Raw genomic sequence first — 57,671 nt, 5'->3', positions numbered from 1 at the left:
GGTCATCGCTCCACCATCGTCACCAGCCAGCTCCCCGTGGACCAGTGGCATCTGCTCATTGGAGATCCCACCTATGCCGACGCCGTGCTCGATCGCCTCGTCCACAATGCCCATCGGCTCGACCTCACCGGTGAGAGCCTGCGCCGAACCCGGCAATCCGCCCGAAAGACTTGAGCCCGTGGCGCTGTGGACATGCCGCTGCGCTTGGACAACGCAATCGCGTCGCCCACATGCCCACAGCAACCGCAGAAGAAGAAAAACAGGTTGAAGTCGCGATTCCAGATTGACCACGCGGCTTGACCGATGCCAGAGAACCAGCCGGCCAGAACGCCTCGCCGCTGGGCGAGATCAAATCGGAAAGGTGGGCGACATCGTCTCGGAATCCACGGGCGACTTCATATCGGTACGCCTGGGCGACTTCGTCGGAATCCGCAGCACCGCAATCAGCGTTCTAAAGAAACTATGTGAATTGTGACCAAAGTGATTTTCTTGTGCCCTAAATGCGCAGGTGCCTTCGTAGCTGACCAAATCCGCCGGCAAGTCCGAGAGCCTGGTCACTTCAGGTGCGCATTCTGCAAAACCAACGTGCACCGGTGGCGGGACGAATATGATTTTGCGAACTGGCGCTCCGTACCGAGAAGCGATGGCTAAGAACTTCTTGGGAACTACACATATCGCCGCTTCGCTCCTAAGCGGATCATCTCCTTCCCATCTTGGTGTGCAGATCCTCTACGCGGCTAGGCTGGAGATGAATGTCTAAAGCCTTCTCCCCGGAGTGTGGGAAGAAAACGCGGTTCGGCTTCGCGTGCAGACTGCGGACGTAGTAGCCTTGTGCCCGATCGGCTGATTTGATTTCGTCGCTGACCTTGAGAACTCTTGCTCTTCTCTTGCGCCACTTGTGTGCAGAGTAAAGCAGGGGTACGGCAGAGCCTGTACTCAGAACGAGCAAGTCGCGCTTGCTGCTGCGATAGACATCATACATTTCGCCCCCGCGATCATATTGAAGTACGCATGAAATATATTTTGGTTGGCTCGATGAAGGAGCTTAGTATCTCGAATGGCAGCGCGGGTTGTAAATATGCAACGCGCGCGAGTTTTGGCTCGCTGCCTCCCAAATGATGGCAAACTGAGGTAAGATTGTCGATAAAGACAAGGAGTTCGTCGAAGCCGACCATGCCGTACGCCCGCTTGATCTCGAATTGATTGTCGAGAGAATCAAGACAACCACGTTGGAGCCCGAATTGGAGCAACAGGCCTAGGCTTTGTGGCTCGTCTTGTGATGCAGTCGCAATCAAGCCCCCGAGTTGAGCCGAACAGTCGCCCCACACCTAAAGGGGCTCTCCAGATATGACGTTCGCGCTCTAACGCCGATCGGCCGTGATACTTCTTTTGACCGTTGGTCGGGCCGACACAGGTGATGCAATGCTGTCTGACCTGGCGTCCATGTTGCTTGCAGAGCGTCCGTCGCAGTGCGGCAAATTACGCGAAATGAACTTCGCCATCGATCACGAGTCATCGAAGTGCCGGCCGCACGGAAAGCTGCAGCGCCAGAACCTTGGCTGTCCAACGTCAATTCACGATGCGATCGCCTCGGCTGGCGACACCTCTTCGCCCTGCGGTGGTCAGACACGTCGTCCAACCCGAGTTTGCGTGCTTAGATAGCGCTTCCGCGTGTGGATGCCGGTAGACGTTGCGATAACCGTAGGAAATCACCAGTTGTCCATGCCTGTTATTCGGCATCGGCACCGACGCCGCGTCCGCATTGAAGCGCGCACCATGATGAGTTGCGACGAGGTGATCTACCTTCGTGGCATTGGCATGCATGAGGTACGCATAGTACGCGTCTCCGGTCAGCAAGGCCGACCGTCCGCTAGTGAGGGTGGCAAGGATGGTCAATCCGCTATCATTGAGATCGCGGGCCGGGCCTCGACTCCTTACCAATTCACCAAACGGAAAGCGGATTCTTGCGTTGGCGGGGCGTACGAGCAGATTGCCCTTTTGGGCGAGTATTCGCGCCAGTCGCGCCGCGCCAGGCCCCAGCCGCTGATTGGGAACAATCCAGCGACATTCTAGCAGATGGGGGAGGTGGAAGGCACCGTGAAGATGATCCCAATCCCAATGCGACAGAACGATCGGGGGCGCCTCGCTTCGATTGATGTCGAAATTGGAGGGGAATGTATGGCGATTGAAGGAGATCGGAAATCCGACATCGAAGTGCAGAATGGCGCGGCCGCGATCATCGCATAGGGAGACAAAGTTTGCCTGACCGACATCCCTGACCAGGACAGATGCCGCTTGTGGGACCCTTTTGAGAACAGTCGATATTGCGGCGCGCGTTGCCGGCTTCGGCAATGGCGCACAGGCAGTGACGAGCGAACGCGGCAGCCCTAGCCGTGGGGCGGCAGCGGCACCGAGAGTTTGGGGTCTCGATCGCGGCCCTCGGGTCTCGTCCGGTGTATCAAGCTGCCGCGCGTAGGTGAGGACTCCGCGTGCGTGCGCCGAGTAGCCGTTGCCTTCAAGTTGAGCGTGCCATGCCGGCAGGCCGGAGCCATCCCGCTCGATCTCGAGATAAAACCAATCGGCTGGCGCCGGTGTCGCGCCCGCAAAGTGGCCAAATCGGGCTGGTGTCGTCACTACGCGCATGAGCGCGAATGGTTTGGTCTGTTCAGCACGAAACCCGTCCAAGAGCCGCGGTCCGGCGCCATCAACATAGTCGGCATCGATGCAATCAAATTCGAAGGATGCACGGCGATGAGGGCTCGTGCTCAATGAATCCACTCGCGAGACGCGCGCGTACAGTCCTCTGCGGGGAAACTCTGGCGGGATGCGGATAAAGAAGAAAAAGAAGATAACCTCCCACGGTCAAAACTCACCGATGCGGCGCGTCTTAGCTGCGACCACGCCGATTGAGGGCGCTATTTTTTATCAAGAGGTCGACCAGCATCTGATCCGACAGGCCCAATTCAATGAAGGTGGCACTCCGACACAGTCAACTCGCCGTTCCAGAGTCTTTCGAGAAAGCCGCTTGATAAAGCTCCTCAATCCTCGTGACTTCATCCGGCGTTAGTTCGGAGAATTCGTTGTCGCGGGCACGCTTTGAGAGTTGTCCTCCATTCTGTTGCAGGAATCCGAAGAGGTTATTGAGCGTCCGCTCCGGCATTTCGATCATGTTCTCGATGCCCGCGCGGAAGGTATCGAAGCTCCGTAAAAATTGCGTTTCCTTTGGAAGATCTTGTTCGATGGTCCTCTGCACGCATTCGTACAGAAACTCGGCGTGGGGCGTCGCGTCGAAGAAACGATAAAAATCACCGGTATCGTTCAAGACCTTGACGTTGCCCTGTGGGGTCGATTCCCATTCAACACATGGAAGCAATCTAGTCGAATAGCTTTCCAACACGGTCTTGTATTCGCTGATCTTGTCGAGAATCGCGGCAGAAACCGGAAAGTGGATCCCGGCGGGATTGAATCCGCGCCGTGCCAGAACATGGTGCATCAGGTATCGGTGAATGCGTCCGTTGCCGTCCTCGAACGGGTGGATATAAACGAACCCGAAGGCGAGCACGGCGGCAGCGACGACAGGATCAAGCTCGTTTTCCGCCGCATGATCGAACGCGATCAGTCCGCGCACGAGGGAGGGGATATCTTCGTGACGCGCGCTGATATGATCCGGGACAGGTCGCTGCGTCTCACGGTCATGCTCGCCGACGAAACCACCTTCGTTACGGAAGCCAAGTTTCACGAAGCGCTCATCGCCGATCACGATGCGCTGCAGGCGTAGAAACTCCGCCTCGTCGAGCGGGGCCCGTCCCGCTTCACCGAGGACCCGGCCCCACCGCTGGATACGGTCCTGTGGCGGTCTCTCTCCTTCAATGACGTAGCTTGACCTTGAATCCTTGAGAAGAAGGAAGGCGGCGGTTCGCGCCAGCAGATCCTTTGGAACCTGGCTCACCACGAAACGGGCGCGCTCCTTGAGATCCTGCGCAATAAATTCGCTCAGCGCTGCAGTCTTGAAAACAAGCGGACAAAATTCCGGCGTTCCTGGCAAATTGTTCCGGACGCGGTGTCGTGCCGAATTCTGCCCGGAGGTCGCATGTTGAAGTTCGGTATCGACGGCGTCGACGTAAGAGACTTTATCTGCCGCAGGCAGGTTGAGTTGGCGGCCCAATAGCCATTCATGCAGAAACCAGATACGACGCGTATACAGACCGGTCGGCTTCTGTCTCACAAGATCCGCAATCTCATCCTCGTTCACAGTGAGGAAAAGCCGTTTCAGGATTGCAAGGTCTAGTCCTTCATTCTTGAGAGCGAAGGTGAGATGCCCCTCAAGCGTCGCGTCCGGCGCATGGCGCGGCGTGTAGATGCGCCACCCCTCCTGCTCAATGATCCGGTGCTTTGTTCCGATTGCGGAAAGCACGCGCGGGACCGGGACGGATAGGCTGTAGGCGTCAACCAGCGCAGCATAGCCAACAGGAGTTGCTATCTCCGGCAGCCGCCGGTCATGAATAACAGACACTGGTCCTGAAAACTTTGTCTGCATTGTCCCAGATCCGTGAAAAACGCTCTCGAATCGTGAATTTCACTCTCAACTTGGCCTTTGAGCCGCAAAACCCTTTTACACCGTGAAAAACACTCACACAACCCGGGAAATGTGAAATGTCTTCGCGAAAACCGTTGGGGTTCTCCCTCGCCCCACCCAAGGGAACACTTTTGAGAGGACCAGCAATCCATTTAGCGGCGTGGCGGCTCGTTCACCGTTCAACAGACCGGCGCCCGGCCACACGTTGGGGATGGAATTCTTAACAAGATGCAAGATTCTTAACGGAACACGACGCAAATTTTGGAATAAAACAGCGCCGCGATTGCAATCAGTTCTCTTTTTGTTCTATGGTGATGAATGTCCTTCCTTACTGAGCAGGAACTCGAAAGCCTGCGCATCGATCAGAGCGTTTTTCATATTGTCGGCCCGGGAGAGGAACATTTTCAACTACTGACTGCGTTCGATGCCGGTCGACACGCAGCTTTTTTCCTGGGCCGCGTCCGATCGGTCAACAGCGGAAACCGATACGAATTTCTCGCGGACGCGCCGGTGCGGGCGCAGCTGGCGCGGATCAGCCGGGATAGGGCAACTTTCCAGGAGCAAAGCGAGAAACTCGCGACAGCGTTCAATGAGGCTCACGGAGGCAGCACGGCTGTCGGTGCCTTCTTGATCTTCTCGCTGTCTTGTTCAGGTGGCCGGTTATATGCACTTCTGAAATTCGAGGACGAAAAGGTTCTCAGCTACGACTACGACGTCAGCCGCGGCCGTTCGGGCAAGCCGAAGCCGACCTTCGGCGAGATTGAGCGGACTTTTGTCCAGAACCGCAATGCCCTGCAGAAGGCCGCGCTGATCAAGCTCGGCAAAGAGCGCGACGAAATCTGCGTTGTCGATCGTCAAAATCCGCAGCGGCCTGCGGCCTATTTCGAACAGTTCTTGCTCGTGCGACGCCAGCGAACGGAAGAGGAGCTGACAAGGACAATCGTCGAGGTCACGCGCAACATTGCGCACAAGCACAAAGACATACTTCCGCAGGACACGATGAAAAATCTGGCGCAACGCCTCTACGACGCCAGCCAATCAGGCGGTTCCGTCGACGGCGAAAGTGCTGAAAATTGGCTGAAGAGCATTTTCGGGCCGCTGCCTGATGATAGCCCCGTGCTGACCGACTTCAAGGCAAAGCTGAAGCGCGAAGGAATGGCGGGCGAATCGTTCGTGCTCCAAAAGAACGCAATTCAGGCTCCCAAGAACCGTCGCGTTGAGACGGCAAGCGGGGTCAAATTGACCTTCCCTGTCGGTTTGATGTCTTCAGTCATTTCGGTGAACCGCGACAGGGGCGAGATTATCATCAGGGACAAGATCACACTCGATGACTTCGAGATCAACACATCTGGTCGAACGCGTACGTGAGCTTGTCGCGAACGGCGCCGTGGCGGACGAACGTATTGACGCCCTCGTGTTGCGAGGCCGGCTACCGTCCGTCGATGCGCAGGTCGCCTGGCTCGGCTTCGTCGACGATGTCCCACCGCCGTTCTCGTCCTTGCAAGTCTATAATCCGGGTCTCGGTGGTGATCTCGTTGGGAGTGATATCTTTGATTCGACCCGCGAGATCGTGATCACGCTCGGAAAGCCAACTGCCGACGGCTGCGCCTTCTTTATCTTCCAGTCCGACATCCCACAATACTTGGCGCAGCGAACTGTCCTTCCGCGCCTCGCGATCGCCGACTTCAATTCCACTCAGGCATTTCGCGCACGAGGATTGGAGTTCGCTTCATGGGATTTCGCGCAAACGCCACCGCGAGCCGAGCCTTTGCTTGGGTCTATCGACCCCACTCGCTATGTTCGTGACTTTGTCCCCGACCGTGAAATCGTTACCGATCTCAATCCCTGGCTATTATTGGCCGCGCCAGCGGTTTCATCGCCGGCGTATCAAGCTTGGGAAACGGTTTCTGCCCGCAGACTGTTGGGCGGTCTCGTCTCCCGCGCCTGGCTCGAGGATGGCCAGGTCTGGCTGCAAGCGGCGGCGACGCCTCCGATCTATCGCATTAGAGCCGATGATCCTGCCCTGCCCGGCGCTCGTTCTCGATTGACTGAATCCGCCAACTGGGTTTTTCTTTCGGGGACAGATGTCGAGGCACGCCACCTGCTCTTTTCCGGTGAGTTGGCTCGGGCGAGCCGTCCTCAGCAAGATCTCGCCACGACATTGGAGCAGGCGCTTGAGGCGGCCAAAGCTGCCTATGAAGCTCACGTCCAATCATCGAGCCGCGAGACTCTGAAGGCGCTCGCCGATCTCCGCAAGACCGTGATTGATGAAACTCAGAAGGTAGCGCAACGGGCGCAGGATCTTGCGGCTACGCTCTGGCGCGACCTGGCCGTCTCGGCTGCGCCTTTTATACTGAAGATCCTGGGAGATGCGGCCAAGACACCGGGTCCTCTCATCTCTTCCTTATTCTACTTTGCGGCCGCCGTATTCATCGGTCTGTCGTTCGCGTTGCAGTGGCGGATCAATGGCGCGTTCTTCCAAAGCCAAGCCTCGTCCCGACGGAGCTGGATGCAAAGTCTTTTTAGTTACATCTCCGTTCGCGAGCGGGAAGAAATCGCTGAAACGCCGATCGAACAAGCGATGAAGAACTATCGGGAGACCCGCGGCGTACTGCTTGTGGTCTATGGACTGTTGATCGGAGCTCTCGTTGCCGCCGGTGTCCACACACTACACGATGTAACGCCGTCACCTTCGAGCCCCGTTACAGGCGTCGCGCCCAGCCCAGTACCAGTTCCGCCGCCTCCGGCAAAGCCGCCGTAAATTTGAGTGGTTAAGATTTCTACTAGCCGCGTATCCGCGATCGAGATCCAACAGGGCTTGATAATAGTCGAATGCAACTGCGATAGCGTAATCGCCCCGTCACATTTCGGCACCAAATTCCATCGAAACTCTCGAGCGCGTAGCTGAATCTCATGCCCGCAGTCGATCAGACCGCCATTCCAGCCCAACCGAAGCGGTTTCAGCACCATATGCGGTGGTTGTCGGGACGCTTGGCCGGCGTCGGAGCAATCAAGATCGTGGCGATCGGCTCGTCGACCACGGCGGGTGAAGGCGACATCGTGCCCTATCCGCAGCGTCTCGAGCGGGCGCTGCGCGCAAGCTTTCCGGGCAGGAACTTCGATATTCTCAACCGCGGCGTCGGCGGTGAAGAAGCTCCAGACGAGCTACGAAGGATTCAAGGCGACGTACTCGGCGAGCAACCATCGGTCGTGGTCTGGCAGGTTGGTACCAACGCGGTTTGGAAGAACCAGGATCTGGACGCCACCGCCGGCGCGATCCAACGCGGTCTCGCGATGTTCGCAAATGAATTGATGGACGTCGTGCTCATGGACCTTCAGTACGTGCCGGCCGTGCTCACTCCGATCATGGAGGAGCGAGCACACCGAATGGTGGCATTGATTGAGACGGCAGCCGGCCGGGCCGGCTTCCCGGTCAACGTGTTCCACCGCTTCGCATTGATGAAGCAGTGGCATGAGGCAGAACGGGTCTCCTTTGACCGGATGGTCGATCCCACCGATCCTGACCGCCTCCACCACAGTGACTGGAGCGCCCGCCGGATGGCAGAGGCGCTCGCCAACACGATCGCGATCGGCGCCACTGGAGGCTCATGAATGAAACGAAGTGTTGAAGTTTTTCCCACGCGAGGATCCGTCATGGCTAGAATTGCTGCCAGCGTCATTGTGCTCTTGAGCCTCTTCTTGGCAAAGCCCGCGTCCGCTTGGGGACCCGACGGACACCGCTTGGTCGGGTCGATTGCTGACCAACTACTGACCCCGAATGCCAAGCAGCAGGTGAAGACCTTGCTGGGCGTCGACCTACGGCAAGCCGGGCCATGGCTCGATTGCGTGAAGAGCGTCCACAGGCAAAACGATGGCAGCCTCGCCTACGTCGTGGATCCCCAGTACGAACCTCCCTGCACCCCCTTCGCGAACGACCGTAACGCCATGGTCGATTACGCCGGCCGAAACTGGATCGATTGCGTCTATCCGGAAGGAGCGAGCGCGACCGCCAATCTTGGCTGTCACAATACGTACCATTTCGACGACGTGGCCGTTCAGCGCGACAAGTTCGATCGAAACTATGCGGGTACCAATGATCATGATTTGGTCGCGACTACCAACGCCGCGATCGCCGTGCTGCTTGGCCGGCCGGCTCCGCCGCCCTTCGACATCAAGGACAAGAAGGAGGCTCTGTTCATACTCGCTCATCTCGTGGGCGACATGGCACAGCCCCTTCATGTCGCTGCGCCGTACCTCGATCCCAACGGAAGCCTGGTCGATCCGGACGTCACGCACACGATCGACCCGTCGACCGAAACCGCGGGCGGCAACTGGATCCACGATAAAGCCGTCACCGTCGGAAACGACACTTTCCATCATGCCTGGGACGACACCCCATCCGATCTGGGAGACACCGCCCCGCTGGCTTTGGTGAACGTCGCAAAGGCCGTTCCGGCCGATACGGACCGCATCGAGAACTGGTCAGCAATTTGGGCCACGGACACGATCGTGGTGGCGAAACAGACGATGTCGAATGTGACTTACACGAAGATAGGTCCCAGGAAATGGACGATCTCCTTCTCGGATCGAGCTGCGTACCTTCAGTCGGCGGATACTATCAAGCGACAGCAGCTTGCCAAGGCGGGAGCCCGTCTCGCCGAGATCGTGAACCACGTTTGGCCCTAGTCAGAAAAGCACTCTCGCGGAAACGATCCGTCAATCTTCGTGCTCGGCAGCCGCGGGCGGCTCTTTGGGGGACAGCCCGGGCGTCGTCGTATTCTGTTTCTTGATCCGCATCGCCAGGATAGTCGCATAAAGATCACGCGGAGAGGCCTTGTCGAGGTCCTGCAGATCACGATAGTTGGCCAAGAAATCCAGGATGCTCGGCCTCAGTGGCCGTGTGTCTGTCGGCGCTCGAGTTTTGAGCTTGCGGTCGAGGTCGAGCTTGGTGAGCTCGATTGCATGCTTACGCCATTCGACCTCTCTATCTTGTCTGTCGCGCGCGCCTACGACAAATTTGGTGATCACCCCGGTAATGACGCCAACGATCACGGCGCCGGTCGCACCTACGACGGCCGTTACGGCCGTCAACGTAGCCGGCTGCAGCTTAGACAGCTCTTGAAAAAACTCTTGAAGCGCGCTCATGGAGAGGATCTCAGGCTGACATGGCTCCGCCCGCCTGACCTTCCGTTTTGCCGACAATGAATTTCCGTTCTAGGACCTTTCCGGTCGAATCCTTGGCGATCACGACCAATTCCGTCCCGCCCGCGCCCTGCGGCATCCGCATCTCTTCGTGACACGGCGGGTCGGGACAATCGCTCTCGTGCACCACCTTCCCGCTCAGCCGGACGGTAATGCGGGTCACGCCGATGCCACCCAGGATCGTGAAACGGAAATTCCTGCCTTCGACGGGCGGCTTTGCATCCAATTCCATTCGTGAAACCATTCGCTAGTGAAAGGATATCGCACCACTCACCGTCGCAGTGCCTTATTGAACGCTACTGTGGACACCATACTGCCAAGTGCTTCTTGCGCGAAGCGGATAGATAGCGGCCCTGCCACGCGGGATCGTCCGACAAGTGCGACCACGGTACCTTGCCCTGATCGAACTGCCGCTTGACGTAGGCACGCCAGGAATAGTGCTCATAGGTGGCAAGACAGGCGACACTGTACGCCTCCGCCAGAGATCGATTGCCGTGCACCACGACAAAATTGTCGTCGTTCTGCTCGCTGGCGGACCCGGAAAAGTTGTGAGATCCGGTGACCACCTTGCAGTCGTCTGAAAAGGGGTCGATCACGATCATCTTTGAGTGCGTGATCGCATGGCCGATGCCCGGGTTCTGGTTGGGAAACAGAAACTGGCTGCGCGTCACTTCCCCAATCCAGTCCGAAAAGGACTTCACGACGCCTTCGGGCTGCACCAGAGCCGTCTCAAACTCATGGGACTCGGTATCGAGACCTCTCAGCGAGAATTTTTCGCGGTTATCCGACGTGACGGTGCTGACGACACCCCTGACGTAGATCTCTGAGGCGCTTGCGACAATATCAGCGAGTGGATCGGGACCGGGCTGGAACATCACATAGAGGATCATGTCCTTGGCGCCCGTCACGAGCTCGATGAGCGCCTCGATGTCGATACCTTTCCGGACATTCTTCTTCGACTTGCTTCGGACCCGGGTGAACCAGACGTCTGTCCCGTTCGCCGGACGCGGCGATTTGGCGTTGTCGCCCACGAGATCCGGCGTGAAGTCGCTGCCAGCATCTCTCAGGCGGCCCCACTGCTCGAAATACAATCCGGCGATCTTTGGGTCGACAAACAGAATTCCATTATTGGCCTGCGTGCAGAGGCCGGTCGGCGCCCAATTCGTGCTTCCGGTCCACACCTTCGTTGCGACGTCGCCTTTGGTGGACACAACGACGGCGAACTTGTTGTGACCCAGGCCCTTTGAGCCGAGGATCCTGTCGTGGACGTCAACGCCGGCCGCCTTCAGCTCCTCGCGGACATCCGCGTTGCCGTCGCCCCCCTTGTCGGAGCCATTCGATAGCACCAGGTGCGCGCGCCGCTTCAAAAGCTTCAGCCGCGCGATCAGTTCCTCATCTGAGAGCTCGTAAATCGCCAGATAAAGCTCCAGCCTGGGATCCCCGATGACTTCATCGAGCAAGCGCAGGAGCGCCAAGCGAAGTTCACCCGAGAGAAATCGCCTCAAAGGCTCTTCGAGGTCGGCTATGTGATCCTTGATGTCGCGCGGCTTCCAGTTCTTCTCACGCGCGATGCGTGCGACGAATTGAGACATGACGAAGCCGCGATTGAAATACGCCTCTATGCCGTTGCCGGCTTGGCCATTCACGTGGATGGCTTCGGTCCAGCCGGAATCCGCCAAGGACAGCAGCGTGTTTTCTCCGACAATGCCCTCCCCGGACGATCCTACCGCATTGATGCGATAGCGGACCGTCTGGCCGTTGTTGGCGCCGTGATCCGTCCATTCGTATCTTTGGAAAGGCCATACATTCGACGGCCTTGAGCTATTTGCGTCATCAGCGCCATCGGCGGGCGGCTGATCGGTAAAGCCCACGCGATTGCGCAGGATCTCCGTGGGCGACCAATTCCCACCCACCTGGCGCTGGCGCTCAATCATGAAGCCCAGGCATCCGGGGATCGGTACGTCCGAAGCAGCACCGCTGGAGACGCGCCAAAAGAGCTGGACATCGTCGCAATCATGATAGGCAGTTGCTCGCATCTGAGTTCCATTGACCGTATTCGAAACCGCACCCGGCATGGCGATGCCTCCTCCCCTCGATGGGCATGTGACCCTTTGTCTGTCAGGCTCGGCTCAAGAAGCTGGTCGACACCTTCATCGGCTCGTCGGCCAGCGCAAACATCAAGTTCTGCAGCGCTATGCCAGAATGAAGCCGCAGCACATCGCCTATCTCCTTCGCGTCTACCGTGAATCTGACCTTGAGCAGACAGGCCGCGCCATCTTTCTTGCGAGCTCTCGCCAAGGTGAACAGGTTGCGGACGGTGTCGTCGACCTTGACGCCCTTCTTTGACGGAATGGGATCACCATTCGCATCGTATTCGGCATCGCGTTGCCAGTAGCGGTTCTCGTCGAAGAAAATCATTGGCGTGAACGATTTTGCGTCAGGGACGTAGCAGTTTCGCTCGGCGTCTTCGAAGATTTCGCGCATCGTGCCGCCGCTACCCCGGGCGTAGACGATGCCGGCGCGCGAGTTGGTGATGAGTGTCTCCTCGCGAATGCTATTGAGGAAGAACTTGGCGTAATGCGTCGCAAAGGGCGTGGTCGGCTCCTGACCATAGAGCCAGGTGGGCACACCGAGGCTGAGGCTCGGCTTGGCCGGTGCACGCGTCCTGGCGTCCAGAGCGGCGTTGATCCAGCGCCTCGCGTCGTCGAATTGGGTCTCGTGGCCCGGCGCGACCCCTCCCTCGCTGGTCACGAGCTGATCCAGCACAGGAAGCAGGGGCTCCTTCCCGAGGATGAACAGCGCCGCCGAGAAGGCCGCATCGTCGGCGCCGGCGAAAGTTGCGCCGACGTGAGCGGCCTCCATCGCACCGGGGCCGCCGCCCGTAACGATCATAAAGCCCTGTTCGGTCAGTTGACGCGCCAGCCTTGCTAGCGTCGCATAGGCAGGTTCCCCCCTCGACAGCTCGTGCCCACCCATAATGCCGACGAGCTTTGGCGTCTCCTGCGTCAGGAAGCGTCTGAGCGCGTCAGAAATGTTGGCATCGTGGTCGGCCTGCTTCCTCCGCACGTCCAGAGTCGCCGGGTTGTCAGCGCCGTCAGCGACATATTGCCGGAAGACCCGGAAATCCCACGCCTCCGCCAGTCCCATCTTCGAAGTCGGATCGTAGCCGCGTAGAAGATCTTCGGAAGAATACAAATCGGTGGGCAATTCGTAATCCAAGGGATGCTCCTAAAAAACTCAGGTCAGATCGAAGGGACGGGGAATCCGCCCAGCGGACGCCGGCCGGCCAACCACGGCAAACATTCTCGGTGCAAGGTCAAATGCCTAAACTACAGGTAGAGTGTGACATTCACTTCTCAGGTAGGCAAGGCCTAATTCCTTTCGTTCCGCCACGGCCATCCGGAGGGATCTCAGCCACCGCTCGTTTGCTCGCTGAAATCGTCAAGCCCATGCCGGCACTGAGCTCCCTGCAATTGGAAGTGCGGACAACGGCGAGGCTGACGAGAAGCAAACAAAGCTAAGTCGTTGGGTTGTTCGCACCATCCCAATCAAAAGCCAATTGAAGGAGACGCCCCTCGATGAGCTCCTCGCCGAATCCATCGAGCAGGGCAAGAATGAACCCAATCGATGACATCCTCGATATGTTCGAGACTCTGCATGAGCGGCTGGTGCGGGCGGAGGGCATGGTCGCTGACGAGATCCGGCGGCGTACGCGATGACTCCTCATGCCGCAGTCAGCGCGGTTCAGTGCCGTGAAGCCAGCTTGTACCAACGCGAGCACCGCGACCGCGCGCGGCCGACACCCGGACCGGTCGATGAAAACATAGAAAACCGACGACCGGGCCGCGATCCGACTACTCTTAAGCTTCGCCCGAGCCGGAAAACAGCACCGTCGGTGGCGCCGCGCGCGGCGGCGGGAGAGTCCGACCGCCCGGGGCTCCCGGTCTGCTCTTGAGATCGTATCGCTGGGCCAGGTCGAGTAGCCGCCGCTTGGTGAATGGGTCCGCGTTTTCCGCCAGATCGCGCGCCCGCTGTGCGAAGCCCCTATAAAATTCTTCCACGACGCCACCCCGCAACATCACTGAAAATCGGATTTCAACGTGAGACGCGCTCCGCGTCAAGCGGCCTGGTACATGAGAACAATTTTCGGCGATTGACTTGGGCTCGCGGCACGAGGGGAACTAAGCTGCTCCCAGCAGGCAAAAAACATGACTCGGCTCTACCTCAGCCGGAAGCTGTGCCCGAAGTGCGGTAAGCCGATGACGGCCGTACCCGACGACGTCGCGCCCGGCCGGCCGCGCTACGTCTGCGTGGTCTGCGAGGACGATCCGCTGCGATCCCGCCGCCCGGAAGCGGGCGGAAGCCGCAGGGCTCTTCCTCGGAGGTCGCGCAAAATGTGCGTGATCCATCAGATCGAGTATGCTGTCGCGCAGAAGCCCGCTGATTAATCCTCATTGTCTAGCAAGGAAGTAGCCTACGACTTGCTGCTCCTCAGACTTTGCGTCCGGAGCGACGGTTCACGAGCCGTCTTCAGCGACTACGCGATCGGCTCCAGCTCAGAAAGGCACTTTTCCAGATTGGCCTTTGCTTGAGAGAGATAGGTCCTCATGGAAGAAAGCTGACCGACATCCGGCTTGGCTCGTCCAGAACTGGCAGCGCCCAAATGCTGACAAACCTTGACCAGGTCGCTTGTCATGTCTTCCAGAACAAACGTCAGGTTCTCAAGCGTCATCAATTGATAGAATAGTGGGCTTGAAATTGCTGCATCTTCCGCAAGCGGTCCATTTAGCCTCACGTCTACCAAAGGGACAAGCACATCGGGCGCGTCCTGACTTACTTTGCCCATGCAAGTGAGCAATGTGGTGTAGGTAGAGGGAACATAGATGACACGATCGACTACCGATTGGCTATAGAGAACGAGCGTTTCCTCGGTGAGGCCTTCGGTCGGCGTTAGAGCAGACTGATCCTCAGTCGACATGATTTTCGCTTTCCTCGTTGTAGGCGTGCATTATAAAGTGCGACACTTTTGGCTGCACCGGCTCGACGAGCACGTGCGTTCTTTGCGCTTCCGACTTCTTTTCGTTTGCCGTTACCACCTGGGCACCTCGATAGGAGCGCTTTCCTACTACCTTCACATGATGCGCTTGCGCCGGCACGGGCGCGGGTGGCGCCATCGTCGGCGGCTCATGATTTGCCAGCATTTGCAGCACGTCAAACATGTTTAGTCGGGGAGGTCTATTGAACGGCAAGCCTCCGATCTGCACCAGGTGATCATAATCTGACTTCAATACCGGATCATGAACTGCCTTTTTGAGAATGTTGAGATAGAGTTCTCCGGCGTCCGCAGCGATCTGGGCCGGTGCATGCGGGAGAAGAGGCTGCACATGACGGCCGAACAGCGCCGGACGAGCCGGCTGCACGGCGCGCGGGGGTTGCACAGCGCGAGCGGGTTGCGCAGCGTTAATGGGTCGTGCAGGACGCGCGGCAGAAGCTTCCTTTTTTGAAAGCGCAATCGCGCCATCTCGTGTCATGCAAAAATGAGCTTCTTTCCCATAAGTCGTTCGCTCCACAAGACGGGCATTCGCCATCATGTGCAGTATCCGGCTCAGATTGGCCGGTTTGAGTCCGAGTTTTCGAGCGATCGCGGCCTTTTCCAGAGGCTTCCCGTCAGCGGAGCGAAGAAGCCTTAGTATCGCTAGGACGTGTTGCCGACTGAGAATTTCGCTGACGTTCGCGACTTTGGATGTCGCAATCGACATCTCCAATAGATCGTAGAACGCACGCAAACGCTCGGCATAGGCCGCGTTCTTCGTCAAGAGGGCGGCGCTCGTACGGCGAAAGATATCAAACCACTGACGCAACTCGTCGTCGCGGCGCCTTCCGTCAAGGGCCTTCCAGAGCCAAGCGCCAAGCGCAGAATACAGGCGTGCGTAACTTGTCTCGGACCCCTCCTTCAGGAGCGCAGACACGGCAAGCCTAGCTTCCGAAGCCGAAGCGTCGCCTAGTTCGATTTTTTCGAGCGCGGCATCCATGACCATGTCCATACATCATAACGGTTAATAACGCTTTAGTACGCTTTACCGTGATTTTGCCTCTCGAATCTAGGTGGCCTGAGGCCAGCGATAAGACTTCCAAACGGTTTTTTGACCCAGTTGCTCCACGGGAACCTTATTGGGGCGCTTAGGCATAGGTAATATAGCACCTATGCGCCCGTCTTTGAACTCGGTGTCCGTCATGTGCTGAACGACGAAGGTTCGCGTGCCGAACTTCACTCCCATTTGGGCGGCAGTCGTCTGATGTCCCTCCATGGTTTGATCGTTTCCCATCGAGGGAATGAGCATCAGGTCGATATCCATTTTGGTGAACGGGTTCCTCTCGGCATCTGCGTCGCAGAAGTCCAAACAGATCGCGAAGCCGATAATTGCGGCCTCCGTTGCGAGAACGCACAACTTGGTACCCGGCGTGATGTCTTCCTTGCCCCAGCCCCCACCCGAGAAGGGAGCAATCTTATCGTAAACCAGCCGCTCGATCCCGTAGCCGTCGAAAACGAGCGCGCGATTGACGACCCCCTCTTTCGTAGCTTCGTGCCAGGTCCCCGCAACTACGACTTCGGGTGGCAACCGATCATCAGCCACGTCACGATCTTGAAGAAGAGCCTTAATCCGACCGCGTAGCTTTGGAGGTACAGCCAGTTCAGGCCAGACCACGGCAACGCACTCTTCGTCCAAACACTTCGTGATCTGCTCTTCGACGACCGCATCCGCATAGGGAGAATTCGCGCCCTTTACGACAAAGCGTTTCTCTCCGAGTTGTTCGGAGACGTCTGTATCGAGCTTCAACTCCTCGAAAAGGCACGCGCCCACCTTCCAGTTGCTTTTATCCGCCGCAGAAAAATGTAGGGTTCGGCCATTGAAAACCTCAACGGCGTACCCATCGATCTCCTTGGGAATGATGCGATGAAAGACCAAGCCACGCCGCTGATATGGTTGCGTTTGCGATAGCGACCTCGCCGTGCTTACGCTGTCTCGCGGGATGACGTAACAGTTATCCACGATCCATTGCGACGGCTCCTTCGGCCATTGAGAGCGGTACTGGCCCAGTGTCCAATCGACCGCTCGGATCAAACCACCGATCGTCTCCGCGATCTCTTCCAGCCCGTCGGGCAGCGTCCAAGCGATCGATCCCGTCGCGAGGGCATCCGAGAATTTCCTCTCCCGGCCCGCGATCCTTCCGTCAGCCATGGCACGATAAGCCTTGAGGACGGGCCCCGTCGAACTCAGAAACAGTCCATTCAGTTGGACAAGAACGCGCCGAAGGTTCTCGGCGCTGAAATCGTTAACGGTGGAATGCGTTGTCGCAAGCGCGCGTGCACGTTCCTTCCATGCACCGAATTCAGCACTATCCTTGGAGGCTTGGCTAAGCGCCACCGTGCGAGACCTGAATCAAACGACAAATATACAATACGACTGTTAGTGGTTTCACTCTCAAATCGCAACCGCTAACGATCGTAATTCGAGCCGGTCAAAGCTTTGAACGCGGCAAGACGACACGGCGACCGCGCATTGAATCACCGTCGGCGGAAATGAGCTGCTGAGCACCAGTGGCGCGAGCTGAGTGCTCGCGGCGAACCGACGCGATTCGCCGCCCCAGGTCCGTTTGCGCCGTCTAGGCGAGGCAGATAACAAGCCGACCTTAAGGTCTTCCCTAGGTTTCGCATGCGCCAACTCGACGAGGAGCGCTGCTCGAGCAAGCTTATCGATCGCATCAGATGTCCCGTGTATCCAAGCCAGCCCGGGCGGGGGTGCCCGGCCCGCCGCAATTCAGCTGAAAGGTATAAGCTGCTGCGCAAAAAAACCGCAGCCGTGGAGATTTGTGCCCATCATGCCAGCACCGCTACGCCGACGCAGTCACAACACGCGCAGCTCGGGTGCTCATCCATTATGGCCGCCCCGTCGTGCTGACATCCCCAAACAGGTATGCTATCTAGGATTGATATAATCTAAAGTTATAGTGAGCATACTGTCGCCGACAGCCTGGGTCGGCCGCCTTGTACAGAAAAGGGTTGTGATCATGCCCCTTGAGACAAAGCCTGCCGAGATCATCGGCACTCATATCGTGCAGGATCAGCTCATCTGGTACCCACGCGTAGGGCACGACAACAATACACGATGCGTTATATTCGTCCATGGCGTGACCGGCGATATCGTCAAGACGTGGCAAAGCAAGGAGCTCAAGGCCGGCTTTGTCGAGCTCATCCTCGCCGATGTCGCGCTACAGGACTACGACGTCTATGCCTTCGGATATTACACCAAAAAATACCGCGGGCCGCCGATCGACCACGCCGCCAAGGACCTCGACAGCGCGGTGTCGAGCCTGCCAAGGCACTACGACAGCATCGTCTTCATTGCGCACAGCATGGGTGGTCTGGTGTGCATGCAATATATCATTGACAGGCTGCAGCGCCCGGACGGGCCTCCTCCGATCAGCGGGCTCCTGTTATACGGAACGCCGACCACAGGCAGCGATCTCCTCAAGGTCGCAAGGCTGGTTGGTTATGGAGTCGGCATGAAGATTCCGGTCATCAGTCATGCCATTGACCTGTTCCGGAAAAGCCAGCAACAGTTCGTGGACCTTGAGACCGGGAGCGAGTTTCTCACGCGCCTTTTCGATCAGTGGGCGCTGCGGGTCGTCAATGGCGGTCACGAAGAGGCCGGCGACCAGCGCATGTGGCTTGCCGTTCGCGTCGTGACCGGCAACAACGATATCGCGGTGAGCGAGGCCTCGGGCAAGGGGGTCTATGGTGCGATCGATTGGAAGCCCCTGCAATTCGATCACATCCAACTGGTCAAGCCTGCGGCCGCCAACGATAGGCGATACTTGGAGGCCAAGAGCTTTCTGCAGATCGCGCGCCGAACGGACCCCGACGTGCTGGATCGTGTCTGGAGGGCAAGCCAGGACACCTGGGCCAGTCGATTTGGCCGCGTCAGTAAGGATCTCGTGTTCTTCACGGAGATCGATTTGCGCAAGAGCACGCGGAGGAGCGGTGCGCTGGCAGCCTACGGAACGTGTACCACGATCTGCGAATACCGCTTCATCCTCGGCAGCGACTTCATCGACTTCGGCATCTCGTTTGCCGCCTCCGCCGAGCTCTGGGCCCGCCAGCCGGCGCCGGTCTACATTCACCAGGTCGGACTGGATCTGCTGCCGCAAGCCGAGCAGACTGCGCTCCGGCAATCCATCGACTCCACCCTCAGGAATGAGGACGATGAGGCGGTCTGGTCGACGTTCTTTCCCCGGCTTTCAATCAGCATCGATAACGTCGTGCTGCAAGGAGACGAGTTCAATTGGCCGACGACCACCAGGACATCAGCCCCCTGGCTGCTGCGGAGATTCCGTCTTCCCGCAGGGCTCGCGGCCAAGATCGGCACTATGGTGACGCTGAGAATGCGATACGATTCCGTCGTGCCGTCGTCACTCCCCCACTTTACCTTCTCGGCTCCCTGGATTGTGCACAAGGCTAAAGTCGACGTGGTGGTAAAAGGAGACTTCGAGTATTTCGTGCTGGGTCACAGGCTCGTTCCGGACGGCAAGGTCGAGCGACGGCTGGAGCAGGTTCTCGAGGGCCGCAAGGCGCATTTCTCCCATGAGGAGATCATGCTGCCCGGTTCCGGGATGGACGTCCGCTGGCGGCTGAGGGATCACAATCAAGCAACGCTCTCGTCGTCGGAACATGCAGGAGAAGCCTCATGAACGGATATGGCACCGTCGAGGCGATCTACCGTCAGCTCGGTATTGGGGTCATCAAGAAGAAAAATGGGGAGCGGATCATTTTCACAGCCGGCTCCGTCAAAGGCGGCGATCAGGGCTTCCAGGATCTCGAGGAAGGCGAGGACGTGTACTATCGCGTGTTCAATGACAAGATCGACTCGATCGGCATCGCTCGCGACGTCTGGAAGAAGCACGATGGCGGCAAATAGCGGTTCTGGCGCGAAAGCTGTCCGTGAGGCGACATGAACGGTTACGGCAACAACCTCGTTATCTGCTGTGACGGCACCGGCAACGAGATCTCCGAGAACATTTCCAACGTCCTCAAGGTCTATCGCTGCCTGCGCAAGACGGACAACACCCACCCGACGCAGAAGGTGTTCTACGATCCCGGCGTCGGCACCGTGACGGAGCCGTCGACGTGGAATCGCTGGAAGGCCGACGTCAATTTGGTGCTGGGGCTCGCCACCGGCTTCGGGCTCGATAAGAATGTGCTCTCCGCCTACCGCTTCCTGGTCGAGCATTACAAACCGGGCGACAAAATATATCTGTTCGGCTTCTCGCGCGGCGCCTACTCCGTGCGGGTGCTGGCGGGGCTGATCCACAAGATCGGGCTGATCTCGCCGGAGCAGGTCAACCTCGCCGGCTCCGGCCTCGTCGCCTACAAGCAATATTCCGGCACCGGGCGCGGCAACGACATCGAAGACCTCAAGGATATCGCCATCGACGCCGACGGGCCGCTGCCGAAGGACCAGTTCGACCTCGCCGCGCAATTCGCGCGCATCACCTCGACGCGCTGGCCGACCATCCATTTCATCGGCGTCTGGGACACGGTGGCGAGCCTGATCGTGCCGCGGCGTGACAATCTCTTCTATCTGTTCAGCCTGGAGGAGCTCGCCTTCACGCTGCGCAATCCCAGCGTCAACATCTTCCGGCAGGCGATCGCGATCGACGAGCGGCGCTGCATGTTCCGCCTGAAAGCGTATGAGGAGCCGCAGGAGTTCTGGAGCCACCGCTACGTGCCCGACGAAAAAAAGGTGCCGCAGGACATTCTCCAGGTGTGGTTCGCCGGCGTGCATTGCGACGTCGGGGGCGACTATCCGGAGGCCGAGAGCGGGGACTCGAAATATCCGCTGCTCTGGATGATCGAGGAGGCGACCAAGGCCGGCCTCAATTTCAACCCGCGCACGGTGAATCAGCTCGCCTGGGGCATCCAGCGCAAGAACAGCCCGTTCAGTTACGTCGCGCCTGCCTTCACCGGCAAGACGGGCGAGCTGCACGATTCGATGAGTGCGGCCTGGCGCGTGCTGGAATTTCTGCCGAAGAGCGCGAGCTACAAGGAATGGCCGGACCGGAAGGTGGTGCTCGGCTTCTACATCCCCGATTGCGAACCCCGATTCATTCCCGAAGGCGCGCATGTGCACGAGAGCGTGCTGAAGCGGATGGCGGTGGAGCCGAAATATCGCCCGGTGAATCTGCCGAAGGATTATGTGACAATGCCGATGCCGGTGGGGCCGCTCACGGAGGTCAAGGTGGAAGCGGGGTGAGGTGCGCGTGGGCTCGCGATGAGTGAGGGAGCAACCTGCTCGCTTTAACCCGCGCCGCAGACGTATGATTCGGCGCGTTCAGTCGAAAGTGGCCGATGCGGTGGCAGACACCACGAGCCCGACTTCGCGCCGGCCAATGCGCGCGCGGCCCACACCGGGCAATCAGATCGTGCCGCACACCGTTCCGTAATATTGCTCAACCAATCGAGCGTCGTTTCCTCGTCAACGAAGACCTCACCGAGGAACACGCCGATTTCTTATGCTCGCTCGTTGTTCGACGCAAATTCAATCGATGATCTTCATGTCGATTTGTTCTGGTCGGACATCGTCACCATTCCCGGCATCGGATCGTGTGACAAGGGACCAGATCGAGGCGCCGCCTTTGCGCGCTGATCTGATAGGACCGCCGCTCGAAGTCGGCGGGCCTAATGGGGCCGAGCGCGTCACCTTGGTCAATATGCTTGTCGGTCCTAGCGAACACGTCCTTGGTGACGGATAGACGCTCGGATATATTGAGTTGCCGGTAGACCATCAACATTCAAACATGCAAGGATTTGCGCTTCCCCACCTGACCATGCTCCATCCGGCGGGGCTCTGAATCGATGTTGCGAGAAAAATTGGGTTCCTATTCGCCTGTGACGTAAAGACGTTGCACTTGCGCAACAGCTCTTCATGTTCCGCCTCGGAACAGTTGCTTTTGGACTCACCCCCCGAACCAAGTTCTGGAATCATCACTGGTAACCGGGCTGGAAGTGCTCATTCCGTAAACAATCAATTTTCCCGGACAGGCCGCAGGATCCACTCAGATCCTGGGGCCTTTTTCATGTCAGCGGCACCTGGACGTTCTGAGAAAAAGGTACACCATAGCTATGGAAAACGACGAAACAAAAAGGCTGCCCCAGGGACGGAGGAGTCCTGACGCATCCGCCTGCCGGACCCCGCTGGCGGGGATTGTGTCAAACATCGCGATCGGCCCCAGCCGTGGCGCGCGTCAGAAGCATTGAATCAAGCTGAAGCACCCGCGATAGCGGACCCTAATCGTTGTCTCGGCGCTTTGTGAACTGCTTCACACCTCCGTCACCGTTGGCCTGCTAGGCTCACTCTGCCGGGGATTTCAGGGGCCCGGCTGAAATAAACGCCGCTAGGACGCCGTATTTCGAGCCGGGCGGCGTAAGTTTGTGACCAGATCGTTTGCGGCGAGGCCACTGATCCGGTGAGGCATGGGGCAGCATTGAGCCTTCGAAGCGCATGAAAGAGGCCAGTGTGAGATGCCGATGATGGAAGCAGAGCAATCGGCTCGAACACAAGCTTGTCACAACAACATCCAACGATACCGCCGTTTGTTGCGAACCCGCCTGACCGAATTTGAGCGCAAGTTTATCGAAAAGCGCTTGAGCGAAGAGCGATCAGAGCTGGAGAGATTAGCCAACGCTCTTCGAAACAAACTTCAATCAGATCGCCCGGCTGCCCTGGATAATCGGTAGCGGCTGGGCGCAAATCAGCTCAGGCGTGTTTGTGCAATCCACAGAACGCGATCAGCAAAAGGTCCCTGACGTCAGCAATATGAGAATGGCTTCCAGCATGAGGAATAAAGCTCCTCAGGCGTGCTATGACGAACGCAACGTTTGATGGCGTAGCCTTTTTTTGCGTGGTGCCCTGATGAATTGGTGAGTTTTGCTGTCTCTTTTCCAGAGCGCAGTAGTCTCACTTTTTGCTGGCTTTTCCTAAACGGGAGCTGCAGACTTCCTCGCATTAGAAATTCAATTATTACGAGGAAGTGGTGATGGCGAAGCCCGCTGTTACTCGCGACGCATTCCGTGGGCTGTTTGCCTTTTACGCGGCCAAGGCTCACCACGACAAAGAGCCCGACGGGGAACGATCTCTGTTGAAGCTGTTCGGCTCGAGCCAAGACATTCCCGACGATTTGCTTGAGCTTTGGTCGGATCGCACTGAGGTGCTCGGGCCGGAGATCGTGGGCGACATAATCGGCCCCTGCACCCGGCAGCTCACCAACGGCAGGGCACACTATGACCATGCCAGCGACTTTCTCCATGCGCTCCTTAGTGAGATGGACCGTCACAAGCACTGACAAGCCGTAGCTCTTGATCTCCGAGTCCACGAAGCCAATCAGCTTCCTATCGGTGGATGTTGCGGTCATTAGGCCGCCTCCTTGCGTTCGTACCGGCGCCAAAGAGTGCTCAGCGGGAACAGCATGAGGATGAAAACGGCGCCATGACGATGCTGAAGAGCAGAACGTCGAATCGGCCGAGGGCGCCCCTTAGCCGGCCGGGCGGGCCAGCTGAAGCGAATCCCGCAAGGTCGAGCCGTCATACTCCGTGCGGAATAAGCCGCGACGCTGCAGCTCGGGCACCAACTCGTCGACCAGCACCTCCAAGCCGCCTGGAATATATGGCACCTGCAACATGAAGCCGTCGCAAGCTCCGGCGTCGAACCACTCCTGCATGCGGCGTTCCGAAGCGAAAATCATCCTGTAGCTGTTGATTTCTCGGGTCGCGTGCGTGCCTCAGTCGAAAAAGACATCAGTGCGGTGTGAGGTTAGAGCCCGCTGTCCGGAGGCCAGCTCGAGGTCGCACGATACGTCGACTTGCACGAAACGCGGCCGGTGCTTCACGAGCGTCAATCGCGCCTGTAGCCGGAACACAGCGCCGGGACATACCGGATGGCGAAACCGAACCGCACGGAGGCTCACCGCTCGGCCTTGCGCGGCACCGGTGACCACATACGCCTCCTGCAAAAGAGCTGGAACGAGCGCCAGCAGCAACTGGCCCGGCACGATTGTCGCACCTCCGTCCAGTTCGCGCCTGGCACGCTCCGCATCGGAATGAAGCCAGTTCCGATCATCCGTCAGCGCGACGAAACGATCGACCTCATCCTGCGTCACCGATCGCCAGCGGCCGGGAGCAAGCTCGGTGCCCACAAAGGCTGCAAGATCGACCGCGCGCGCAACGCGAAGTGCGCCCGCGTGTGTCGGTGGTTCGGAGCGTGGTGGCATTTGAATCATCGCGGCCCGTCCTTCTTCAAACTGTCGCAAGCAGAGCGCTGCCGAGCCCGCCCGCAGCCGCGATCGCCGCCAGCCCGATCGCACCGGATGATTCCGATTGCATCTCGTGCCAGAGGCGTACGGCTAGGATCGCGCCGGATGCACCGATCGGATGCCCCCGCGCTAGTCCGCCGCCGCAGCGATTGAGCGAAGACTCCAACACCCCGATGCCGTCGATACAGGCAATCACTTGGGCCGCAAAGGCCTCCATGATCTCGGCCACGGCAATCCGAGCAGGCGCGATCCGTTCCGCTGCAAGGAGGCGCTCAGCCGCCGCAATCGGCGCCGTACCGGGCATGGCCGGGTCGCCGCCGCGGCGGGTCGCCGATATGATCCGCAAGGGCCGCCTCGCGTTGAGTCGTCGGGCCATCGTCTGGGAGACCACCAGCAGGGCTGCTGCCGCGTCAGCTTCGACCGCCACCGTCGCGCGCGTCACGCCGAATTCAGTGTCGCCCGCAAGTGGTGCAAGGCGTGTGCAGGTCGCCCCCGTCAGGGCACGGGGAAAGGGATCGTGCGACAGGTCGGCAAGCGGCGTGATCTCGGCCGCGCCGAGTGGATTTTGCAGCGCTTTGCGATGGCTTGCGACGGCGAATTCATCCTGCCGTGCACGCGAAATGCCGTATCTTTCAGCCAGCGTCGCGGCGGCGGCAATCATGTCAGGGTCCCGCTCCGGCCATGGCGCGAACGGAGGACGTTCGTAGGGCTGCGGCGCCTCGTCCGCATGGCGCGGCCGCACCGCGCGCAACGGCGCACGGCTGAAGCTCTCGACACCGCCGGCCATGACGGCGTCTGCTCGTCCGCTCCCGATACGCTCGGCGGCTAGCATGATCGCGTCGAGGCCTCCGCAGCATTGGCTATCGATGGTCAAGGCCGGGACGTGATCCGGAAGACCTGCTCGGAGCGCGGCGAGCCGTGCCGGGTTTCCGCCGCCGCATAATGCATTGCCGAAGATGACGTCGTCGATCGCCTCCGGCGCGATGCCGGTGTCGGCCAGCACGGCCCGAATTGGCGCCGCGCCGAGTTCGTCGACCTCCACCGCCTTGAACGCGCCGCCTCGAGGAGCGACCGCCGTCCGCCGTGCGGCGACGAGATAGGCGGCGCTCATCGCAGCACCTCGCAGGCGCCGGATTCCCACAGTCGCCGCAGCGCATGGAAATCAGTCTTGCCGGACGAGGTCATGGGCCAGTGCGGTGGCACGGCAAACCGGCGCGGGACCTTGTAGAGCGGCAGGCTCAGGCGCGCATGGCTGATCAGATCGGAAGACGCTACGCGCCCATCCAGACTCAGTCTCAGCAAAGCCACCAGCCGCTCGCCCCGAAGTTGGTCGACGGCGCCAAGAACCCCCGCCGCGGCCACGGCGGGATGTCCTTCGAGTACACGCTCGATCTCCTCTGGATGGACGTTCTTGCCGGCAGTGATGATCATGCGGCTGGCACGGCCAGCGAGTCGCAGGAAACCACGCTCGTCCAGCATGCCGATGTCACCGACCGACACCGCGTCGCCATGACGTGGCAGCACCGTTTCGCTTCCGCAGGCATACTCCATGAAGAGGAAAGGACTTGCCACGAACACTTGACCGGGCTCCCCGGGTGGAAGGCATCGCCCGAGATGGTCGCGAATGGTGAGACTGACGGCTGCGAACGAACGCCCGACGGAGTCCGATGGGACGTCCTCGTCGTCCTTCGCCACGGTCACAAAGCTCAACTCGGAGGCGCCGTAGAACTCGGAAAACCCCGTCGCGGGAAATTGCCGTCGCAGTTCGGCCAGCGCGCGACCTTGCCATTTGGCACCTGACGACAGCATCCACCGCACGTTTGGGAACGGCGGCAGGCCGTCACGCATGGCGGCCTCAATCATCATTTCGAGCTGGGTCGGCACGCCGTAAATCACGCTGACCTGGTGGGCCGCGATCAGGCGGTTGACGAGATTTGGCCGGAACTGGCGGCACAGAATGACGGTTGCCCCGACATAGAGCCCATGCGCAAGACCGTAGAGAAATAGCGAATGCGTCAGCGCGCCCGGTGCGAGAACGATGTCGCCGGCGCCGATATCGAACTCGCGGTCCCCCGCCCGAAAACTCTCGATCCACGATTGATGGTGGCGGCGATATCCTTTCGGCATTCCAGTCGATCCCGAGGTAAAGCCGACATAGAACGGCGTCAGCGGATCTGGCTCGGCAATTGCCGCGGGCGACGGACCGGCGCCAATGGCATCCGCGACGGACTCGAACGGGCCGTGAGGATCGACAACCGCAAACACCTCTGTGTCTCTGGCCAATCCTGCATCGCCACTGACGACGATCCCAGGCGCCAGCGCCGTGATCGCAAGCCGCGCCGTCTCCGTCGGCCAGGACGGATCGAGAATTTGCGCTTCCCGACCTGCGCGGCAGGCTGCGAAAAACAGCAGCACGAATGCCGGCCCGTTCGGTAGGTGCAAGGCGACGCCGCGGCCGGCCGGCACCACCTTCGCCAGATGTCCGGCTAGACGATTCACCGCCTGATCGAGGTCTTTCCAACTCACTGCAAAATTGTCACAAACGACGGCCGGTCGGTCCGGCGTTTTGCGCGCATGCCGCGATAGCGTTGCAGTGATGGTGGCGGCCGCGATCATGAACGGCTGACGATTGCGGCCGGATAGCTCCGGTGCGCCGCCTCCGCGACGAAGGCCGACGCCAGCGCCTTCAAGAGATCGCCCGGCACGAACACCGCGATTGCAACCAAGGCCTGCGGCAAGCTCATCCTTGCCATCCCCATTAGGCCGAGAATGCCGCAGGCATACTCCACGACGATACCGCCCATCGTCGCGGCAACGAGCGCCGCCGCGAGCACCGGCACAGTCCTCAGCCGGGCCATCACGAGACCCGACACGAAGGCCGCGGGAGCCCAACCCAGCAGGAAGCCGACGGAGGGTCCGAACAGCACGCCGAGCCCACCGCGTCCGCCGGACAGCAGCGGCGCTCCGAGAAGCACCACGAACAAAAACAGCAGCACCGCCAGCGCGCCATGGCGAGGGCCGAGGACGATCCCGGCCAGCATGACGCCGAGCGTCTGGGCCGTGATCGGCACCCCCACGGCGATCGGTAAGACGATGCTGGGCACCATGCCAAGCGCTGCGATGACGGCGGCTAGCAAGGCGATACGAACGATGGCGCGCGACTCCACGGGATTTTCTCCTACAACGGGGCTGACTGACGATCGACGGTCGACCGGTCGAAACCGCGGGCATCGAGTGCTTCCGCGACGCGGTCGGCCAGTTGCAGAATGTCGGCGACGAAAGCGGCCACCAGTCGCAGCGGAACTCGCCGGCACGTGCGTGCCTTCCAGGCCTCCTCGCGCGCGCGCCACCGCGTCATCAGGACCGGCACAAAACGCAGGACAAGAGCGACTGCGAGCGCCATCTTGCGAGGATTGACCCCAAGCGGGCGCAGCAAGCGGAGCACCGGCGTCAGCACATCCATCAACGCGCTCATCGTGGTGGTCATGCTGACGAGATCGGCAAGCAGAAGCATCGCTAGGAGCCGCATGGTGACGACGGCGCCGGCATTCCAACCAACCGATGCGGTCTGCACGCCGCCAACGACCACAAGCAACGGCAGCAATGGCCGCAGCAAGCTGATGCGCGCCATGCCGACGCGGCCGAAGCCAGCATAGACCCCGGCAATCATCGCCAAGGCGCCCGCCAGAATTCGCCAGTCGCCGACCGGCAGCAGAAGTACGCTGAGGAGAGCGAGCCCCGCAAGCTTGATGCCAGCCGGTACGCGGTGCAACCAGGTCTGTGGGGCGAGGCCGCCGGTCATCATGACGTTAGGGCGTCCCCTGACCAACGATCGTTGCATGGGCCCGGTAGGCAGCCAGGACTTCGACAGGTCGGCCGTCGAGACGGATGCGGCCCTCATCCAGCCAGATCACGCGATCGAACGCGGCGAGCAGCTCAAAATCATGAGACGCCATCACCACCTGCTCCGGCAGCGCCATGATCCTGCCGTACAACAACAATCGTGTCGGCAAGTCGAGACTGGAGAACGGCTCGTCCATTAGCAGGATCGACGGCTCCGTTGCGAGCAGCGCCAGGATGCAGACAAGCTGCTTCTGACCGCCGGATAGCTCATTGACGTTGCGTTCCGCCCATTGCGCGCAGCCGTGCCGCTCCAACAGTGCCATCGCCTGTTGGCGCGCCTGTGGCGCTGGCTTTCCCCGCTCCGCAGGCCCAAAAGCGACCTCCTCAACAACCGTGGGGAAGATGAGCTGGTGGTCGGGGTTCTGAAACAGAAAGCCGACCTTGGCCGGAAGGTCTTTGCGATGCCGTACGGTATCGAGCCCCGCCACCTCGACGCGGCCACGTGTTGGCGGAAGCAACCCGTTCATAAGCCGCAGCATCGTGCTCTTGCCCGAACCATTGTCACCAATCAGGCCGATCCGGCGCTCAGCCAAGCAAAGCCCGGGAATGACAAGGACCTGACGGTGCGCGCGCCGAAGCTGCACTTGTTCGAAGATGATCTCTTCAGCCGCCCCGCAAGGGTGAAGACGGCTTGCGGGAGGCGCTTCGCGTCGGGCAGCTTCAATCAAGACGATTCCTTCTCCCCTGTCGCCCTACGGAGTTGGCTGAAGTAGCACGTTGTCGATAAGCCTCGTCGAACCGACATAGGCCACCACGCACAGTGCTGCGGGGCGGCGTAGCGGCCTTACAGCGGGCACTCCACGACCGGATGGCGATGGCCCGCCCTCGGTCTTCATCGCTGAGATACCGGTTACGGCTGCTCATTGCGACACGAGATTGCGAGTCGGTTTTTCGAAATCTGATGCCGCGCCGGCACGAGTACTGCAATGTAGCTGCCCAGATCGAAATCCGAGAAATGACGCATCGAAGAGGCCGCTTCAGTTGAGTCCCCCGATATGGAAGCTCTTCATTTCAAGATATTCCTCGATTCCGACCTGGCCCCCCTCTCGACCAAGCCCGGACTGCTTTACTCCGCCGAAGGGTGCGACTTCCGTCGAGATCAGCCCCGTGTTCAGGCCGATCATGCCGAATTCGAGCGCCTCGCCGACGCGCCAAGCGCGCTTGAGGCTCTCGGTATAAAAATAGGCGGCCAATCCGAAAGGCGTTCCATTGGCAATGGCGATTGCTTCATCTTCCGTCTCGAAACGAAAGAGCGGTGCGACCGGACCGAAGGTTTCCTCACTTGCAAGTTGCATCTGCGTTGTTGCGCCGGTCAAGACGACAGGTGCGACATATTGCGTGCCCGGCGGCAGAACGTGCCGCTTCGTGATGACTTTCGCGCCCTTCGCGAATGCATCTTGAAGATGCCGATTGATCTTGAGCACGGCCGCTTCGTTGATCATTGGACCGATCGAGACGCCAGGCTGTGTGCCGTCACCGACTGTCATCATGTCTACGCGGGCGCTCAACTTTTCCGCGAACGCATCATAGATGCCGGCCTGGACCAGAATGCGGTTCGCGCACACGCAGGTTTGACCACCATTGCGAAATTTGGAAACGATGGCTCCCTCAACCGCCGCGTCGAGATCGGCGTCATCGAATACGATGAAGGGTGCATTGCCGCCGAGCTCGAGAGAGAGCCGCTTCACACTATCGGCTGCACCCCGCATCAGTACGGATCCGACGCGTGTCGATCCGGTGAACGAGATCTTACGAACCGTCTCGTTCTGCAGCAGCTCGTTACCAATTTCCATCGGCATGCCTGTGACAATGTTGACGACGCCCGCTGGGATTCCGGCTCGCTCCGCCAATAAACCAAGCGCGATTGCGGAGTAGGGAGTGAATTCAGACGGCTTGATGACGACAGTACAGCCTGCTGCCAGCGCGGGGGCAACCTTTCTCGTGATCATGGCGTTTGGAAAATTCCACGGAGTGATGATGCCGCAAACCCCGATCGGCTCCTTCAGCACCACAATACGGCGATCGGCTGTCGGAGACGGAATCGTATGACCTCCAATGCGCCGCGCCTCTTCCGCGAACCATTTCACAAAGGAGGCACCGTAGCGGATTTCGCTCCGTGCTTCGTCCAGCGGCTTGCCTTGCTCCAAAGTGAGAAGGTGCGCGAGATCCTCCAGATTCTCGATCATGAGCCTGTGCCAGGAGTCCAGCAGGCCCGCGCGCTCGGCATGTGTTTTCCTCTTCCACGGTCCGAAGGCTCGTTCGGCGGCTTCGATCGCAGACCGCGTTTCAGCGCGAGCCATATCTGGGACGGTACCGACGGCCTCCCGAGTGGCCGGATTCATGACCGCAATCGTGTTTCCTGTAACTGCGCCGACCCACTTACCGTCAATCAGGGCAGCCTGAACGAACAGATTGCCATAGCTTTTATGCTTCATGTCCATAACTCCGGTCGTCTTATTGGAGGGCCGCAAGTACCGCGGCAGTGATGAAGTTCGTCTGTCTTTTCCAGGAACGCCGCCGATGCTCTGAGCTGTCGCGCTTTCGAATTCTATCCGTCGCGCAAACCGAAAAAGCTTGCATTCGAATGCTTTACGCGCGGCTCGCCTCCAGCTCACGGGCGGCCATCCAGCTCTCCAGCCAAGCTGTGTGGAAAGCTCCCTCACCCACTTCAATATCCGTGGCAAGCGCCCGATGCAGTGGCACTGTCGTGTGGATCCCTTCCACTTTCAGGCTGTTCAACGCGGTCTGCAGGGTGACGATCGCGGCGCGACGATCGGGTGCCCAAACAATCAGCTTACCTACAAGAGAGTCGTAATAGGGCACTATCCGATAGCCTTCGAACAGCAGCGTATCGAAGCGGATATTGTCGCCTTCCGGTGAACTATATGTTGTCACCAAACCAGGCGATGGCATGAACATCTTGGCCGGATTCTCGGCGTTGATACGCACTTCAATCGCGTGACCGGTTTGAGTGATGTCGCGCTGCGCGAACCACAATCGTTCACCCCCGGCGATCCTGAGCTGCGCCTGCACAACATCAATTCCCGTAATTGCCTCAGTCACCGGGTGTTCCACCTGGATCCGCGTGTTCATTTCGATGAAGAAGAATTCCTGAGTCTTGCTGTCATAGAGGTATTCGAGCGTACCGGCATTGCGGTAGTTCACCCGCCTTGCCAGTGAAACAGCTGAATCACAAAGGGCATCGCGGACCGCTTTCGAAAGCATGGCCGCAGGTGCCTCCTCCCACACCTTCTGGCGCTTGCGCTGAAGCGAGCATTCCCGCTCGAACAGATGCACGACGTCGGTCCCGTCCCCCAGCACCTGCACCTCGATATGACGCGCATGCTGGATGTACCGCTCCATGTACAAACCGTCATCGCCGAAGGAAGCACGCGCTTCCGCCATGGCCTGCGGCACCAGCCTTTCCAGGCTTGCCTCGTCCTCCACGACACGGATGCCGCGCCCGCCTCCTCCCGCGCTGGCTTTGATCATTACAGGATAGCCGATGCGGGCGGCTTGTCGGCGCGCATCGTCGAGGTCACCGATCCGGCCTTCACTGCCTGGAACGACGGGAACCCCAGCTGCCACCGCCTCAGCGCGCGCCATTGCTTTATCGCCCATCTTCGCGATCGTTGCCGCGTCCGGACCGACAAATGCGATCCCCGCCGCCTCTACAGCTGAGACGAACCGCGGGTTCTCGGACAGGAAGCCGTAGCCCGGATGCACCGCGTCGGAGCCACTTGCCTTGATTGCCTGAACGATCGCCTGCACGTCCAGGTAAGACTTTGCGGCTTGCGGTGGACCGATCACAACCACCTCGTCGGCCATACGACAGGCGAGCGAATCCGTGTCGGCCTCGCTGGCGGCCTGAATGGTCCGAATACCCAAGGCCTTTGCCGCTTTATTTATTCGCACGGCAATTTCGCCGCGATTGGCGATGAAGAGCGACTTGATAGCCATTCCCACCTACTCCAATTCTGCAATGGCTTGATCGGCGTCGACGGTCTCGCCATCCTGCACCAGAAACCGAGCGAGCGTGCCGGCAACTCCCGCCTCAACGGGGAAGAAGGATTTCATGGCTTCGATTAGCCCGATCGTTTCGCCGGCCACGACGGGATCACCTTCTTGCTTGAACGGAGCGTCGTCCGGGGAAGATTTGCGATAGAAAAGGCCCGGTAGGGGCGCCAAAATTTGTTTGACCATGTCGGACATTTCCTCTTCTCTCGATCAGGCGTTTACAAGAATCTCGCGCACGCAACGTTCTGCGATTTGCCTAGCCATGCCTTGAGCTTCCGCAACGCTGACGAGCCGGAAGTGCAGGTGCTCCCCGGGCTTTGCTTGGCCCAATTTCCAGAATGCAGCTGAGGGAACCGTATAGGGGTTGATGAAGCCTCCCATCGAGGGACCGTCATTCACCAGAATGATCGGCGTCTGGCCGGCGAGATTAATCGCTCCCATGGGATAACCGTGATCGATAATGTTCGACGGTAACGATCCATGTTCTTTCGGCTTGTTGTAAGCCTTTTCCGTGAACGTCCATTCGGGGCCTTGCAGCCGGAAGCCGGTGCGATCCGACTTAGCGGAAAGTGTCCACGCGGAGCTCAGAAATCTTTCCTTGGCGGCCTCGTCGATCCAGTCATCGTTTGGACCCGCGCAGACCTCGATGGTCCACGTCCGGTCTGTGCGGATGTCAGGCCTATGGTTATTGGGCACCAGGAGGCCGGGGGTCGCTCTCGCTTCCCCAACAGGCAAATCCTGGCCGGCCTTGATGGAATGGCCGTCCATGCCGCCGACACCGGCTTTGTTAAAGGTGGAGCGCGAACCAAGCCGCTCCTCATTCGCGAACGCACCAGCGACCGCGATGTAAGCACGACCACCGACACGAGCTGCTCCTAGGGCTAGTGTTTGGCCGGCTCTTACGGCGAGCGACTGCCACATGGGGAATGGCTCGCCGTCAAGCGCCGGGCGCATGTCTGCACCAGTAACGGCGACTACCGTGTCAGCATCGAAGGAAAGTGTAGGCCCCAGGAACTGGCATTCGAGCCCCGCAGCACCTGGCTGATTACCGACGAGTACGTTCGCCAAGCGGAATGACCAGCTATCCATGGGGCCAGAGGGCGGAAAGCCCTGATTCCAATATCCGATGCGCCCCGGGTAGTCTTGGATCGATGTTTCAAGTCCGGCTTTCAATACCTTGATCATGTCGGTACATGCGCCTTGTTGGCCCCGCTCACTTTCGAGACCCAGTTGTTGTAGTTGCGGACCGCGAACTTCTGGTACTCCACGATCGTGTAGTCGTAGCGCTCCTCCTTCACCGCTAGCTCCGCGTCGTCATATTCCTCGCGCGTGACTGGAACGAACTTGATGCGATCTCCTGGACGAAAGAGACACAGACTTCCCTCGAAAGCCGGGCGTTTGCCAGTTGGATCCCAAATTGGCACTGGCGTGCGGGCAAAGATTTGGTAGCCGCCGGGCGTGGCGACAGGATAGATGGAGTTTGCGGCGCCGCCCAACCCAACTGCCCCCTCCGGCGTGTCCGTCCGCGGAGGGTTGTATTTGGGCGCGGTCAGACGCGCCCGCGGGTCGAGCGCCATCAAGAAGGGCAGCCCCGGCCAGAAGCCCAGGGACGCAACCCAATACTCCGAGGACGAGTGAAGCCGAACTAGATGGTTGACATCCTCAAGGCCATTTTGCTGCACCAACAGCTCGGGATCTGGCACCTTCCTCGCGATCTTCGCGCAGTAGTCTTCGACACAAGCCTTCGTCCATGGATCGAGGTAAAGCGTCGGCAGGTAGAACAGCCGGCTTTCCAGTTCGATATCCTCCGACGAGCCCAGAGAGTCCGAAAGCCGAGAGAACTCGCGGACCACATCATCATAACCGATCAGCGTCGGCTCGTAGTGAACGAGCAGCGAAGCAAAGCAAGGCGCCGTCTCGATGACGCCGTGTACGTTTGCCTCCGCAGCCGCTGACGCCAGGCCCTGTGCCGTGAAGTTGAGATCGAGATTCATCTCGTTCCCAAACTCAATCAGCAGATATCGGTCGCCAGCAGGCAAGAACTTTGGCTGTTCGTAAATCACATACGCCTCCTCGCTGACGTCAACTAAGGTTCTCGGCGGATCGCCATTGGGCTACATCGTCGAGCGCATCGCTCAGACGGGCAACCAAATCGTGCACTTGATCCTCATTGATGATGAGCGGAGGGCACAGGGCGATCGTATCGCCGATCGCGCGCACGATGAGACCGTGCTTTTGGGCCGCAGCAAAAGCCGCTGCTCCAACCTTGCTCGCGGCCGCAAAGGGACGACGTGTTTCCTTGTCGGAGACAAGTTCAATCCCGGCAATTAGCCCCGCTCCTCGCACCTCGCCGACAAGCGAATGATCGGCAAGCTCGCCAAGGCGAGCCTGAAGGATCCGCCCCATACGCGCGGCGTTTCCGACGAGATCGCGCTCTTCGATGATTTTGAGGTTTTCCAAAGCTACTCTGGTCGCGACAGGATGGCCCGATGCAGTAAATCCGTGACCGAAGGTACCGATCTTCGCCGTGTTGTCGGCGATGGCGTCGTACACCTTTTGCGAAAAGATCACCGCAGCAAGCGGCATGTAAGATGAAGTGAGTTGTTTCGAGACAATCATGATATCGGGCGTAAAATCGTAAAGTTCGCAGCCAAACGTCGCACCCAGCCGTCCGAAGCCACAAATCACCTCGTCGGCGACCAGAAGGATGTCATACTTGCGGCACAGAGCTTCAATTCCCTTCCAGTACCCGGCAGGAGGCGGCATCACACCGCCGGCAGCCATCAGCGGCTCACCAACGAAAGCCGCGACCGTTTCTGGGCCTTCCTGTAGAATCACCGCTTCGGCCTCCGCGACCAAGCGCGCAGCAAATCCAGCTTCTGTTTCGTCGGGTTGAGCGAAACGATAAAAATGCGGGCAAGTTAGGTGACGGACCGGAATGACCGGCAGGTCAAAATCGGTGTGGTTATTAGTCAGACCGGTCAAACTGCCCGAAGCCACGGTAACACCGTGATAGGCGCGATTGCGCGCAAGGAACTTCTTTTTTTTGGGTCGCCCCGATGCATTGTTCATGTACCACACCATTTTAATCATGGTGTCGTTTGCTTCGGAGCCCGAGCTCGTGAAGAAGACGCGGCTCAGGGGAGCGGGCGTCATTCCGACAAGTTTTTCAGCCAACCGGATCGAAGGCTCCTGAGCCTTGTGGCTGAACGTGTGGTAGTAGGGAAGCTTGGCCATCTGCGCACTCGCGACTTGCACAAGGCGAGGTTCATCAAACCCGACAGCCACGGACCACAGACCTGCAAGACCCTCGATATATTCCTTGCCAGCATCGTCGTAGACGTAGATCCCTTTACCGCGATCGATGATGACCGGGCCTTCCCGCTCATGGGCCCGCGCATCGGTATAGGGGTGCAACGTTGTGGAGACGTCGGTATGAGCGAGGGAATTCGAAAGCTGTTTGAGCATCATGTAGTCCTTACTATGGGCATCCCGAGATCGCGCATGTCCCGGACCTCGGATATAAAAACCCAACGGGTGGTGTTTCGTTAGAACGGAAGCGGCGCATCAAAACAGACTGCTCCCGGCATTCGTCAGCGCTTCGTTGCATCCGCGAGCCGATAGCGATCCAGCACGACCGCACCAACGAGCACGACCCCCAGCACGATCATCTGATAGTTCGATCCTATCCGTAGAAGGTCCATACCATTCGCCAGCACGGTGATGAAGATCACGCCCATAAAGACACCCGTCGGCGAGCCCTCACCGCCACGAAGGGAGCATCCGCCGATGACCGCTGCTGCGATCGAGTTGAGTGGAAATTCACCGCCGAGCAATGGCTCGCCTGAGGACACCCGTGCGGTCAAAAGCCAGCCTGCGAAGGCGGTGATCGTCGCACACAGCATATAGCAAGCGATAAGATAGCGGTTGATGTGGACGCCAGCCACCATAGCAGAGCGGATGTTGGAGCCGATGGCATAGATGTAGCGGCCGAAGCGCATTTGCCGGACCAGTAGAAAGACGGCGAGCAGTGCTGGAAGTGCGAAGAAGAACGAGACAGGCAGGCCGAGGAAGAAACCAGATCCGATGCCATAGACGAATTCACGCGGCAGGCCGCTTACCTGCAGGCCCTGCGAGATAACAAGCGTCACGCCGCGGAAGATCGAGGCCGTCGCCAGTGTCACAATGAAGGCGTTCACCTTCAGCACCGCGACACCAAGCCCGTTTACTAGCCCGCAAATCAAACCCACGATGACAGTCGCGAGGAAACCTGCGCCAATAGCAAGACTGGGCGCTTCGGGATAGGCCAGCGAAACGGCAACCATGACCTGCGCCGATATGATGGAAGTCAGCGCAACGACTGATCCTACCGACAGATCGAATCCGCCAGCGAGCAGAACGAGCATCTGCCCGAATGCGATCAGCATCAGGAACACGCCTTGCTGCAGTATGTTGAGCATATTGGCCGAGCTGAGAAAGCGCGGATTTCCAAACTGGAACACGACGACGCAGACAACCAAGACGACCGGCAGCGCACCGAACGTCAAGAGTGTCGATACGGCATTGACGCTTGCCGAAGGCTTGATACCCGCCTGGGAGCGTATCAGAGTCATTGAAGATCCTTTTGTGGCGTATCGCCAAAGGCGTACGTGATGACGGCTTCCTCGTTGATCCCGTCTCCTTCCAAGCTCGCCGTGCACGAGCCCTCATGCATGACGTGGACACGATGAGAAAGATGAACCAATTCCTGGAGGTCGGAAGTGATGAGGAGGATTGCAGCACCTTCGGCGCACAGCCGTTGGAGTTGATGGTAGAAGTCAAGGCGGGCACCAACATCGATGCCAGCCGTCGGCTCATCGAACATATAGAGGTTCCGCTTTCGGCTCAGCGCTCGGCCGAGCACCACCTTTTGCTGATTGCCGCCTGAAAGCTCCTGAACTGCTTTATTGGGCTCAGCGGGTTGAACTTTCAGCCTTGCGAGCAGACCGTTCACAATTTTCGCGAGGACAGTCGTTCGCACGAAGCCGGCGTACGCCGACCCAGCTTCCCCGAGCACCTCAATTGCGATGTTTTCTGCTATCGGACGGTTCAGCGCGAGCGCCTCACCCCGGCGGTCCTGCGGCAGGTAAACCAACCCGCGTTTGAGCATGGCGGTCGGCGAATGAGCCTTGATGCTCTCGCCGACGAGCACAATTTCCCCTGCGTCAATCGCCTGCAATCCGAAGATCGCGCGGGCGACCTCCGCCTTACCGCAACCAACGAGCCCGCCAAGCCCGACAATCTCGCCGGCCCTGACCTCAAATGAGACGTTCTTGATCTTGTGCCCGGAGCAAAGCCCTTTCACCTCCAAGACAGCATGGCGAGGAGTATGCGGAATTTGGGGATAGAAATTCGCTATCTCCCGGCCGACCATCTCAGCGATCATCTGCTCGTTCGTCACGTCTGCCAGCCGATGAAAGCTCACAAAGCATCCATCTCGCAGGATTGTCACAACGTCGCCGAGGCGCTGGATCTCCTCCATACGATGGCTGATGTAGAGGATCGCCCACCCCTCTTTTTTCAACACCTCCACGGTGGAAAACAAATGCTCGGATTCGTCGTGGCTGAGGGTTGCGGTTGGCTCATCCAGGATCAACGCACCTGGTTTTCCGCCAAGTGCACGTACGATTTCCAGGAGCTGTTGTTCAGCGCGCGTTAGAGTGTCGACGCGTGCGTCGGGGTCGATGGCGACGCCGAGTTTCTCCATCGACCTCATCATCCCGGCGCGCATTGCGGCCTTGTCTAGAATCCCGCCTCGTGTTTTTTCTCGGCCAAGAGCGTAATTTTCCACCGCCGTCATCGAGGGCGCCAGGCCAAAGTCTTGCAGAACGGCGTTGACTCCACTCTCGCGCGCTTCCAACGGAGTAAGATCCGGGCAGGCGCGCCCGCACAGAATGCGGGCGCCTTCATTGGGCCTATTTGCTCCAATAAGTAACGAAACAAGCGTTGACTTGCCCGCCCCATTCTCTCCAAGAAGCATATGAACCTCGCCGCACCGAAGCGTAATGCTCACGTCCTTCAATGCGGCGAAACTCCCATAGAATTTGGATACGCCGGAGAGCGAGGCAAATACTTCGCCCTCCTGAAAGTCGCTAACGATGGTCATTTCTTGGTCGCTTCGACCGAAAATTCGACCTTGTATCCCGCTGGTGCAAACATGTCGGTCTTGCTAACCGATTTGATCGTATCCGCGGTCACCATCTGGGGCTTCGGCCCCGCACGCTTGGCCAGCAACTTCTGGCCCTGCAGCAGTCGCAGAACCATGTCCACAGCGAGGCGCCCTTGAAGAACAGTAAAGTCGGTGGGCGAAGCTTTCGTGGCTCCAGCGGCGATATCGTCGTACACCGGCGGGATAATATCGAACGCTGCGACGCTGACCTTCCCTCCTAAATTGGCGTTGCGAACTGCAACCGCAGCGGCCTGCGCGGCAATGTCGACGCCGACCAGCCAATTGAGCTTGTCGTACGTCTGTAGCGCGTTGTTGATCATGTCGAGCTGAACATTCAGGCCGGTATCGCCGCGCCGCGTCACCGCAATCTCGACCTTCGATTCCTTGATTGCGTCGTTGAAGCCGCGCACCGCGTCATCGGACCAGCCCGCTCCCTGCGGGCCCGGAAAGAAGCCAACTACCGTGGACTTTCCGCCAGACTGCTCGACGATGTATTTTCCGGTCTGGTAGGCGAGGTCGTAGAAGCTGACGAGGGCGTGACCGGAAACGCTCGGCTCTTTGACGCCATTGACGAAATCGATCACCGGAATGCCAGCATCCGTCGCCTTCTTGACCAGAGGCCCAACACCGTCAGCGCTGATCGCACCCAGAATGATGCCGTCGAATTTCTGCGCGATGCAGTTGTCCATCTGGCTGAGCTGGGTTGAAAGGTTCGTATACCCTCCGGCCTCGTAAAGCGTCATTGCGCTTCCAGCACGATGAATCTCAGCCGCGACGCCATAGTTCGCGGCAACCCAATAGCTGTCCTTGAGATGCGGGAAGAGTACACAGATGTTCCAGGGCTTCGTCACTTCCTCCCCGCCCAAGAGCTTCCAGTCGGCATCGGTCTTCTTATCCCCGTCAACAAGCTGCACAGGGAAGCTCGTAACCGGCTGCTGGCTTTGCGCGCTTCCCACAAAGGCGCAGCTGGCCAAAGCCGCAAGCACGCTCGTCCTCATCAGTCCTCTCATGTTCATTTCTTCCTGAAAGAGTGCGTTCTGTTGTTGTTCGGGTCTTCCGCCCGATTGTTTTACCGCTGAGCGGTATCGAGCACGCGGCGCATGGCAGCCGCGACGTCCCGCGCATTGGGCGGGTCCGAGTGAATGCAGACAGTTTGGAACGAGACGTCGAGGAGAGTACCGTCGACCGCTTCGACTTTCCCCTCTCGCACCGCCCGCTCGAGACGAGCGGCCGTCTTTTCGACATCGACCGCCGACTGGGTCCGCGGAATGATCAGTTCGCCGGCCGCGCCGTAGGAAAGATCAGCGAAAAACTCCGCTACGAAATGCGTCCCCACCGCCCTGGCCGCGCTCTCGTGAAAAGTGCCTGCCATTCCGAAGAGCGGAAGGTCGAATGTCTTCGCGGCCTCCGCCATTGCGGTGGCAAGCGCCATGTCGCGCGCGGCCATACCGTAGATGATGCCGTGTGGTTTCACATGGTTCAGGCTTTTCCCGACGGCGCGAGCAACACCAGCAAGAGCACCAATCTGATAGATGAATGCTGCGCGCAATTCCTCGGGGGACAAGCGCAGCTCACGCCGACCAAAGCCTTCACGATCTGGCAGTGAGGGATGGGCCCCAATCCTTTTTCCCTCGCAAGCGGCCAGCTCGACCGCCCGCATCATGGTCATGGGGTCGCCGGCGTGAAAACCGCACGCGATATTGGCGCAATCGATGAAGGGCATGATGCCGGCATCGTTCCCAAAGCGCCAATTTCCGTAGCCTTCCCCCATATCGCAGTTCAGCGTGACGCTCATCCCATAATCCGTCTAGTGTTATAACAGAATGAAATCTGCGCTTCCTAAATTTTGATGTCAACAGGATTGTCTAGTGTTATAACAAAAAAATCTAAACGGAGTTGAGCAATGCGCCCAGAAAACGACCTCCTTCCTGAAGCTGTACAGGGGCCGGTCCTCACTCCGGTCTCGCGGGACATGCTTCACGAGCAAATCTACGACCGTCTGAAGCGGAATCTGATGATGGGCCGGTTCACGCCTGGACAGAAGCTACCGCTGAGAACGCTCGCGAAGAGTTTAGGAACAAGCCTGATGCCCGTTCGGGACGCACTGCAGCGTCTCGAAAGTACCGGCTGCGTCGTTTCAACAGCCAATCGGACGATGGCAGTCCCTCAATTCAGCCCTAAGCAGCTTCAGGATATCTGCACGCTACGTATCGTCCTGGAGACGACCACGGCGGAGCGTGCAGCTATGCTGCGATCGGACGATGAACTAGCGTCACTCGCCGTATTCGTCAGGGACATTGACCGCTCAGCGGAAACAAACAGCATCGATCTCTTCTTAGAGGCAAATTACCACTTTCACATGCTAGTTGCCGATATGAGCCGGCTCGCGTTCGTCCGTACCCTTCTGGAACCGCTTTGGATGCACATCGGCCCCTCCATCAGGCAGTCCGTCCCAAACGAAGCGTTATTCCAAAGCGCTGCCCGACGGCACAAGGAAGTTTATGACGCGATTGTCGTGCACGATCCAAAGAGCGCTGCTATCGCCATTAAAAGAGACATTTTAGATGGCTACAACTTCTGAGTCCGCAGCTCCTGTGCGGCAGCTTGAAATTTGAAAGCGACCGATGCGTCTTTTTTAACCAACGTCTTGAGTCTTGAGGGCAATAGGCTGGCGACCTAGCTCGCCGATGCTGCTACCTGGGTGGCTGTTGATGATCCTGGTAATGGTGTCGTCGGTAAACGGTACCCCTCCGGGAAGCTTTCAATTGCCGACATCTTCGGCTCGAACCGATTGCAAGGCCTAAGGCGACATAAGGCCATTTGGACCCATGCGACGGTCCGATGGTGGTGATTAGTCGCTCCCTGAAACCGAAATGATGTCGTCCTTGTTCCGGAATGTTCTCTCCTCCGCGGTACCGATCAATTATCACCCGGCCAGCGACCCACCAAGACTAGTAGTGTCTCAGTCGTCCTTCCATGTTGTACCGGAAAGTTGTCTCGCAGCAGATGATGTTCCTCATCGCGACAGGACGAGGGTGTAGCAATGACTGGCCTCTTTAATCCCTTGCATGTATCGCGTTTCCTTCAGTCGTATGACGTCGACGCCTTGGAAAAAGGCTTACGGCTCTCGATAGCAATCAATTTCGATGACTACATCGATATCGCACGCGCGGCGCCTACTAAAGGCCCACATACCCAAATTTTCGGCAGGATCGACCCGCACTCTGGCGCAAAAGAAAGACAAAGAGAGCCTGGCCGATGGGCTTCGTCTCTTCACCAACCCGTTTGCCGCTCATCCGGTTGATCTCGGCTGGTTCGACGAACCGGGCATCCGCATCTTCGCGGCGGAGAAGAATGGTATCTTTCATATCTCGTACCACCCGGAGCGCGATCTCTATGCGCGCCAGTTGCACAATCTCATTCGGCGAGCCCGGGGTAAACACTAAACACGGGCGGTGCGGGCTGGCTGTAGAGCTCGGGGTCTCACTTAAGCCAGACCGAGATATGTGTTTGCGCCATTAGGATCGGAGAGGATGAGCGAGTGGCTATTGTTTTCATTACGGGAAGTGCAGACGGTCTTGGACGCGCGGCGGCCGAGACCTTGCTGAGCGAAGGGCACAGAGTGTTGCTCCATGCCAGGTTAAAGGACCGCATTCCTGCCATGGGCGACTTTGCTTCGCGCGCCGCGGGTTTTGCGGTTGGCGATCTCTGCAGCGCGCGAGAGGTCAAAAGCATCGCCGATCAAGTGAACGCGATCGGTCGCATGGATGCAGTTATTCATAATGCCGGCGTCTACACCGAACGAACCCGTGGCTCGACCCCTGAGGGGCATCCGAACACGCTTGCCGTCAATTCCCTGGCGCCATACATGCTGACGGCTTTGATCGAGCGCCCGGCTCGGCTGGTTTACCTCAGCAGCGGTTTGCATCATGGCGGCGAAGGTTCACTCGGCGATCTCAACTGGACCAAGCGACCTTGGGATTGGGCGAGAGCCTACGCGGAAAGCAAGCTTCACGTCGTCGCGCTCGCCCTCGCGCTGTCGCGACGGTGGCCACAGGTGTTGAGCCATGCCGTCGATCCGGGCTGGGCGCGCACGAAGATGGGCGGCCTCGCCGCCCCGGTAGACGTCGACACCGGTCAGCGCACACAGAGCTGGCTCGCCGTGAGCGACGAGCCAGCAGCCAAGGTCAGCGGCGGCTATTGGCACCGACTTAGGCAAGAAGCGCCTGCCAACGAGGCGACCCGTCCGGAATTCCAGGAGCGGATGATCGCAGAGTTTGCCAGGCTGACCGGCGTGGCACTTCCTTGAAGGCTCTGGGATCGGGTACCGCGCGTTAAGCTCTGCCGCCCGAGAGCTCGGCGCATGACCGGCGGGGACTTATCCGGGCGCGTAGCATTAGCCTGATCACCCTGAGGTCGCTATCAACCGCAACGCTGAGAAACAAGGCCCTATGGAAACTCTCGAAGCTGCAGTCACAGCTGCCTGGGCGGCGATCGATCGTGAGCGGAGTTATGTGACGGAACTCACTCGAAAGCTTGTTCGGATTCCATCGGTGAATCCAAAGTTTCTGAAGGACCCGATCCAGAATCGCGAGGACGCGGCTCAAGACTTGATCGAATCGACGCTAAAGTCACTTGGAATGGCGATCGACCGATGGGACGTGTTCGCGGGCAGACCGAATGTCGTTGGTCAGCTAGCCGGCTCTGAGGAGCGCAGCCTACTCTTATGCGGCCACATCGACGTGGTGCCGATCGGCGAGCGAAGCGCATGGACGATGGATCCGTTCGGGGGCGAAATTAAAGACGGTAGACTTTACGGCCGCGGCGCCATTGACATGAAGAGCGGTGTAGCAGCCGCCATAGCCGCGGTCCGAGGCATCAAGGCCGCCGGTATCGAACTTGATGGTCGCGTTTCCATCCATTCCGTCATCGATGAGGAAGCTGGCGGCTTCGGCGCCATTGATGCGGTGGAGCGGGGTCATCTTGCCAAAGCAGCCATCATTACCGAGCCAAGCTGGGGCAATATCCTGATTTGTGAGGGTGGCTTAGAATGGATCCGCGTTACCATTATGGGTCGACAAGGCCATTCCGCTTGGCGCTACAATGAAATTTGGCCGCAGCGCGACGAGCCTGATCGGTCGGCGCGAGCTGTAAATGCGATCGATATTGCTGCACGATTTCTGGACGCTCTTAGACACTTCGAAAGCTCGCGATGTCGCTATCGCCAGCATCCGCTATTGCCGCCGGGCATGAACACAATAAACGTAGGCGCGATGCGCGCCGGTGCGGGCCTCGGGCTGGATGGGTTGCCGCTCGTCATGACGAATCCTGCAATTATCCCGGACGTCGCGGTCATCGACCTCGACTACAAATTTCTTCCAAACCAAACGAAGGAAGATGTGCGGTCCGAGTTTGAAGCTTTTGTGCACCACTTCTGTCAGCAGGACCTCTGGCTCCAGCATAACCCGATCAAGGTCCAGTGGGAACTCAGCGGCCTGCATTTCCCGCCGATGAATACGCCATCCGATCATCCGATTGCACAGTCGCTTCTCAGGCGCCGAGCCCAACTCGGCGGCAAGCCGAAGATCACCGGATTCATCGCTGTCGCCGACTGCGCGCATTACGCCGGCGCGGGGGTGGACAGCATGATCTACGGCGCCTCTGGCGACGGTCTTCACAGTAGTGACGAGTACGTAGTCATCGCCTCGTTGGAGGAGACAACGAAAACTCTGGCCGCCGGAATAATCGACTGGTGCGGAATCAGATGAGTACATTTCTGGCCGAAAAACGTGCGAGCAGCGTTGCTGGGTAGACAAGACCGCGAATGCGATCGCCACGTTGCCGACGAGCCAGCAACCGAAGGCCAAACGCGCGTTGCAGGAGATCTGGATGGCCAAGATTAAGGCCGCGGCCGAGCTGGCGTTCGACGCGTTCATCGAGAGCTACACGCCGAAATACGAGAAGGCGGCCGACTGCCTAAGCAAGGATCGGCACACGCTACTGGCGTTCTACGACTTCCCGGCCGAGCACCGGAAACACCTGCGGACGACGGATGAGATGGACAAGCGATTTCTCTGCCGAGCCGAGGACTGCGAAAGTCGCTGCTAGTCCATTCTTTTGTTCGGTCGCGCTGCGGGCCATTCTTCCGTCCCGGCGACCGATCTCGCAGCCGCCGCGGGCAGGCGGTGAAGGCTGATCGCACTTGCGGCCACCGCACGGGCTTGGCCTTGACCGGCCAGAGCACGACGGCACGCGGGCGTGGAACGGGACTGCATTCCAGGCGTGGCTCGACCTTGCCGTCAGCCGCGATTATGGTTCTCCGGCGTGAGCGACCTCATGGCGAAGCGTAACGCGTCCGCTGCAAGCGTCACCGGACTGCCTATTTTCTCCCGCCGGATTGAGGCGCCCGCGTGCCGGTTTTTGGCGTCTCTCGTAGCTTTGCTCCGCCTGGGCAGCAATCAACATGTCGCGGTCGCGCAGCGCCTTGATGTTGTAGGCATAGGCTGGGCCGGGACGGCTACCTTTTTGTTGTGGATTTCCGGCTCGAAGTTGCACCACGCAGGTCTTGTCGGCGACCAGCGCTGGGCGCGCCCATAGGTAATGAGCACAGTGGGCTTGCGAGCCACGGCGACCGCGGCGATCTGACGGCCCCGCCGGGCGCGGATGCACACGAAAAAAGCATGCAGAGAACCGGGCGCGTTGGCCGCCGCCTAGGCCGCCTCGACCAGCGTGGCGCGCGCATGACTACGCCCGATCTGCTGATACGGCCGTGGTGGGCCGCTCCCAGCCCGGACTACCGCACCCGCGGTTCAGCCCGCAATAGCTCACCAGCTTCTGCGGGCTGTTGGAGCGGCAGACGTCGCTGATCGCCGCCAGGATGCCGGCAGCGACCGCCAGATTCACCCGGTTATCGTGATCAATCTATTGACCGCGGAATCCTCGATTGCGTCCTGCGCGATCTGCCGGTCGAGTAGCATAGGCCTTCCGCCAGCCAGTCAACCGCTCGCGGACGTGCCGATCGATGGCCGCTCGCTCATCGTCCGGCAGCTGTTGAGCAGCCAACCACGCCCGGCCGCGAGCGTAGAAAGGATCGGCATGTGGGAACTTTGGGATCAGGTGTGCGTGCAGGATCGAACACACCTCGTTCTTGAGCCGCGTAATGCCGCACGTTCTGGTAGCGCCGCGCCACCAGCCTGCGCTTGCGTTCGGTCTCCGCGTCAGGTGTCCATATCTGCCGTAGGTATCTCGCCGCCTGCAGACTGGCGAGCGTGCCAGCATCGATCTTATCGGTCTTGACGTGAGCCTGGGCGATCGCCTTCAGCTGCAACGGATTGGATAATCAGCCGCGCCACAAACGGCGCCAGCACTCGCGAGACCGCAATGATGTTGCCGGTCGCATTCGCGCACTATCTCTTCACTGGCCAGCAGCAGGCGTCTTGCCAAATCCCTCAGCGCGGTCCGCGTCATATCAACTCGGCCGGCATGGCGGAGCCAGCCGTTCTCCCAAGATACCACCTCCTCGAAGGTTCGGTAGACATCAATCCAACTTACCCCTTTGCAATTGCACCTCCTGCCAGACGCGTGAGCGGCGGGCGACACGACAACTACGGATTCGCGCTCTCGGCCCAACCGGGCGAGCCGCAGAGGCGGACAGCTACTAACTCGAGCTCTCGGCTCATCGTGTGTATCGGCCTGCCCGCACATCGTGCTGCGGTGCCTCTGTCCCGATGGTCGCACGCACCATACGCCACGATGTCGAATACCGCAGCGGAACGATGCCACCGAGAACTGTCATACCGGTTACCAATCCCATTGAAAGCACCTTCGCTACCTGCGACACCGCACGATCTGATCGAAGGGCTGCCTGTCCAACAGGACGGCGCTCGTGATGGTCTTCAAACTGCCTGAAGCCGCGCAGAAAAGCTGGCGCCGTCTCGATGGCCACAACCAATTTCCAAAACTCGTTCTCGGGTGACATTCAACGACGGGATCGAGGTCATCGACAAACCGACTGACCGTCAGCTCATAACCGCCGCAGCCCGACCAGGGTCACCACAATTTTGCGACAGCTCGCGCGCTGGAACTGCTTGGCGGCAGAGCTGATGCGGGACGCCGCAGTCAGAGCCTGCGAGGACTGTATTCTTCCGGTTGAGCGTGATCGGGGCGGATTGAGCGCGCGACTGCGTTGCTATCGAGCTCGATGTGGCCAGCACCGATAAAGCGCGTCAGCCCCTCCCAGCGTGAGAGCGCGTAACGGATGGGCATCACCAGCTTGCCCTTTTGGCTGATCACCGCAAGCTTTGCGCGCAGCTACCGGTCGAAAGCTTTCCCGTGCCGACCCTTGGGCTGCTGGACGAGACGGCGCTCCGTACCTTGCCCAGCCCTTGGGAGAAGAAGTGAGCGTGTAGCCGAGCAGCCTGCCCGAGCACGTTCACGTTTGCTGCCGGGTCTCCGAGCTCGACGTGCTCTGAGCTGAGTACCGCGCCATCGTTGTGGCGCAACTACCAACCCTGGCTGGGATGGGCCTCTTTTCGCAACATCAGAGTTCGTTATTGTCGAACGTAACGCCCAACAAGAATCCGAACTTTCGGCGGCAGCAAGCAGCCCACCATAGAGCCACAGGTGGGGCACTTATCGCCATAGAATGTGCCTCGACGCCTTTTCATGCAAAGTAGCAGAGGAAACAGAATGTTCGACAGATCGAACGAACTCGGCGCCTGGGACCGCGATCACCTCTTCCACCCAGCTACGCAAGCTGGCGCCCATGCGCGAGGTGAAATCCAAACGCGCGTGATCACCGGGGGTAAAGGAGTCTACATCACAGATAAGTCTGGCAGAACCAGCCTTGACGCCTTTGCGGGTCTTTTTTGTGTGAATGTCGGATATGGCCGCCGGAAGATCGCGGAAGCGATTGCAAAGCAGGCGAACGAACTCGCCTATTACCACGCATTTGTCGACCACGGCACAGAAGCCCCGATCACACTATCCAAGATGATCATCGATCGCGCGCCGGCGGGCATGAGTCGCGTTTTTTTCGGTCTATCAGGCTCGGACGCGAACGAGACAAATATCAAACTGGCGTGGTACTACAATAATGTGCTTGGCCGGTCGGAGAAGAAGAAGATTATCTCCCGCTGGCGCGGCTATCACGGCTCAACGGTCATGACGGGCTCGCTGACAGGCCTTGAACTGTACCACAACGCATTTGATCTACCGCGCGCGCCGATTCTCCACACTGAAGCCCCGTACTATTTTCGTCGCGCTGATACGACTATGAACGAGGAGCAGTTCGCCCAGGCCTGTGTCGACAAGCTTGAGGACATGATTGTAGCCGAGGGTGCCAATACAATCGCGGCGTTCATCGGGGAGCCGATCCAAGGTGCTGGCGGCATAATTCCGCCGCCCACCGGCTACTGGTCGAAGGTGCAGTCCGTGTTGAAGAAATACGACATTCTACTCATCGCGGATGAAGTCGTCTCCGGATTCGGCCGCCTAGGGAGGATGTTTGGCTCCGATCACTACGATATCAGACCGGACCTGATCACAATTTCAAAAGGCCTGACCTCCGCGTACGCGCCCCTCTCCGGCGTCATCGTTTCGGACAAAGTTTGGCAAGTTGTCGTGAAAGGCTCCGACCAACTCGGTACTATCGGCCATGGCTGGACTTGTTCCGCTCATCCTATCTGCGCAGCGGCTGCCATTGCTAATCTCGAGCTAATCGATGAAATGGGCCTGATCGCGAATGCCCGCGATACTGGAGCCTATCTCCGGTCTGCATTGGCTGAGACGCTGGGCAATCATCGAAACGTCGGCGAGGTGCGCGGCGACGGGCTCATGGCGGCGGTGGAATTTGTCGAGGATAGGGATAACCGCATCTTCTTCGATCCGTCCAAAAAAGTGGGGGAGCAGGTCGCTGCCGCGCTGCTTGAGCGCGGCGTCATCGGCCGCGCCTTGCCGCAGGGCGACATTCTCGGGCTCGCGCCACCGTTGTGCTTAACAAGGCACGAAGCCGATATCATCGTCGAGAGCATGGTGGATGCAGTCAATGCTGTGTTTGTCAGTTGATCGAGAACCAGACAGCGGTCCTTTTTAAGAACTATCGAAACGCGCCTCACAGCCGTGCCCTTCTCCGTCGCTGGTACTGGAACGGAATATCACTTTCATAGCGGCCTGGTGCGAGGCGGCATTGGGGAAAGCAATTCGCGCTGCAAAAGGAGGGGAAGGGATCGCACCGACGATCTCGCGATTGCCAGGCGGGGGCGTCGTTGAGATCGGAGAACAGGGTCTCGTTGAGCATTTCGTCGCGCATCCGGCGGTTGAAACTCTCGGCTACCTCCTTGCACGGGGGGCATGCCGTTAGAGGTGAACTCGGTGCCACGGTCCGACTCGATCATTCCCGGCTTGCCGCGTTGCTGTGCAATTGCCCTCAGTTCGCGGGTCCACGCGCCGCCCTGGGATCGACGTCGCCGGAACGGCGCCCGGGCATTCCTTAGTGACGTCGTCGACAACGCTGAGGATGCGAATGCGCTGCCCCTCGGCGAACTGGTGTGAACAAAGTCCAGCACCAGCGTGCGTTGGGCTTGGCCTCCACCCAGGATCGGAGCGCGAGCCTCCCCGGCCCTGCGGCGAGCCCGCCGCATAGCCGGATCTGATTGATCCCCGACGGCGCGTCCTCCGGCCTCCCGTCCCAGCAGCATGAACAGCCGGCGGTAGCCAAAACGTAGCTGCTCGTTGGCGAGGTCACGCAGCCGGCCACGGAGAGCCACGTCCGAAGGACAGATGGAGCGATAGCGGATCATCTTCCGATCCGCGCCCACGATCGAGCACGCCCGCCGTTCCGACAGGCTATAGAGGGACTGCAGATGCGCGACCGCAGCGCGCTTCGCGCCTCTTTGCCGCCCTCCGTTTGCGGAAGAAACCCGCGACGTTCGCCCTTCAAGAATCTCGATCCGGACCTCGTTCTCGCCTTTCTCGATGAGCTCGAGGAGAGCCAATTCACCAATCGTCGCGCTGAGCCACCTATCGAAATAGGTAGTGTAGCGATCCTGAACAATGCTTTAGCAACATGCGACTGAAAGGTGCTCCGGTGTTAAACGCAACAGCGCGTAGCAATGCAACGAAGAATGCGGTTGACCTACTACACGTCGCTAGGGCCATTCGGCATTATGATGTTGCCGCGTCCCAAAGAGGCATAAAGCTTTCGCTGGGGGATGACTTTAGAGAATACGTCTCGATCACTCAATCGACTCCGACCAAGGGGCCTACATCTCCAGTTTTTCGGCCTGACCGCTCTCCAATTGAATCCGGGGAAGGATTTTGGGTCGTTGGTCGTGACAAGGGCAACGAAGTTGCGGTTTTGCAGGCAGTTCGGCTTTACGACCTTTCAAGCAGTAACCTTGCAGAACACCTTGAATCTCTTAAGGCGTTTTACGCGTCGCCAACCCAACATGCGCATCCTCACGACAAATGCGTATCTATTGCAGAAGGTGCAAAGAGAATGACCGGGAAAGTCGCCTACCACGGAGATGTGTGGGTGCGCAGAGACTACCGAGGGGCTGGTATGACAAGTATTTTAGCAGGACTCGCTTTTGGCGTGTCTTTTGCTATATGGGCTCCTGATTTCGTGTGTGCACTCGTGGCGCACTGGGCGATCTATAAGGGCGTGGTCTCACGATACGGATATACGCATCAAGAGAGAGGCGGCTCAGCACTACAGCTCGTGGAAGAGGGAATTGTCGACGACGATTGGCTGGTTTGGCTCACCGGCGACGAGCTGAGAAGCCGCATAGTCTCCGAAGAGAAAGCCGATCTGGGGTTAGGGTTGTAGTCAAGCCGCTGTTGGCTTGCCTCTGCTACGCGCGATGCAGTTGCTAAGGGACCGACGCGATTGCCGCTTGCGAGCATCAAATCTGCTCCATCACGCTCTCGGCGTCTGCTGGACCAACATACGACTTGTCGGGTGTTTCGATGGTTCTTTCCCGGCGTTGCCACAGCGTAATAGATAACCTTGATCTCTGCTATTTGACCACTGCGAGGATGAGAGAGTATGTCAAAAACACAATGCCCGGCCACGCGAGAGATTCCACTCGATCCGAGGAAGTCTGCGCTACTGTTCATCGACGTGCAAAACTTTTGCGTGCACCGTGATGGCGGTGAGTTCAAGAATGTGTCTGACACGGAGCTTGCAGCCAAGTATGGCTATTATTTCGATCGTCTGAGTACCATTGCGGTACCCAACATGCAGCGGTTGCAGGCGGCATTTCGTAGAACGGGCATAGAAGTGCTCTACACAACTATCGAAAATTTGACCAAAGATGGTCGAGATCGTGGGCTGAACTACAAGATCTTAGGCTTTCACGTGCCGAAGGGAGCATGGGACGGGAAAGTTATTGATCAGATCGCCCCCGGCGATGATGAAATCATACTGCCGAAAACGTCATCGAGTGCGTTCGTGTCCACTCAAATCGACTATTTGCTGCGCAATCTAGGGGTTAGGCAACTCGTGCTGGCGGGGGTCGTTACTGACGAGTGTGTCGAGTCTGCGGCGCGAGATGCCTGCGATCGCGGCTACCTCGTCACTCTCGTGCCAGATGCGTGTGCCACTTACAGCCAGCAGCGCCACGAGAACAGTTTGCGAGTCAGTGCAACTTATAGCCGCTTGGTCTCCACAGAAGCCCTAATTAAGGAGATCGGTGGCGCATTTTAGTCAGAGGCACCGACCAATAAGTGCCTTCGAGGAGGAATGCAGAGCGGTACCCCTCGCAAAGTAGTTGATGGGGACGCGGATCGCGTCTGGCGTGCATCGAGGCAGCTAAAAAGACGACCAAGCCGAGAATGATGTTAGAGCTGGCTCCGGAAATCTGGACAGGGCGATAAGTCGAGTTTCTGCCTGACGGCGGGCAGGATTGTCCCACGAATCAGGAGAGACGATGAGCAAACGAGCCCGCCGGCACGACGCACCGGCATTCAAGGCCGACGTGGTGTTAGCCGTGACGCTGGCCCAGCTGGCAGAGCATCGACGTGCACCCGAACCAGATCGCGCAGTGAAAGTCCCCAGCTTCAGGAAGCGGCGGCCGCGGTATTTGGCCCTGCAGGAGGCAACAGAACGACCGAGCCTGCCGTAGACGTGACAACGCGGCACGGCAAGATTGGGGAGCTGACGCTGGAGTACGATTTTTAGAAGGCGCGCGCAGCAAAGCTTGCTGAGCGCCAAGCGATGATCGCCGTGAGCACGACCTGCCAATCACGAAACAGGCGGAAGTTCTGAAGATCAGCCGTGGCAGTGTCGATTGTCTACCACGTCCGGTATCGCCCGCCGACCTCGCGATCATGCAACGTCGACCGGCTGCATTTGGATGTCCTTTCGCCGGTTCGCGAATGTTGCGAGACCTGCTGGCTGCCGAACGGTGCAAGATCGGCCGCCGGCATGCCACAACGCTGATGCGGCGGATGGGGATAGAGGCGCTCTACCTCCGGCCGCGGACCACTAGGCCCGAATCCGAGCACATGACTTGAGAAATAGGCGCTTCCCGGCGATCGATGAGAGTTAGAGAATTGATCTAACCGTCGCGATTGCTTTTCGTTCTCGCGCACACTTTTGGAGAGGAGGCACCGAACCGAGATCCACGAAGGCAAGTCACGCGCACAGGCGACTACTAGCGTTGATAGGTTCGTGGATTCGGACTCTCAGCTATTTAGGAGAGGCTGTTATGTTGGACCACGTGCAACGCGAATGCGTGCCGCCTCAGGTGCGACGAGGCGTTCGTTGCGCTCGTACTTTGACCCATACGCGACTTCACAGTTCGTCTCCGCGTATTTCTTCCCCATCAAACGGGGGGCGTGCAACACATCATCCAGGCGGGAGACTCCCAGCTTTCCTTCAGGTTCTTGAGCCCAAGAGCGGTGATCAACCAGCAACTCCGGAACATGCACCCCACCCGATCTGTTGCCAACATCAGGAGAGGTATGTGATGAGTGAATTCGTCGATCCCCTGTGTCGCTCTACCGCGTCTATCGTCTTTGTTGGTAGGAATCAGCAAGGTAACTGGGTCGTTCGAGAGAAGAACGGCGCGTTCGGCGGCCTGTTTGTGGACCGCGCCCAAGCCATCAAATTCGTGCTAAAGAGCGGGCATTCTGAGGCCGTCATCGAAATGTCGCCCGAACTCGAGTTCAATACTGCCGCCGAACCGTAAATCGCCTAATCGAGGGGGCGCGGAGGATCACTCCGACTGCGTGGAAGGATCGTGCGACTAAATTGTCGTCCGTTAAGAAGCCGAATTGAGCGGGAGCGGACAGGCAAGCGTATGCGATAGCTGGATCAGGAAGAGGCACAAGAGTTCTCTGAGCCAGGCGAGGATACGGCGGAAGTTGTGGCCGACTGCTGAGAGCACGACGTTGGCGGCGTCGCCGGCGCGGCCTTTGAGATAGCAGCGGCCAAGGTGACCTTCGGCCTTCAGATGTCCGATGATGGGCTCGATGGCGGAGCGGCGCCGGAGCTCGCGCTTGATGGCGCCGAACACGCCGCGCTTCTGGCCCGAAATGAAGACGCGACGGGGATTTTGCGTGTCGTGGCCGCGATATCCCTTGTCGACATAGGCCCGCTCGATCGGACAGCCAGTGAGCGCCTCGGTGCGGTCGATGACGTCCCGCAGGGTATGACCGTCGTAGGGATTATCGGGCAGCGACCTGGCGTGCAGTACGAACAGGCCACCGGGCGCCCGGCGGTTGTTGGTGACGATGGAGGCCTTCACGCCGAACTCGTAAGGCGCGGCGGCCTTGCCTTTGCCGATGCATTCCACCTCCGGGGCATGGAAGGAATAAAGCTTCCAGCCGCGCTGGCGCTGCTGCTGCGAGCGGATTTGCACGGCCCGGCCAAGCGGGAGGGCGAATGCCTCCTCCAGTGCCGGCTGGCCCTCGATCTTGCGGCGGATGTCGCGGATGATGCGGCCGAGCCGGCTGCGCAGAATGCGCAACTGCCGCTGATGCCGGCTGAACTGTTTGGCATGGGCGTAGCGGCCCGCCATCATCGCGGCGGCCTTGGCCACACGAGAATAGGATTGCCGCAGCCTGACGGCGTGCCTTCTCGCCAGGCGGTTGAGCCCCTTGATAGCCGCATGAAGCAGCTTGGCATCGGTCGGAAAGGTGATGGCCTTCGGCTGCACCGTGGTGTCGACGGTGACGCGCTTGAGGTCCTGGCCGCGTAACGCGCCGGCCTCGTGCGCCACCCGCAGGCTCTCCGCCAGCAGCAGCTCCAACTTGTCGCCGAGCCGCTTGCGCCAATGGCTCAGGTCCGAGCGCTCGTGCGGGAAGGCATGCTGAAAGAACTCTTGCCCGGTGAAGAACTGGAAATACGGGTCGTAAACCCAGCGCTCGCAAACGCCCTCATCGGACAGCCCGTAAGTGTGCTTGAGCAACAGCAGCCCGATCATGAACCGGGTCTCGATCCCGGGCCGGCCATTCTCGCTGTAGAGCGGCGCGACCTCGCCGTCGATCCAGTCCCAATCGATCTTGCCGGCGAGCTGAACCAGCTCGTGCTTCATGTTGATGATCTGGTCCAGCCGCGCCCGGAACAGATCGTTCGATCCCGTCGTCCTGTGCTTCTTCGGTCGCATCGGCCCCTCCGATGCACCACAGAATCATGGTCCGCAGCGAAAGGGAATCCACAAACGAAAATTGCAAGGTTTGGGGGCCTCAAGCCCCCAATCCCTGCAATCTCAAATGCCGCCGCAACCGGAAAACTGACTCCTGCTCAATCGCTTAGAGCCTTGTTCACGGACGACTAAATTTGCAGCAGCGAGAGCAAGTGCCAAACAGCAAAGCAGGCTGCGAGTGAAATTGGGTCACGAACTTCCCCAGAGTCAAAGCCAACAGATAAAGTCGGACCCGATTTTACTCCCGCGTCCTTTTAGGCATATGAGGGGACTCACACGAATCTGGCCCCGACAGAATACTTATATCCCACGTCTTACCTGCCTCTACGCAGGGGAAAAGAAGTACTGCATCTGCACGAGGCATTCGCCCGGGAATCCCGCGGAGTGCCAAAGGCATAGGACGATACCTCTGCCATTAGTCGATGCCGGCCTGTCGGAGGATCGTGCCCGGGTCGTACGGTTCATTGATCATATGCCGATCACGACGACTGATAAGATCATTCGGAAAAGTCTACCGCCAAATGGCCGAAGACGAAGCTCGAACGGAAAGCAACAGAGCGACCGTTTCTGGGCCATTGGGAGCTGCCAAGATTGCGGCCTTACCGCGCAAAGCACATGTCAGCGTCGGCCCTTTGGCCGGTTCGCAAGTACGTTTCTAATCGAAAAGCTGGAATGAATACGTGAGATGCCTGGAAGCGTCGAGAGGATCTCCTTGTGAATCCGCTCAAACTCGACAGCATTGGCCGCTTCCACCCGCAGGAAGTAATCCGCTCCCCCGGTCATGAGGTAGCACTCTTGTATCTCCGGATATTTGCGTACCGCAGCCTCAAATTTATTGAGATACTCTACTGTCTGCCGTTCCAACGTAATGTTGATCAGAACGGCAAGACCTTGCGAGTCGGCACCCGTCTCGACGAGTGCCGTGTACCCGCGGATGACGCCTGCCTTCTCGAGCAGCTTGATCCGTCTCAGACACGCCGAAGGAGAAAGCCCAACTTCCTCCGCCAGATTGACATTGCTCGCCCGGGCGTTCACGCGGAGCGCGCGCAAGATATTGCGATCTATGCTATCCATCGCGCTGTACGATTTATTCGAGAAGTTAGTAGATTGTTTGAATTTGTAGCATTCCTCGAATAATCAAGCAAGGAACGCCCGGCACTTGCTCGAATATTGCGCTAACCCTTTCCTCATGGAAAGCCAGGAGACATTGGGCCGGACTGCTTCGAGGGCGGTGTTGGACGGAAAAGCGCAGGGCCTTCCGGGCTACATGACCGTCGATTTGGCCGCATTGCGCCGCAATTTTCAGCTCATTGCATCGATCGCGAATCCAGCTCGCGTGGCGGGAGTGGTGAAAGCCGATGCCTACGGCCTGGGTGCCATCCAAGTGGCGAGGTCTTTGCTTGCAGCCGGCTGCAAGCACTTCTTCGTGGCACATGCGGCGGAAGCTATTGTGTTGCGACCTCATCTTCCGGGGGACGTGCAGCTCTTCGTGCTGAACGGTCTATTGCCCGGCGCAGAGGCTGCTTGCGCGTCTGCCGCTGTCATACCGGTGATCAACTCCTTAAGCCAGCTTCACGGATGGCGCGCTCAGGCCCGCATGGAGCGTAGGCGTCTTCCTGCCGTTCTGCAGTTCGACACTGGCATGTCACGGCTCGGATTGGCGCCCGCCGAGCGCGCTGCGGTGCGCATGGAAATAGCGCAATCGCCGGAGCTCGAGATTCTCTACGTCATGAGCCATCTCGCCTCCGCAGATGAGCCTACCAAAGCGCAAAACGCCGCGCAGCTCGCAGAGATGCAGATCGTGATAAAGGAATTCGGGCCGATACCGTCCTGCTTCGCCAACTCCGCTGGCGTGCTGATGGGAAAGGACTATCACGGCTCTCTCGTTCGCCCAGGGATCGCGCTCTATGGCGGTGCGCCGCAGGTAAACGCTGTAAATCCGATGGAGCCCGTCGTGAGCCTCTCTATCGCAGTTGCGCAGACCCGCACGGTTCCGGGTGGTGCCATGGTCGGCTATAGTGGAACGCACGTAACCCACGACTGCACCCGGCTTGCCACACTTTGCGCCGGCTATGCCGACGGGCTCCCACGCAGCTTGAGCGGTCGCGGAGCTGTCTACTTCGGCGGTCAACGTCTGCCCATCGTGGGGCGAGTCTCGATGGACAGCATGACCGTCGACATCTCCGATTTGCGGGATGGCGCGCTCGATTTCGGAAGCTTGGTCGAAGTGATCGGTCCTCATCAGACCCTCGAAATGCTGGCGACTGACGCCGGCACGATCTCCTACGAGATCCTCACCGGCCTCGGTCATCGCTTCCAAAGAAGCCATTGCTGAACTTGTCCCCAGTCAAACAGCATCATCTGGCAGAACATTGGAGCAGATAATGAAAGTCACCGTTTTAGGCGCGGGCGTTATCGGCGTCACAACCGCATTTCAACTTGGAAAGTTCGGGCACGAAGTGGTTGTTCTTGACAGACAGCCGGGTCCAGCGCTGGAAACGAGTTTCGCGAACGCGGGGGAGGTTTCCTTCGGCTACTGTTCGCCCTGGGCTGCCCCCGGAATCCCAACGAAGGCCATCAAGTGGATGCTCATGCGGCATGCACCATTAATCCTTCGGCCAAAGCTTGATGCGGCCATGCTCTCCTGGCTCCTCCGCATGTTGTCCAACTGCACGGCGAGCCGATATGCGCTCAACAAGGGAAGGATGCTGCGCCTAGCCGACTACAGTCGCATGGCGCTTGCCGAGGTGAGAGGGGAGGCCTCCCTGAACTATGACGAGCGCATGCAGGGAACCCTGCAGCTGTTCCGAACTCAGCAGCAGCTCGATGCATCAACTAAGGACGTGAAGGCTCTTGCGGCAGACGGCATCCCTTTCCAGGTACTGGATCGCGATGGTTGTGTTCGGGCTGAACCCGCGTTACGCTACGTTCGCGACCGCATAGTGGGAGGACTTCTGACTCCGAAAGACGAGACCGGCGACTGCTTCAAGTTCACCAATGCGCTGGAGCAAAGAGCCTCAGCATTGGGCGTTGACTTCCGTTACGGACATATCATCAATGGACTGGACATCGATGCCGGCCAGGTGCGTGGTGTGATCACCGATCGCGGGACTATTCGCTCGGACGCAGTAGTTGTCGCATTAGGGAGCTATTCACCTCTTCTCCTCAAGAAGATCGGAATCAATCTGCCAGTCTATCCTGTCAAAGGATACTCGCTGACAATTACAATCACCGACGTTTCCCGTGCCCCCGAATCGACGGTCATGGATGAGACATACAAGATTGCAATTACCCGTCTGGGAGATCGAATTCGTGTCGGCGGGATGGCTGAAATCTCGGGCTACACCAATGACCTCGTCGAAGCGCGTCGACGGACCCTGGAGTGTTCCGTGATGGATCTGTTCCCTGGCGGAGATCCCAAGAGCGCATCCTTCTGGTCAGGCCTTCGACCCATGACCCCAGACGGCACCCCAATCATCGGCGGGACCAGGATCAGAAATCTCTTCTTGAACACCGGGCATGGCACTCTCGGTTGGACGATGAGCTGCGGCTCCTCTCGGGTCATAGCGGACCTTGTCTCGGGAAGAAAACCCGACATCGAAGCTGAGGATCTCGGACTAGAGCGTTACGAATAGTTCTGCGCCAAAGGAGCGAGCCACGAGAAGGCGAGGAGAGCCGGCTCCGCAAATTTGAACAGGTCGGTGAGTGGAGTTTCTGCCTGACAGCGGGCACGCTGGTGCCTGCGAAT

At 59.0% G+C, this 57,671-nt stretch carries 49 protein-coding genes and 7 pseudogenes (1 of these 56 running past the window's edge); 23 read left to right on the top strand and 33 right to left on the bottom strand.

Annotation, left to right across the window (positions count from 1 at the left end):
- Window positions 1-174: the 3' portion of an IS21-like element helper ATPase IstB gene (gene istB, locus AC0L3C_RS27085; RefSeq protein WP_473409437.1), read on the top strand. The gene continues 570 nt to the left of window position 1, outside the view; the window shows 174 of its 744 coding nt (coding positions 571-744); the start codon falls outside the window, past its left edge; it ends in the stop codon at window positions 172-174.
- 523 nt (window positions 175-697) lie between these two features.
- Here istB and AC0L3C_RS27080 read toward each other — a convergent pair.
- From AC0L3C_RS27080 to AC0L3C_RS27070, 3 genes are all read right to left on the bottom strand, one after another.
- Complete coding sequence (locus AC0L3C_RS27080) at window positions 698-982, bottom strand: hypothetical protein (RefSeq protein ID WP_473409436.1); 285 nt, start codon at window positions 980-982, stop codon at window positions 698-700.
- 587 nt (window positions 983-1,569) lie between these two features.
- Window positions 1,570-2,769 (bottom strand): ComEC/Rec2 family competence protein, encoded by a 1,200-nt coding sequence (locus AC0L3C_RS27075; RefSeq protein ID WP_473409435.1) that lies wholly within the window; start codon window positions 2,767-2,769, stop codon window positions 1,570-1,572.
- 220 nt (window positions 2,770-2,989) lie between these two features.
- The gene (locus AC0L3C_RS27070; protein ID WP_473409434.1) at window positions 2,990-4,537 is read right to left on the bottom strand and encodes a Fic family protein; all 1,548 of its coding nucleotides are present in this window, start codon (window positions 4,535-4,537) and stop codon (window positions 2,990-2,992) included.
- A 357-nt stretch (window positions 4,538-4,894) separates the two neighbouring features.
- Here AC0L3C_RS27070 and AC0L3C_RS27065 point away from each other — a divergent pair, with 357 nt between their 5' ends.
- The 4 genes from AC0L3C_RS27065 (at window position 4,895) to AC0L3C_RS27050 (ending at window position 9,262) form a co-directional block, all read left to right on the top strand.
- Window positions 4,895-5,944 (top strand): nucleoid-associated protein, encoded by a 1,050-nt coding sequence (locus tag AC0L3C_RS27065; RefSeq protein ID WP_317245309.1) that lies wholly within the window; start codon window positions 4,895-4,897, stop codon window positions 5,942-5,944.
- Entirely contained in the window at window positions 5,904-7,337 is a 1,434-nt protein-coding gene (locus AC0L3C_RS27060; protein ID WP_317245310.1) for a hypothetical protein, read from the top strand. The genes AC0L3C_RS27065 and AC0L3C_RS27060 overlap by 41 nt, the downstream gene beginning before the upstream one ends.
- A gap of 152 nt (window positions 7,338-7,489) precedes the next feature.
- Entirely contained in the window at window positions 7,490-8,188 is a 699-nt protein-coding gene (locus tag AC0L3C_RS27055; protein WP_456766190.1) for an SGNH/GDSL hydrolase family protein, read from the top strand.
- 42 nt (window positions 8,189-8,230) lie between these two features.
- On the top strand, window positions 8,231-9,262 hold the full coding sequence (locus AC0L3C_RS27050; protein WP_473409433.1) for a S1/P1 nuclease: 1,032 nt from the start codon (window positions 8,231-8,233) through the stop codon (window positions 9,260-9,262).
- Window positions 9,263-9,292: 30 nt separating this feature from the next.
- On the opposite strand, the gene AC0L3C_RS27045 is transcribed toward AC0L3C_RS27050, so the two are convergent.
- The 8 genes from AC0L3C_RS27045 to AC0L3C_RS27010 form a co-directional block, all read right to left on the bottom strand.
- Window positions 9,293-9,721: a hypothetical protein gene (locus tag AC0L3C_RS27045; protein WP_317245313.1), complete on the bottom strand. Its 429-nt coding sequence runs from the start codon at window positions 9,719-9,721 to the stop codon at window positions 9,293-9,295.
- Window positions 9,722-9,731: 10 nt separating this feature from the next.
- A complete protein-coding gene (locus tag AC0L3C_RS27040) occupies window positions 9,732-10,010 on the bottom strand; it encodes a hypothetical protein (protein ID WP_317245314.1) in 279 nt (92 codons plus the stop codon).
- Window positions 10,011-10,074: 64 nt separating this feature from the next.
- A complete protein-coding gene (locus tag AC0L3C_RS27035) occupies window positions 10,075-11,853 on the bottom strand; it encodes a phospholipase D-like domain-containing protein (RefSeq protein ID WP_473409431.1) in 1,779 nt (592 codons plus the stop codon).
- 43 nt (window positions 11,854-11,896) lie between these two features.
- Window positions 11,897-12,997, bottom strand: coding sequence for an LOG family protein (locus tag AC0L3C_RS27030; protein WP_473409430.1), 1,101 nt, complete (start codon window positions 12,995-12,997; stop codon window positions 11,897-11,899).
- 641 nt (window positions 12,998-13,638) lie between these two features.
- Complete coding sequence (locus AC0L3C_RS27025; protein ID WP_473409429.1) at window positions 13,639-13,839, bottom strand: hypothetical protein; 201 nt, start codon at window positions 13,837-13,839, stop codon at window positions 13,639-13,641.
- A gap of 476 nt (window positions 13,840-14,315) precedes the next feature.
- Window positions 14,316-14,756, bottom strand: a complete 441-nt coding sequence (locus AC0L3C_RS27020) for a hypothetical protein (protein ID WP_473409428.1) — start codon at window positions 14,754-14,756, stop codon at window positions 14,316-14,318.
- On the bottom strand, window positions 14,746-15,810 hold the full coding sequence (locus tag AC0L3C_RS27015; protein ID WP_473409427.1) for a helix-turn-helix transcriptional regulator: 1,065 nt from the start codon (window positions 15,808-15,810) through the stop codon (window positions 14,746-14,748). The genes AC0L3C_RS27020 and AC0L3C_RS27015 overlap by 11 nt, the downstream gene beginning before the upstream one ends.
- Window positions 15,811-15,879: 69 nt before the next feature.
- Window positions 15,880-17,205 (bottom strand): hypothetical protein, encoded by a 1,326-nt coding sequence (locus AC0L3C_RS27010; protein WP_473409426.1) that lies wholly within the window; start codon window positions 17,203-17,205, stop codon window positions 15,880-15,882.
- Between the two features lie 643 nt (window positions 17,206-17,848).
- Between AC0L3C_RS27010 and AC0L3C_RS27005 the strand changes: the two genes are divergently transcribed.
- The 5 genes from AC0L3C_RS27005 (at window position 17,849) to AC0L3C_RS26985 (ending at window position 23,179) form a co-directional block, all read left to right on the top strand.
- Window positions 17,849-19,528, top strand: coding sequence for an esterase/lipase family protein (locus AC0L3C_RS27005; RefSeq protein ID WP_473409425.1), 1,680 nt, complete (start codon window positions 17,849-17,851; stop codon window positions 19,526-19,528).
- Window positions 19,525-19,755: a hypothetical protein gene (locus AC0L3C_RS27000; protein ID WP_473409424.1), complete on the top strand. Its 231-nt coding sequence runs from the start codon at window positions 19,525-19,527 to the stop codon at window positions 19,753-19,755. Before AC0L3C_RS27005 ends, AC0L3C_RS27000 begins: the two co-directional genes overlap by 4 nt.
- Window positions 19,756-19,788: 33 nt before the next feature.
- A complete protein-coding gene (locus AC0L3C_RS26995; protein WP_473409423.1) occupies window positions 19,789-21,090 on the top strand; it encodes a DUF2235 domain-containing protein in 1,302 nt (433 codons plus the stop codon).
- 1,274 nt (window positions 21,091-22,364) lie between these two features.
- On the top strand, window positions 22,365-22,574 hold the full coding sequence (locus AC0L3C_RS26990; RefSeq protein WP_317245324.1) for a hypothetical protein: 210 nt from the start codon (window positions 22,365-22,367) through the stop codon (window positions 22,572-22,574).
- Window positions 22,575-22,873: 299 nt separating this feature from the next.
- Entirely contained in the window at window positions 22,874-23,179 is a 306-nt protein-coding gene (locus AC0L3C_RS26985; protein ID WP_317245325.1) for a hypothetical protein, read from the top strand.
- A 189-nt stretch (window positions 23,180-23,368) separates the two neighbouring features.
- Here the strand turns inward: AC0L3C_RS26985 and AC0L3C_RS26980 are convergent.
- The 18 genes and pseudogenes from AC0L3C_RS26980 to pxpA all read right to left on the bottom strand — a co-directional run.
- A pseudogene (locus AC0L3C_RS26980) lies at window positions 23,369-23,557 on the bottom strand (nitrilotriacetate monooxygenase); the annotation flags it as partial.
- A gap of 57 nt (window positions 23,558-23,614) precedes the next feature.
- A complete protein-coding gene (locus AC0L3C_RS26975) occupies window positions 23,615-24,112 on the bottom strand; it encodes a MaoC/PaaZ C-terminal domain-containing protein (protein WP_473409422.1) in 498 nt (165 codons plus the stop codon).
- 16 nt (window positions 24,113-24,128) lie between these two features.
- Window positions 24,129-25,256: a thiolase family protein gene (locus AC0L3C_RS26970; protein WP_317245327.1), complete on the bottom strand. Its 1,128-nt coding sequence runs from the start codon at window positions 25,254-25,256 to the stop codon at window positions 24,129-24,131.
- A complete protein-coding gene (locus AC0L3C_RS26965; protein WP_473409421.1) occupies window positions 25,253-26,761 on the bottom strand; it encodes an AMP-binding protein in 1,509 nt (502 codons plus the stop codon). Before AC0L3C_RS26965 ends, AC0L3C_RS26970 begins: the two co-directional genes overlap by 4 nt.
- Entirely contained in the window at window positions 26,758-27,312 is a 555-nt protein-coding gene (locus AC0L3C_RS26960; RefSeq protein ID WP_317245329.1) for a biotin transporter BioY, read from the bottom strand. The genes AC0L3C_RS26965 and AC0L3C_RS26960 overlap by 4 nt, the downstream gene beginning before the upstream one ends.
- Before the next feature lie 11 nt (window positions 27,313-27,323).
- Window positions 27,324-27,950 carry a CbiQ family ECF transporter T component gene (locus AC0L3C_RS26955; protein ID WP_317245330.1) on the bottom strand — a complete coding sequence of 209 codons (627 nt, stop codon included), beginning with the start codon at window positions 27,948-27,950 and terminating at the stop codon, window positions 27,324-27,326.
- Window positions 27,951-27,954: 4 nt separating this feature from the next.
- A complete protein-coding gene (locus AC0L3C_RS26950; protein WP_317245331.1) occupies window positions 27,955-28,716 on the bottom strand; it encodes an energy-coupling factor ABC transporter ATP-binding protein in 762 nt (253 codons plus the stop codon).
- Window positions 28,717-28,740: 24 nt separating this feature from the next.
- Window positions 28,741-28,918: pseudogene (locus tag AC0L3C_RS26945) on the bottom strand (pantoate--beta-alanine ligase); the annotation flags it as partial.
- A gap of 107 nt (window positions 28,919-29,025) precedes the next feature.
- On the bottom strand, window positions 29,026-30,483 hold the full coding sequence (locus tag AC0L3C_RS26940; RefSeq protein ID WP_473409419.1) for an NAD-dependent succinate-semialdehyde dehydrogenase: 1,458 nt from the start codon (window positions 30,481-30,483) through the stop codon (window positions 29,026-29,028).
- Window positions 30,484-30,637: 154 nt separating this feature from the next.
- On the bottom strand, window positions 30,638-32,008 hold the full coding sequence (locus tag AC0L3C_RS26935) for an acetyl-CoA carboxylase biotin carboxylase subunit (RefSeq protein ID WP_473409418.1): 1,371 nt from the start codon (window positions 32,006-32,008) through the stop codon (window positions 30,638-30,640).
- A gap of 6 nt (window positions 32,009-32,014) precedes the next feature.
- Window positions 32,015-32,260 carry an acetyl-CoA carboxylase gene (locus AC0L3C_RS26930; RefSeq protein WP_410706211.1) on the bottom strand — a complete coding sequence of 82 codons (246 nt, stop codon included), beginning with the start codon at window positions 32,258-32,260 and terminating at the stop codon, window positions 32,015-32,017.
- Window positions 32,261-32,275: 15 nt separating this feature from the next.
- Window positions 32,276-33,250 (bottom strand): 5-oxoprolinase subunit C family protein, encoded by a 975-nt coding sequence (locus AC0L3C_RS26925; protein ID WP_438745950.1) that lies wholly within the window; start codon window positions 33,248-33,250, stop codon window positions 32,276-32,278.
- On the bottom strand, window positions 33,247-34,128 hold the full coding sequence (locus tag AC0L3C_RS26920; protein ID WP_317245335.1) for a 5-oxoprolinase subunit B family protein: 882 nt from the start codon (window positions 34,126-34,128) through the stop codon (window positions 33,247-33,249). Before AC0L3C_RS26920 ends, AC0L3C_RS26925 begins: the two co-directional genes overlap by 4 nt.
- Before the next feature lie 19 nt (window positions 34,129-34,147).
- On the bottom strand, window positions 34,148-35,536 hold the full coding sequence (locus tag AC0L3C_RS26915; protein ID WP_473409416.1) for an aspartate aminotransferase family protein: 1,389 nt from the start codon (window positions 35,534-35,536) through the stop codon (window positions 34,148-34,150).
- 122 nt (window positions 35,537-35,658) lie between these two features.
- Window positions 35,659-36,678 (bottom strand): ABC transporter permease, encoded by a 1,020-nt coding sequence (locus AC0L3C_RS26910; protein WP_438745946.1) that lies wholly within the window; start codon window positions 36,676-36,678, stop codon window positions 35,659-35,661.
- Window positions 36,675-38,210, bottom strand: coding sequence for a sugar ABC transporter ATP-binding protein (locus AC0L3C_RS26905; RefSeq protein WP_473409415.1), 1,536 nt, complete (start codon window positions 38,208-38,210; stop codon window positions 36,675-36,677). The genes AC0L3C_RS26910 and AC0L3C_RS26905 overlap by 4 nt, the downstream gene beginning before the upstream one ends.
- Window positions 38,207-39,271 carry a TMAO reductase system periplasmic protein TorT gene (torT, locus tag AC0L3C_RS26900; RefSeq protein WP_473409414.1) on the bottom strand — a complete coding sequence of 355 codons (1,065 nt, stop codon included), beginning with the start codon at window positions 39,269-39,271 and terminating at the stop codon, window positions 38,207-38,209. Before torT ends, AC0L3C_RS26905 begins: the two co-directional genes overlap by 4 nt.
- Window positions 39,272-39,342: 71 nt before the next feature.
- Window positions 39,343-40,068: a 5-oxoprolinase subunit PxpA gene (gene pxpA, locus AC0L3C_RS26895; RefSeq protein WP_473409413.1), complete on the bottom strand. Its 726-nt coding sequence runs from the start codon at window positions 40,066-40,068 to the stop codon at window positions 39,343-39,345.
- A 108-nt stretch (window positions 40,069-40,176) separates the two neighbouring features.
- On the opposite strand from pxpA, the gene AC0L3C_RS26890 reads away from it, so the two are divergent.
- The 6 genes and pseudogenes from AC0L3C_RS26890 to AC0L3C_RS26865 form a co-directional block, all read left to right on the top strand.
- Window positions 40,177-40,854, top strand: coding sequence for a GntR family transcriptional regulator (locus AC0L3C_RS26890; protein ID WP_438745942.1), 678 nt, complete (start codon window positions 40,177-40,179; stop codon window positions 40,852-40,854).
- 565 nt (window positions 40,855-41,419) lie between these two features.
- Complete coding sequence (locus AC0L3C_RS26885; protein WP_473409412.1) at window positions 41,420-41,719, top strand: hypothetical protein; 300 nt, start codon at window positions 41,420-41,422, stop codon at window positions 41,717-41,719.
- Between the two features lie 95 nt (window positions 41,720-41,814).
- Window positions 41,815-42,582: an SDR family NAD(P)-dependent oxidoreductase gene (locus AC0L3C_RS26880; protein WP_438745941.1), complete on the top strand. Its 768-nt coding sequence runs from the start codon at window positions 41,815-41,817 to the stop codon at window positions 42,580-42,582.
- 142 nt (window positions 42,583-42,724) lie between these two features.
- Window positions 42,725-44,041, top strand: a complete 1,317-nt coding sequence (locus tag AC0L3C_RS26875) for a M20 family metallopeptidase (protein ID WP_317245344.1) — start codon at window positions 42,725-42,727, stop codon at window positions 44,039-44,041.
- Window positions 44,042-44,057: 16 nt separating this feature from the next.
- Window positions 44,058-44,345 (top strand): annotated as a pseudogene (locus AC0L3C_RS26870) (transposase); the annotation flags it as partial.
- A 1,730-nt stretch (window positions 44,346-46,075) separates the two neighbouring features.
- Window positions 46,076-46,313 (top strand): annotated as a pseudogene (locus AC0L3C_RS26865) (IS256 family transposase); the annotation flags it as partial.
- Window positions 46,314-46,375: 62 nt separating this feature from the next.
- On the opposite strand, the pseudogene AC0L3C_RS26860 reads toward AC0L3C_RS26865, so the two are convergent.
- Window positions 46,376-46,583 (bottom strand): annotated as a pseudogene (locus AC0L3C_RS26860) (IS66 family transposase); the annotation flags it as partial.
- Between the two features lie 378 nt (window positions 46,584-46,961).
- On the opposite strand from AC0L3C_RS26860, the gene AC0L3C_RS26855 reads away from it, so the two are divergent.
- Window positions 46,962-48,338: an aspartate aminotransferase family protein gene (locus tag AC0L3C_RS26855; protein WP_317245345.1), complete on the top strand. Its 1,377-nt coding sequence runs from the start codon at window positions 46,962-46,964 to the stop codon at window positions 48,336-48,338.
- A 193-nt stretch (window positions 48,339-48,531) separates the two neighbouring features.
- On the opposite strand, the pseudogene AC0L3C_RS26850 reads toward AC0L3C_RS26855, so the two are convergent.
- Window positions 48,532-49,159, bottom strand: a pseudogene (locus AC0L3C_RS26850) (DDE-type integrase/transposase/recombinase); the annotation flags it as partial.
- A gap of 179 nt (window positions 49,160-49,338) precedes the next feature.
- On the opposite strand from AC0L3C_RS26850, the gene AC0L3C_RS26845 reads away from it, so the two are divergent.
- The 4 genes and pseudogenes from AC0L3C_RS26845 (at window position 49,339) to AC0L3C_RS26830 (ending at window position 52,465) form a co-directional block, all read left to right on the top strand.
- Window positions 49,339-50,100: a hypothetical protein gene (locus AC0L3C_RS26845; RefSeq protein ID WP_473409411.1), complete on the top strand. Its 762-nt coding sequence runs from the start codon at window positions 49,339-49,341 to the stop codon at window positions 50,098-50,100.
- 219 nt (window positions 50,101-50,319) lie between these two features.
- The gene (locus AC0L3C_RS26840) at window positions 50,320-50,979 is read left to right on the top strand and encodes a cysteine hydrolase family protein (RefSeq protein WP_438745937.1); all 660 of its coding nucleotides are present in this window, start codon (window positions 50,320-50,322) and stop codon (window positions 50,977-50,979) included.
- 223 nt (window positions 50,980-51,202) lie between these two features.
- Window positions 51,203-51,779 (top strand): annotated as a pseudogene (locus AC0L3C_RS26835) (transposase family protein); the annotation flags it as partial.
- A 464-nt stretch (window positions 51,780-52,243) separates the two neighbouring features.
- The gene (locus AC0L3C_RS26830; protein WP_317245349.1) at window positions 52,244-52,465 is read left to right on the top strand and encodes a hypothetical protein; all 222 of its coding nucleotides are present in this window, start codon (window positions 52,244-52,246) and stop codon (window positions 52,463-52,465) included.
- Between the two features lie 72 nt (window positions 52,466-52,537).
- Here the strand turns inward: AC0L3C_RS26830 and AC0L3C_RS26825 are convergent, their stop codons facing one another.
- Complete coding sequence (locus tag AC0L3C_RS26825; RefSeq protein WP_473409410.1) at window positions 52,538-53,884, bottom strand: IS5 family transposase; 1,347 nt, start codon at window positions 53,882-53,884, stop codon at window positions 52,538-52,540.
- 657 nt (window positions 53,885-54,541) lie between these two features.
- Window positions 54,542-54,997: an Lrp/AsnC family transcriptional regulator gene (locus tag AC0L3C_RS26820; RefSeq protein ID WP_317245350.1), complete on the bottom strand. Its 456-nt coding sequence runs from the start codon at window positions 54,995-54,997 to the stop codon at window positions 54,542-54,544.
- Between the two features lie 115 nt (window positions 54,998-55,112).
- Between AC0L3C_RS26820 and alr the strand changes: the two genes are divergently transcribed.
- Together alr and AC0L3C_RS26810 are read left to right on the top strand one after the other, a co-directional pair.
- Window positions 55,113-56,258 (top strand): alanine racemase, encoded by a 1,146-nt coding sequence (gene alr, locus AC0L3C_RS26815; protein ID WP_438746154.1) that lies wholly within the window; start codon window positions 55,113-55,115, stop codon window positions 56,256-56,258.
- A gap of 49 nt (window positions 56,259-56,307) precedes the next feature.
- A complete protein-coding gene (locus AC0L3C_RS26810; RefSeq protein WP_473409409.1) occupies window positions 56,308-57,558 on the top strand; it encodes a D-amino acid dehydrogenase in 1,251 nt (416 codons plus the stop codon).
- Window positions 57,559-57,671: the final 113 nt, after the last annotated feature.

The sequence above is a fragment of the Bradyrhizobium sp. WSM4872 genome (genome assembly GCF_055811715.1).
The sequence above is the reverse complement of the archived record's forward strand: the minus strand, read 5'-3'. Positions and strand labels throughout refer to the sequence as shown.

Coding starts and splice junctions, on each gene's coding strand:
- AC0L3C_RS27080 (WP_473409436.1), bottom strand. CDS start 982: ATGTATGATGTCTATCGCAGCAGCAAGCGCGACTTGCTCGTTCTGAGT.
- AC0L3C_RS27070 (WP_473409434.1), bottom strand. CDS start 4,537: ATGCAGACAAAGTTTTCAGGACCAGTGTCTGTTATTCATGACCGGCGG.
- AC0L3C_RS27065 (WP_317245309.1), top strand. CDS start 4,895: ATGTCCTTCCTTACTGAGCAGGAACTCGAAAGCCTGCGCATCGATCAG.
- AC0L3C_RS27060 (WP_317245310.1), top strand. CDS start 5,904: ATGACTTCGAGATCAACACATCTGGTCGAACGCGTACGTGAGCTTGTC.
- AC0L3C_RS27055 (WP_456766190.1), top strand. CDS start 7,490: ATGCCCGCAGTCGATCAGACCGCCATTCCAGCCCAACCGAAGCGGTTT.
- AC0L3C_RS27050 (WP_473409433.1), top strand. CDS start 8,231: ATGGCTAGAATTGCTGCCAGCGTCATTGTGCTCTTGAGCCTCTTCTTG.
- AC0L3C_RS27045 (WP_317245313.1), bottom strand. CDS start 9,721: ATGAGCGCGCTTCAAGAGTTTTTTCAAGAGCTGTCTAAGCTGCAGCCG.
- AC0L3C_RS27040 (WP_317245314.1), bottom strand. CDS start 10,010: ATGGAATTGGATGCAAAGCCGCCCGTCGAAGGCAGGAATTTCCGTTTC.
- AC0L3C_RS27035 (WP_473409431.1), bottom strand. CDS start 11,853: ATGCCGGGTGCGGTTTCGAATACGGTCAATGGAACTCAGATGCGAGCA.
- AC0L3C_RS27020 (WP_473409428.1), bottom strand. CDS start 14,756: ATGTCGACTGAGGATCAGTCTGCTCTAACGCCGACCGAAGGCCTCACC.
- AC0L3C_RS27015 (WP_473409427.1), bottom strand. CDS start 15,810: ATGGATGCCGCGCTCGAAAAAATCGAACTAGGCGACGCTTCGGCTTCG.
- AC0L3C_RS27005 (WP_473409425.1), top strand. CDS start 17,849: ATGCCCCTTGAGACAAAGCCTGCCGAGATCATCGGCACTCATATCGTG.
- AC0L3C_RS27000 (WP_473409424.1), top strand. CDS start 19,525: ATGAACGGATATGGCACCGTCGAGGCGATCTACCGTCAGCTCGGTATT.
- AC0L3C_RS26995 (WP_473409423.1), top strand. CDS start 19,789: ATGAACGGTTACGGCAACAACCTCGTTATCTGCTGTGACGGCACCGGC.
- AC0L3C_RS26990 (WP_317245324.1), top strand. CDS start 22,365: ATGATGGAAGCAGAGCAATCGGCTCGAACACAAGCTTGTCACAACAAC.
- AC0L3C_RS26985 (WP_317245325.1), top strand. CDS start 22,874: ATGGCGAAGCCCGCTGTTACTCGCGACGCATTCCGTGGGCTGTTTGCC.
- AC0L3C_RS26975 (WP_473409422.1), bottom strand. CDS start 24,112: ATGATTCAAATGCCACCACGCTCCGAACCACCGACACACGCGGGCGCA.
- AC0L3C_RS26970 (WP_317245327.1), bottom strand. CDS start 25,256: ATGAGCGCCGCCTATCTCGTCGCCGCACGGCGGACGGCGGTCGCTCCT.
- AC0L3C_RS26965 (WP_473409421.1), bottom strand. CDS start 26,761: ATGATCGCGGCCGCCACCATCACTGCAACGCTATCGCGGCATGCGCGC.
- AC0L3C_RS26955 (WP_317245330.1), bottom strand. CDS start 27,950: ATGATGACCGGCGGCCTCGCCCCACAGACCTGGTTGCACCGCGTACCG.
- AC0L3C_RS26940 (WP_473409419.1), bottom strand. CDS start 30,483: ATGAAGCATAAAAGCTATGGCAATCTGTTCGTTCAGGCTGCCCTGATT.
- AC0L3C_RS26935 (WP_473409418.1), bottom strand. CDS start 32,008: ATGGCTATCAAGTCGCTCTTCATCGCCAATCGCGGCGAAATTGCCGTG.
- AC0L3C_RS26930 (WP_410706211.1), bottom strand. CDS start 32,260: ATGTCCGACATGGTCAAACAAATTTTGGCGCCCCTACCGGGCCTTTTC.
- AC0L3C_RS26925 (WP_438745950.1), bottom strand. CDS start 33,250: ATGATCAAGGTATTGAAAGCCGGACTTGAAACATCGATCCAAGACTAC.
- AC0L3C_RS26915 (WP_473409416.1), bottom strand. CDS start 35,536: ATGATGCTCAAACAGCTTTCGAATTCCCTCGCTCATACCGACGTCTCC.
- AC0L3C_RS26910 (WP_438745946.1), bottom strand. CDS start 36,678: ATGACTCTGATACGCTCCCAGGCGGGTATCAAGCCTTCGGCAAGCGTC.
- AC0L3C_RS26905 (WP_473409415.1), bottom strand. CDS start 38,210: ATGACCATCGTTAGCGACTTTCAGGAGGGCGAAGTATTTGCCTCGCTC.
- torT (WP_473409414.1), bottom strand. CDS start 39,271: ATGAGGACGAGCGTGCTTGCGGCTTTGGCCAGCTGCGCCTTTGTGGGA.
- pxpA (WP_473409413.1), bottom strand. CDS start 40,068: ATGAGCGTCACGCTGAACTGCGATATGGGGGAAGGCTACGGAAATTGG.
- AC0L3C_RS26890 (WP_438745942.1), top strand. CDS start 40,177: ATGCGCCCAGAAAACGACCTCCTTCCTGAAGCTGTACAGGGGCCGGTC.
- AC0L3C_RS26885 (WP_473409412.1), top strand. CDS start 41,420: ATGACTACATCGATATCGCACGCGCGGCGCCTACTAAAGGCCCACATA.
- AC0L3C_RS26875 (WP_317245344.1), top strand. CDS start 42,725: ATGGAAACTCTCGAAGCTGCAGTCACAGCTGCCTGGGCGGCGATCGAT.
- AC0L3C_RS26855 (WP_317245345.1), top strand. CDS start 46,962: ATGTTCGACAGATCGAACGAACTCGGCGCCTGGGACCGCGATCACCTC.
- AC0L3C_RS26845 (WP_473409411.1), top strand. CDS start 49,339: ATGCGACTGAAAGGTGCTCCGGTGTTAAACGCAACAGCGCGTAGCAAT.
- AC0L3C_RS26840 (WP_438745937.1), top strand. CDS start 50,320: ATGTCAAAAACACAATGCCCGGCCACGCGAGAGATTCCACTCGATCCG.
- AC0L3C_RS26830 (WP_317245349.1), top strand. CDS start 52,244: ATGAGTGAATTCGTCGATCCCCTGTGTCGCTCTACCGCGTCTATCGTC.
- AC0L3C_RS26825 (WP_473409410.1), bottom strand. CDS start 53,884: ATGCGACCGAAGAAGCACAGGACGACGGGATCGAACGATCTGTTCCGG.
- AC0L3C_RS26820 (WP_317245350.1), bottom strand. CDS start 54,997: ATGGATAGCATAGATCGCAATATCTTGCGCGCGCTCCGCGTGAACGCC.
- alr (WP_438746154.1), top strand. CDS start 55,113: ATGGAAAGCCAGGAGACATTGGGCCGGACTGCTTCGAGGGCGGTGTTG.
- AC0L3C_RS26810 (WP_473409409.1), top strand. CDS start 56,308: ATGAAAGTCACCGTTTTAGGCGCGGGCGTTATCGGCGTCACAACCGCA.